The following is a 57,671-nucleotide window of genomic DNA, read 5'->3' as shown; positions in this document are numbered from 1 at the left end:
CGACAGCACCTGCGGGAAGAAGTACACGATCTTGTAGAAGCGTGAGCCCGCGACGCCCTGGACGCCGCCGGCGCCACCCCGCCCGCCCGCGTTCACCATGAAGGCGAAGAAGAGGGCGAGCAGGATGGTGATCACCGGGATGAACACCAGGAACAGGATGTTGTGCCAGATCGCTTCGAGGAATACGTCGTCCTGGAACAACGCCTTGTAATTGTCCAGGCCGACGAAACTGAACGTCTGTGACTGACCCTTCCAGTCGGTGAAGGAGTAACCGATGGTCTGGAGGTAAGGCCAGATCACGAAGATCAGATACAGCGCCAAAGGTGCGAGGAGAAACCCCGCGACGAACCGGTACTGCCCTTTTCGCATGGCATCCTGCCCCTGGTGTTCCGGTTTTACGAGATCAGTCGCGGTGGTTCTTCTTGGACGCCGGGTCCTTGGCCGCCTTGTCGACCGCCGCCTGGGCGCGCTTCAGCCATTCCTTGGGCTGGATGCGCTTGGACATCAGCTCGTTGGACGCGTTCTGGATCGAGACGTCCATCTCGCTGTACCAGTTGGGGTACAGGTAGTTGAAGCTGTTGGTGCCGGCCGCCTTGGAGGCCTCGACCGTGGACTGCGTACCGGGACGCAGCTGCACGCCGTCGGACACGCCGTCCTTGAGGATGGTGAGCGAGTTGGCCTTCTGGGCGAAGATCGTCGACCATTCCTTGGAGAGCATGGAGCGCATGAACTCCTGTGCCTCGGGCAGGTTCGCGGCCTTCGCCGGGATGATGAACGGCTCGCCGGAGCCGGCCCGGATCGCCTCGAACGGCAGCTTGTCGCCCGAGAGGCTGGGCATCGGCATGAACTTCATGTCGAAGTCCGTCGGGGTCTGCTTGAGCTGCTCGTTCTCCAGCCAGGAGCCACAGGTGATGAACGCAGCCTTGTACTGGTTCCACCGGGTCTGCGACTCGGTGTGGGTCAGGCCGTTGGTGCCGGCCATCAGGTAGCCCTTTTCGACGACCTCGTAGATGGCCTCGATGGCCGCGAGCGCGGCGTCGGAGCCGACGAACGCCTTGGGGTCGAGGTTGTCGATCGCCTTCATGGCGTCGAGACCGCCGTGCTTGGCGATCAGGTCCATGATGGCGACGTTGATGTAGTACGGGTACTTGCCCTGGTGCGCGAGACCGCCGATGCCCTGCGACTTGGCGTCCTTGCAGATGGCGAGGAAGGCGTCCCAGGTCTTGGGAACCTCCCAGCCCTTCTCCTTGAAGAGCTTGCCGGAGTACCACAACCCCCACACCGTGTAGATGTAGTTGAGGGAGACGACCTTGCCGCCCTGGAGGCCCGGGTCGAGCGTGCCCGGGATCAGCGTGTCGCGGACCTTCTTCGACGGGTCGTCGATGGAGGGGGCGTCGAGGACGGCGGCGAGGTCGAGGAGCTGGCCGTTCTTGTAGAGCACGTCCAGCTTGATCTGCTGGGCGCCCGAGTCGTCGACGATGTCCGGCGGGTTGCCGCCGTTGAAGCGCGGCTGGAGCTTGCCGGTGATCTCCTGGGTGCCGGTGTGGGCGCTCTTGCTGCCCCACTTCTTGTCGAACGCCGCTTCCCACGCCTTGGCGTAGTCGTCGCCGTAGCCGCCCTTGAAGACGACGACGTCGAGCTTGCCGCCGCCCTTCTTCACACCGAAGGGGTTGTCCTTGCTGGTCTTGCCGGTGCCCTTGTCGGTCGACTTGTCGTCACCGCCCCCGCTCGCACAGGCGGACAGGAAGCTCATGGTCGGGACGGTGATCAGGCCAAGTGCGGCCGACCTCTTGATGAGGTCGCGACGGCCGACACCCTCGGGGCTGCTGTTCTCGGCGGAAGTGGATCCCATGCTCAAGTCCTCGCCTTCTCCAGGACTCAGGCGGTGAACCGGATCCTCCCCGGCACCGCGGTCAGTTCAAGCTGGGGTCGTGCATGGGGGATTCAGTGGGACGAACCGACAGTACGTGTACGGACCACGTTCCGCCGTCCCGCGAAATTCCCCCCTGGGTCCTGCCTGTCCAGGGCCAGTCGATCGACTGGCCGGACGCGACAGGTATAGTCCACTTCCCGCCAACGGAGCAAGATCGAATGCAGGTTTGGCCGTCGGTCTTTTCCGAGTTGAGACCTCCCGGAAATATGGGGCAGCCCAGGACCACCCCGGCGAAGGCCCACGGACGCCGGCCTCCCGCAATGAACGCAATGCACGGTTCGTCACACGGTATTCACCCCGGATGCCGCACCCAACACCCTTGACATCACTGTCAACTTGACGCCCAAATGGACCTTGCGCAGCAAAGTGACAACGTTGTCCACGTGCAGGGAGAGTGCCCGCGTATGCAGCACAGAGCTCGGTACAGACAGAGTTCCACGCGTCGGACCGGATGGCGTTCCTCGGCGGCACTGGGGGTGGCGGCCCTTTCCCTGTTAGCGGCCTCCCAGGGCGTCGCGGTCGCCCTGCCCGCCCAAGCGGCCAAGGCCGACCGGGAGTTCAGCTCCTCGTTCGAACCGGGCGATCCGGCCCCGGACTGGCTCAACACGGTGGACACCGCCCCCGACGGGACGAAGCGGTCCTCGGGCGTCGACGGCGGGTACAGCACCGGCATCCCCGGCAATGTGACCGACCACGTCACCGACGTGCGGGCGAGCGGCGAGAACACCGGCGCGGGCGAGGTCAAGGAGAACCTCGTCGACGGCGAGGCCGGCACCAAGTGGCTGACCTTCGAGCCCACCGGCTGGGCGGAGTTCGACCTGGACGCGCCGGTCAAGGCGGTCACGTACGCGCTCACATCCGCAAACGACCACGACGAGCGCGACCCCGCGGACTGGACCCTCCAGGGCTCCACCGACGGCAAGGACTGGAAGACCCTCGACACCCGCTCCGGCGAGTCCTTCGGCGAGCGGTTCCAGACGAAGACGTACGACATCCAGAGTCCCGTCGAGTACCAGCACTTCCGGCTCGACGTCACGAAGAACAACGGCGGCGACATCCTCCAGATCGCCGACGTCCAGTTCTCGACGGGTCGGAGCGACGACCCGACGCCCAAGGACATGCTTTCCCTCGTGGACCGGGGTCCCAGCGGCTCGCCGACCGCCAAGGCGGGCGCGGGGTTCACCGGCAAGCGGGCCCTGCGCTACGCCGGCACCCACAAGGGTGACGGCCGTGCGTACTCGTACAACAAGGTCTTCGACGTGAACGTGGCCGTCGGGCGCGACACCGAACTGTCGTACCGGATCTTCCCGTCGATGGCGGACGGCGACCGGGACTACGACGCCACGAACGTGGCCGTGGACCTGGTCTTCACCGACGGCACCTCGCTGAGCGCTCTGAACGCCGTGGACAGCCACGGATTCGCGCTGACACCGCAGGGCCAGGGCGCCGCCAAGGTGCTGTACGTCAACCAGTGGAACAACGTGACCTCGCGGATCGGTTCCGTCGCGGCCGGGAAGACCGTCGACCGGATCCTCCTCGCCTACGACTCGCCGAAGGGCCCCGCGAAGTTCCGCGGCTGGCTCGACGACGTCGCGCTGCGCCGGGCCGCTCCGCAGAAGCCCGCACGGCATCTGGCCGACTACGCGCTCACCACCCGCGGCACCAACTCCAGCGGCGGCTTCTCGCGGGGCAACGACTTCCCGGCGACGGCCGTCCCGCACGGCTTCAACTTCTGGACGCCGGTGACCAACGCGGGCTCGCTGAGCTGGCTGTACGACTACGCCCGCGCCAACAACGCGGACAACCTGCCCACCATCCAGGCGTTCAGCGCGAGCCACGAGCCGAGCCCCTGGATGGGCGACCGGCAGACCTTCCAGGTGATGCCGTCGGCCGCCTCCGGCACCCCGGACACCGGCCGGACCGCCCGTGAACTGGCCTTCCGGCACGAGAACGAGACCGCGCGGCCGTACTACTACGGGGTGACCTTCGAGAACGGTCTCAAGGCGGAGATGGCCCCGACCGATCACGCCGCCGCCCTGCGGTTCACCTATCCGGGCGACGACGCGAGCGTGATCTTCGACAACGTCACCGAGCAGGCGGGCCTGACGCTCGACACCTCGGCGGGCGTCGTCACCGGGTACTCGGACGTCAAGTCGGGCCTGTCGACCGGCGCCACCCGGCTCTTCGTCTACGGAGTCTTCGACGCGCCGGTGACCGAGGGCTCCGCGAGCGGGGTCAAGGGCTACATGAGGTTCAAGGCCGGTGCCGACCACACCGTCACCCTGCGCCTGGCCACCTCGCTCATCAGCATCGACCAGGCCAAGGACAACCTGCGCCAGGAGATCCCGGACGGCACCTCGTTCGACGCCGTCAAGAAGGACGCGCGCCGGCAGTGGGACCGGCTGTTCGGCCGGATCGAGGTGCAGGGCGCGACCCCGGACCAGCTGACCACCCTCTACTCCAGCATGTACCGGCTCTATCTCTACCCGAACTCCGGCTTCGAGAAGGTGGGTTCGACGTACCAGTACGCCTCGCCGTTCTCCCCGATGCCGGGTCCGGACACCGCGACCCACACCGGGGCGAAGATCGTCGACGGCAAGGTGTACGTCAACAACGGCTTCTGGGACACCTACCGCACGACCTGGCCGGCCTATTCGTTCCTGACGCCCCATCAGGCCGGGGAGATGGTCGACGGGTTCGTGCAGCAGTACAAGGACGGCGGCTGGACCTCGCGCTGGTCCTCGCCCGGCTACGCGGACCTCATGACCGGCACCTCGTCGGACGTGGCGTTCGCGGACGCGTACGTCAAGGGCGTCGACTTCGACGCCAAGTCGGCGTACGACGCGGCCCTGAAGAACGCGACGGTGGTCCCCCCGACCTCCGGCGTGGGCCGCAAGGGCATGGCCACCTCCCCCTTCCTCGGCTACACGAGCACGTCCACGGGCGAGGGCCTGTCCTGGGCCATGGAGGGCTACGTCAACGACTACGGCATCGCCCAGATGGGCAAGGCGCTCTACAGGAAGACCGGCGAGAAGCGCTACAAGGAGGAGTCGGACTACTTCCTGAACCGCTCCCAGGACTACGTGAACCTCTTCGACTCCAAGGCCGGCTTCTTCCAGGGCCGCGACGCCAAGGGGAACTGGCGGGTCGACTCCGCCACGTACGACCCGCGCGTGTGGGGTTACGACTACACCGAGACCGACGGCTGGGGCTACGCGTTCACCGCGCCGCAGGACTCACGCGGTCTCGCCAACCTGTACGGCGGCCGGGCCGCGCTCGCGGACAAGCTCGACACGTACTTCTCCACCCCCGAGACGGCCTCGCCCGACACCGTCGGCTCCTACGGCGGGGTCATCCACGAGATGACCGAGGCCAGGGATGTGCGGATGGGCCAGTACGGGCACTCCAACCAGGTGGCCCACCACGTGAACTACATGTACGACGCGGCCGGGCAGCCCTGGAAGGCCCAGAAGAACATCCGCGAGGTCCTGTCCCGTCTCTACACCGGCAGCGAGATCGGACAGGGCTACCACGGCGACGAGGACAACGGCGAGCAGTCGGCCTGGTACCTCTTCTCCTCGCTCGGCTTCTATCCGCTGGTGATGGGCAGCGGCGAGTACGCCATCGGATCGCCCCTGTTCACGAAGGCGACGGTCCACCTGGAGAACGGCAAGGACCTGGTCGTCAAGGCCCCCCGCAACAGCACGAAGAACGTGTACGTGCAGGGGGTCCGGTTCAACGGCAAGCGATGGAACTCGACTTCGCTCCCCCATTCGCTCATCACCCGAGGCGGTGTCCTGGAGTTCGACATGGGCGCCGAGCCGTCCTCGTGGGGCACCGGCAAGGACGCGGCACCGGTCTCGGTCACCGAGGACGACAAGGTGCCCGCGCCGCGCGCGGACACCCTCAAGGGGGACGGTCCCCTGTTCGACAACACCTCGGCCACGGACGCCACCGTCACCTCGGTGGACCTGCCGGTCGGCGGCGACACCCGGGGAGTCCAGTACACACTGACCTCCTCGGACCACACCAAGGCGCCGACCGGATGGACCTTGCAGGGCTCCGCGGACGGGACGACCTGGACGGACCTCGACAAGCGCTCCGGTGAGTCCTTCCCCTGGGACCGGCAGACCCGGGTGTTCACGGTCGCGTCCCCGGGCTCGTACGCCCACTACCGACTCGTCCTCGACGGCGAGTCGACCCTCGCGGAGGTGGAACTGCTGGCCTAGCCGCACTCGGCGGAGAGAGAAAAGGGGGCGGGCCCGGAGGTGACTCCGGGCCCGCCCCTCGTTCGTGCGCGGGCGTTCTCGTGCGTCAGCCCACCGCGAGGGTGAAGACGTGCAGATCGGCGTCGTCAGGGAACGTGACGCTCCTGATCGTCCTCCCCTCCGGTGCCGTGAACGGCTCGGTGGCGAAGACGTAGGTGGCCACCGGGTCCTTGTCGGCGCCCGCGACATTGCGGTACGCGGTCTTCGCGATGGTCTCGTTGCCGTACTGGACGGTCCCGCCCCCACCGCCCACGGTCCAGTCGGTGAAGGACAGATCGACGGAGTCGGTGCCGCCGTCGCTGTACGTGACGGTGGCCCGGGTCTCCTGATTGCCGTTCACGGCGCTGCCGATGAAGGACAACCGGGTCGCCGGCTCGCTCAGTTGGACGGTCTGCGAGGTGGCCGAGGCGTTGTCGGGGCGGCCCGACGGGGACTTCGGCCAGGTGTAGGCGAGACCGTCCACCGTCCCCCGGCCGCCCGGAGTCAGCCCCGCGTCGGCGAGTGCCTGACGGGAGTAACTCCAGCCTCCGCCGTCGTAGTCGGCCTCGGAATGGTCCCCGGCGTCGTCCGAGACACCGGTGTTGTCGTAGGCCGCGAGGAGGGAGCCGGGGGCCGCGACGGTGAGCGCCACCGGCTGCGTGTACGACGTGTCGCCCGAGGTGACGGACACCTTGGCGTCGTAGAACCCCTGCTCGGCGTCGTCGGCGGCGGTGAGGACGATCCGCTGGGCACCGTCACTCACCGTGCCGGCCGAGGGCGTCGCGTTCACCCCCGCGGGCACGTCCACGTGGAAGCGGACCTCGGGACCCGCTCCCCCGCCCAGGGCGAGCGCGCGGATGTCGAGCGCGGTACTGCCACCGGGCGCGAGGGTCGCGGCCGTCGGGCCCACACCGATCTGGTACGGCTGCTCGCCCGTGCGGAAGGAGGGCGGCGCGGCCGACTCGGCGCTCCCCCAGGTCCTGTCGGGCGTCGCGGACAGCGTGTAGTCGAGGGTGCCGCCGTCACGGACGAAGGAGGCCGGGAGCCAGGGCCTGCCGCTGCCGCGGCCGTCCACCCGCAACGACTGGACGTACGGGGCGTCCGCGGCCGCGCCCCGGGCCCGGATCTCGATGTCGGCGCCGCCGGGGCGCCGGATCTCGATCCTGGGGAACAGCGGTGAGGCCAGGACGAGTTCGGCACGGGAGGGCACCTGCGGATACATGCCGAGGGCGGAGAAGACGTACCAGGACGACATCTCGCCGAGGTCGTCGTTGCCGGGGATGCCCTCGGGCCGCGTCGACCACAGCCGGGTCATCGCCGCGCGGACGGTCTCCTGAGCCTTGTAGGGCGCGCCCGCGTAGTCGTACAGATAGGGCACGTTGACCGACGGCTCGTTGTCCAGCTCGGACTTGTCACCGCCGCTGCCGCTGAACGCCCAGCCGCCGTCCGCGTCGTGGAAGAACGTGTCGAGCCGGTCGAGAGCCCTGGCACGCCCGCCCATCGCGGCGAAGAGGCCCGCCGGGTCGTGCTGCACCATCCAGGTGTACTGGGCCGCCGTGCCCTCCACGAAGCCGTTCCCGGTCGCCGGGGTGAAGCCCGTGACCCAGCTGCCGTCGGCCTTGCGGTTGGCGATGTAGCCGCCGCCGGGGTCGGCCGCGATGTTGAAGTTGTTCTGCCACCACTGGGAGCGCTCGGCGAAGTCGGCGGCGGTCTTCTTCTCCCCAGCGGCCCTGGCCAGTTGGGAGATCGCGAAGTCCGCGCCGGACATCTCCAGCGTCTCGGCCGCGCCGCCCCAGGCGTTGGACACGGACGGCATGTAGTGGTGTTCGAGGTACTTGTCGAGCGAGGGGCGCTGGCCGGCCGAGAGCACCGGCTTGCCGGCCGGTGACCGGTCCTGCTCGGTCGGCACGGTCGCCGCCTTCACCAGGGAGGAGAGCGCGCCGCGCAGATCGAAGCCGGTGCCGCCGAAGGCGCGGATGCCCGCGAGCGCGGGCGCCGAGGGATCGCCGTTCATGACGTGCGTGCCGCTCGCTCCGTGCAGCCAGCGGTCCCAGACTCCCCCGTTCTCACGCGCGAGTTCGAGGAGGGACTGCGCGATGTCGGAGCCGGTGTCCGGGTCGAGCAGAGTGAGAAGCTGGACCTGGGAGCGGTAGACGTCCCAGCCGGAGAAGGTGCCGTACTGCGCCGCGTGGCCCCGGCCGACGGTGTGCACCTTGTCGTCGGGGCCGCGGTATCTGCGGTCCGCGTCGCTGATGACGTTCGGGTGCAGAAGGGCGTGGTAGAGCGCGGTGTAGAAGGTGGTGCGGTCGGTGTCGGTGCCGCCGCCGACGCCGATCGCGCCGAGACTGCGACGCCAGGCGCGGTGGGCGGCGCCCTGGACGGAGGCGAAGGAGCGCGCCGGCGGGTTCTCGGCCTCCAGGTTGGCGGTGGCGCCCTCCTGGCTGACGTAGGAGATACCGACCTTGACGTTCACGGGGTCGGTGCCGGGCTCGAACTCCACATAGCCGCCCGCCCCCTTGCCCGCGAGCGGCCGGCCGCCCTGGGCGAAGCCCCCGGTGCCGCCGCTCGCCTCGGTGGCCCCCGGGCTCAGCCGGTCGTCCCGCCAGGTCCCGGTGGTCTTGAAGGCGCGGTCGAAGCGCGCGGTGAAGTACAGGGTGTAGTACGAACGTTGGCCCTCGGGGTCGAGGTAGCCGCAGAAGTTGCCCGAGGTGACGGAGCCCGAGACGGTCCTGGTCGCCGGGTCGATCCTTACGGTCGAATCCGTGGATCCGACCTCGGAGTTGGCGGTGCGGATCAGCATGGAGGCGGGTGTGCCGGCCGGGAAGGTGAAGCGGCCCGAGCCGGTGCGGGCGGTGGCCGTGAGGTCGGCGGTCACTCCGGACGCCAGCCCCACCTTGTAGTGACCGGGCTCGGCCACCTCGTCGGTGTGGGTGAACCCGGAGGCGTAGACGGCGTCCTTGGTGTCGGTCGCCGGGGACGAGGTGACCTCGCCCGCGTACGGGAAGAACGGGATGTCCCCGCTGCCGCCCGCGCATCCCGTGCCGGACATGTGGGTGAGGCTGAAGCCCCTGACGCGCGTGGCGTCGTACTGGTAGCCGCCGGGCGCGGCGGTGCGGGTGGCGTCGCCGCGGGTGTTCTCCGGGCTCCAGGAGAGCATGCCGAAGGGCGTGACGGCGCCCGGGAAGACGTTGCCGCCGTTCCTCGTGCCGATGAGCGGATCGACGTACGTGGTCGGGTCCTTGACGAGCTTCGGCGGCCCCGACGCGTGCTCGGCGAGCGCCGGGGTGGCGCCGGCGAACGTCAGGGCGACGGCCAGCAATAACGATGACGGACGGAAACGCATGACGCGGCCCCTCCTCCTTCGGACGGGTCGCGCACCACGGGTCGCACAAGCCGCAGGGACAGTAACGTGCGCCACGGGTACCACGGAAGACCGCCTGCGGCGCCCGGGACGCGCCCCGCCGACACCCCGATGGAGTCAAGGGGGCCTGGGGCGCGCCGGTCGCGGTCCGCGGCGGCACGGGCCCGGCGCTCGCCCGCCCGGGTGCCCGAGGGATATGAGCCGAGGGGCGCGAACGGGTCCGGGGTAGGCCGTCAACCTTCTTGACATCGTTGTCCGTTGAGGCGATAGAGTCGGGCACAGACCGAACGACAACGTTGTCGTGCAGCACGGTCGTCACAAGCCGCACCATCCCGGGCAGGGCCTCCCCCTCCCGTCCGGGCTCGCGGACCGGGTGGGTCCGAACCCACCCGCCCGGTCCGCCCCGAGCCTCGCCCGTGCAGCCGACCTGACAGCGGGCGTACGGGATCGGGGCGAGGTGGGAGTGACTCCCCGGCGGGTTCCGGTCCACCGAATGGGAGCGCTCCCACCTCACTCGGAAGGTAGCGCGAACGGGAACCCCTGTAAACGCCTGGCGCATCGGGAGCACCGGTCGCACCGGTGCGGGTCGGCACCATCTGGGTTCACCGTCCTGTTCCTTGTCCGGATTGACCGTCCTGATTCACCGTCCGGGGAAGGCCGTGGCCTCTTCCCCGGTCCTCGGTGCGCAGGCCGGTGCGTGCGCTCCCGGGCCCGGTTCCGCCGGGAGACGCGACGCGGGCGGCGGCCGCAGGGCCGGGAGTTCGACGGTGAACTCCGTACGGCCCGGGGCGCTCTCGGCGTGGACACGGCCGTGGTGCGCCTTCGTGACGGCCGCGGTGACGGCGAGGCCGAGGCCCGAGCCGCCGTGGCCCGGAGAGACCCGGGAGCGGGAGGCGTCGGCGCGGGTGAAGCGCTCGAAGACCTGGGGCAGCAGGGCGGGCGGGACGCCGGGGCCGTCGTCGCGGACCCGGAGCATCCAGGTCGTGGCCGTGGCCTCCAGCGTGATGACGACCGTCGTGCCGGCCGGTGTGTGCGCACGGGCGTTGGTCAGCAGGTTGCCGACCGCCCGGCGGAGCCGGACCTCGTCGCCGGCCACCAGGGCCGGGGACTCCGGCAGCAGGCCCAGGCGCCAGACGTGGCCCTCCCCCGCGGCCCGCGCGGCCCGCACGCCCTCGGCGGCGAGCACGGCGAGATCCAGCCGCACGAACTCCCGCTGGTGCGCCTGGTGTTCGTCGTCGAGCCGGGCGAGCAGCAACAGATCCTCGACGAGGCTCGTCATCCGGGCCGACTCGGCGGACACGCGCTGCCAGGCCGTGGCGGGTTCGAGGAGACCGGGGCCCCTGGTCATCAGTTCGGCGTATCCGGCGACGGCGGCCAGGGGCGTACGGAGTTCATGGCTCGCGTCGGAGAGGAGGCGGCGCGTGCGCTCCTCGCCGCGCAGGCGCCGGGCGTCGGCGGCCTCGGCCCGCTCCACGAGAAGTCCGAGGGCGGCGCCGATCCGGTCGGCCTCGCTGCCGGGTCCCGAGCCCTGTCCGGGCACCCGGCCCGAGACCACACCGGCCCCACCGTGCCCGGCGCCTCCATCGGCGGCCCGGGCCGGGCCGGTCAGCTCCTCGGCAGGTCCGGGGGCGTGGTCGTCCGCCAGGGCCCGGACCACCGCCGCCCCGCCGGAACCGGCCGCACACCCGGGCACCCGGACCCGGCCGGTCGTCGAAGCTCCGCCGGGCCCCGCGTCTCCACCGGCGGCCCGGGCCGGGCCGGTCAGCTCCTCGGCCGGACCGGGACCGGGCTCACCCACCCAGGTCCCGACCGTCGCCGTCCCGCCGGAACCGGCCGCACACCCGGGCGCCCGGACCGGGCCGGTCGTCGAAGCTCCGCCGGGCCCGGCGTCTCCACCGGCGGCCCGGGCCGGGCCGGTCGGTTCGTCGGCTGGTCCGGGACCGGGCTCACCCACCCAGGTCCTGACCGTCGCCGCCCCGCCGGAACCGGCCGCACACCCGGGCGCCCGGGCCGGGCCGGTCGTCGTCGCTCCGCCGGGACGGTTCGGGGTCGTCGGCTCCCGCTGTTGCAGCGGTGGCCGCGAGAGTTCGGTCGCCAGGGCCGTCACCTGTTCGAGGGGGCGGAGCCGATGCCGGATGACGGCAGCACAGGCGCAGCCCACGACCATGGTGGCGGCGGCCGCTGTCGCCGCCTCGACCACGGCCAGCCTCCGCAGCGCGCCCTGGACGTCGTCCATCGGGAGGGCCGTGAGCAGGGGCCGTCCGCCGCCTTGGAGCACGGCGACGCGATAGGTGCCGAGCCCGGGGACGGTGCGGGTGTGCGGGGAACCGTCCGTCTCGACGGCCGAGAGGGCGGAACGCTGGGCGGCGCCCAGGTCGCGCGGTCCGCCGGAACGGCGCACGACCTCGGCGGCGACCACGGTCCCGTTCACGTCGAGCCGGGCGGAGATCGTGCCGACCGGCAGCCCTCTGCCGTCGAACGAAGCCGGATCCGTCCCGGTGCCGGGCCCGCCGCCGAGGGCCTCTTGCCGGCCGCGCTCGGCAACCTCGGTGACCCGCCGGTCCAAGTCGTCCAGCAGATAGGCGCGTTGCGCGAGGACCGAGGACACGGCCATGGTCACGCACACCGCGAGGAGCGCCAGGCCGATGAGGGCGAGGAGACGCGTGCGCAGGGACCGGGGGTGCGGAGGAGACGCCCTGAAGCGCGTGATCGGGGACCGCGTTCGCGGTGAACGGGCGCGCGGGGGCCGTCCGTCCGCTCGCGGTCGCGGTCGCGGGTGCCTGTGTCCGCCGGGCGAGCTCATCTCCCGTACTCCCGTGGCCTGTTGCAGTCGGGGAGACGGAGAGGGAGAACGGGACCGACACGGACTCGGCCGACAACGGGCCCGGATGCGTCGTACATGGGGCAATCGTGTCCCGGCGCGCTGAGGGAACCCTGTGTTCCACCTGAGCAGCGCCGATGTCCTGGGAGGACTTCGGGGCGACGGCGAAGGGCCGCACCCCCGACGAACGGGGATGCGGCCCTCTGCTCCTGCGGAGCTGCCCTACAACTGCGTCACCGGACGGGTCAGTTGCGGATCAGGTTGCGCAGCACGTACTGCATGATGCCGCCGTTGCGGTAGTAGTCCGCCTCGCCGGGGGTGTCGATGCGGACGACCGCGTCGAACTCGACGCCGGTGTCGGTGGAGACCTTCACCGTGCGGGGGGTGGTGCCGTTGTTGAGCTCCTCGACGCCGGTGAAGGAGAAGGTCTCCTCGCCGGTCAGACCGAGGGACTCGGCCGTGACGCCCTCCGGGAACTGGAGCGGCAGGACGCCCATGCCGATGAGGTTCGAGCGGTGGATGCGCTCGTACGACTCGGCGATGACGGCCTTGACGCCGAGGAGCGCGGTGCCCTTGGCGGCCCAGTCGCGGGACGAGCCGGAGCCGTACTCCTTGCCGGCCAGGATGACCAGCGGGATGCCCTGCTCGATGTAGTTGCGCGAGGCGTCGTAGATGAACGCGACCGGCGCGCCCTCGACGGTGAAGTCGCGGGTGTAGCCGCCCTCGGTGCCCGGCGCGATCTGGTTGCGCAGGCGGATGTTGGCGAACGTACCGCGGATCATGACCTCGTGGTTGCCGCGGCGCGAGCCGTAGCTGTTGAAGTCACGACGCTCGACACCGTGCTCCGTGAGGTACTTGCCTCCGGGGGTGTCGGCCTTGATCGCACCGGCCGGGGAGATGTGGTCGGTGGTGACCGAGTCGCCCAGCTTGGCGAGCACGCGGGCGCCGGCGATGTCCGAGACCGGGGTGGTCTCCATCGTCATGCCCTCGAAGTAAGGGGGCTTGCGCACGTAGGTCGACTGCGGGTCCCACTCGAAGGTGTTGCCCTCGGGGATCGGCAGCGCCTGCCACTGGGCGTCGCCCGCGAAGACGTCCTGGTAGGACTTGCTGAACATGTCCTCGCCGATGGCGTTCGCCACGACGTCGTTGACCTCGGCCTCGGAGGGCCAGATGTCGGCCAGGTAGACCGGCTTGCCCTCGGTGTCGGTGCCGAGCGCGTCGCGGGTGATGTCCACCTTCATGGAGCCCGCGAGGGCGTAGGCGACGACCAGCGGCGGGGAGGCCAGGTAGTTCATCTTGACGTCGGGGTTGATACGGCCCTCGAAGTTCCGGTTGCCGGAGAGGACCGAGGTGACCGCGAGGTCGTGGTCGTTGACGGCCTTGGAGACCTCGTCCGGCAGCGGGCCGGAGTTGCCGATGCAGGTGGTGCAGCCGTAACCGACCAGGTTGAAGCCGACCTTGTCGAGGTAGGGGGTGAGCCCCGCCTTGTCGAAGTAGTCGGTGACGACCTTGGAGCCCGGGGCGAGGGTGGTCTTGACCCACGGCTTGCGGGTCAGGCCCTTCTCCACGGCCTTCTTCGCGACGAGCGCGGCGGCGACCATGACGTACGGGTTCGAGGTGTTGGTGCAGGAGGTGATGGCCGCGACCGTCACCGCGCCGTGGTCGATCTCGTAGGTCGAACCGTCGGGGGCCGTGACCGTGACCGGGTTGGACGGGACGCCGTTGGCGGCCGCCGGGGAGTCGGAGGCCGGGAAGGACTCCTTGCCCGCCTCGTCGTCGTCGGCGACGTAGTTGCGCACGTCGCTCTTGAACTGCTCGGCGGCGTTCGCGAGGACGATGCGGTCCTGCGGGCGCTTCGGGCCGGCGATGGAGGGGACGACCGTGGAGAGGTCGAGCTCCAGCTTCTCGGAGAAGTCGGGCTCGGCGGCCGGGTCGAGCCAGAGGCCCTGCTCCTTGGCGTACGCCTCGACGAGCGCGAGCTGCTGCTCGGAGCGGCCGGTGAGCTTGAGGTACTTGATGGTCTCGCCGTCGATCGGGAAGATCGCGGCGGTGGAGCCGAACTCCGGCGACATGTTGCCGATGGTGGCGCGGTTGGCCAGCGACGTGGCGGCCACACCCTCGCCGTAGAACTCGACGAACTTGCCGACGACACCGTGCTTGCGCAGCATCTCGGTGATGGTCAGCACGAGGTCGGTGGCGGTGGTGCCGGGGGTGAGCTCACCGGTCAGCTTGAAGCCGACGACGCGCGGGATGAGCATGGAGACCGGCTGGCCGAGCATCGCGGCCTCGGCCTCGATGCCGCCGACGCCCCAGCCGAGCACGCCCAGGCCGTTGACCATGGTGGTGTGCGAGTCGGTGCCGACGAGCGTGTCGGGGTACGCCTGGCCGTTACGGACCATGACCGTGCGGGCCAGGTGCTCGATGTTGACCTGGTGGACGATGCCGGTGCCCGGCGGGACGACCTTGAAGTCGTCGAAGGCGGTCTGGCCCCAGCGCAGGAACTGGTAGCGCTCCTTGTTGCGGCCGTACTCCAGCTCGACGTTCTGGCCGAAGGCTTCCTTCGTGCCGAACTTGTCCGCGATGACGGAGTGGTCGATGACCAGCTCGGCCGGGGAGAGCGGGTTGACCTTGGCCGGGTCGCCGCCGAGCTCCTTGACGGCCTCGCGCATGGTGGCGAGGTCGACGACGCAGGGCACGCCGGTGAAGTCCTGCATGATCACGCGGGCGGGCGTGAACTGGATCTCCTGGCTGGGCTGGGCCTGCGAGTCCCAGCCGCCGAGCGCCCGGATGTGGTCGGCGGTGATGTTCGCGCCGTCCTCCGTGCGGAGCAGGTTCTCCAGCAGCACCTTCAGGCTGTACGGAAGGCGAGCCGAGCCTTCCACCTTGTCCAGCCGGAAGATCTCGTACGACTCGTCGCCCACGTGCAGCGTGCTGCGGGCGTCGAAGCTGTTCGCCGACACGACAGTCTCCTTCATTGATGTGCGCGTTCCCACCGCATCCTGCCGCCACGACGCCATGGCCGATCCGCTAAGGTAAGGCTAAGTTAGGTAACCCTTACCGACGGATCGATGGCGGCGTGCTGCTGCGGTACGCCTCGGCAGATATCTCGATGTCGAGATAACTCTAGTGCATGGGGGCTGACAGGTCATGTCCGCACGCCCGCATGTCCGCCCCGTTCCTCTTGCCCCACGATGAGGAGAACGCCCCGCATCATCCGGCATCGCCCGTCCACGGGGCGGCATTCGCGCCCCGCCGCAAGGAACTTGACGCCCCGCGGCCATCGACAGGCACGCCGCGGCCTTTCGGGGGTACCCGGTGTCCGCCGGGAACGCCCCGGCGTCACCACTCAGGGGGCACCATGCCGCTCACCTTCCGCAAGAGCTTCCGCATCCTTCCCGGGCTGCGGCTCAACATCAACCGCAAGTCGTGGTCCATCACCTCGGGCGGAAAGCACGGGCCGAAGCGCACTCACAGCAGCACGGGACGCCGGACGACGTCGATGGACCTGCCGGGGCCGTTCGGGTGGCGCAAGACCACGCGCAAGTCAAAGTGAGTAAATAGCGACAAAGGGCGCAGCACCGACGAACCGTCATGGAAGCGCATCTTCACCGCATTCACCGGCCGCGGCACGGGCCCGCCGGGCACCCGGCACAGCGTGGGGCCCGTCGCCGCGCCGGTGCGGAGCGCCCGAACTGCCCCTCGAACACCGCCTGGTGACCCACACCACCCGGAAGGCGGCGCTCCATTTTTCTTTATCTCACATCCGATATACGGTCGCGCCATGGCAGACGACTACCTCGTACGCATCGGCAAGCTCATCCGTGACGCCCGGCAACACCGGGGCTGGACACAGTCGCAGCTCGCCGAGGCGCTCGGCACAAGTCAGAGTGCCGTCAATCGCATCGAGCGCGGCAACCAGAACATCAGCCTTGAGATGATCGCCCGGATCGGTGAGGCGCTGGACAGCGAGATCGTCTCGCTCGGGTATGCGGGTCCGATGCATCTGCGGGTCGTGGGCGGGCGCCGCCTGTCCGGCTCGATCGACGTCAAGACCAGCAAGAACGCCTGTGTCGCGCTGCTGTGCGCCACGCTCCTGAACAAGGGGCGCACGGTCCTGCGCCGGGTGGCGCGCATCGAAGAGGTCTACCGCCTTCTGGAGGTCCTCAACTCGATCGGCGTCCGCACCCGCTGGATCAACGACGGCGTCGACCTCGAGATCGTGCCGCCCGGCGCGCTGGACATGGAGTCCATCGACCACGAGGCCGCCATCCGCACGCGGTCGATCATCATGTTCCTCGGCCCGCTGCTGCACCGCCTGGAGGCCTTCAAGCTGCCCTACGCGGGCGGTTGCGACCTCGGCACCCGCACCATCGAGCCGCACATGATCGCGCTGCGCCGGTTCGGCCTCGACATCGCCGCCACCGAGGGCCTCTACCACGCCCGCGTCGACCGGTCCGTCACGCCCGGACGGCCGATCGTGCTGACCGAGCGCGGGGACACGGTCACCGAGAACGCGCTGCTCGCGGCCGCCCGCCACGACGGCGTCACGGTCATCCGCAACGCCTCCTCCAACTACATGGTCCAGGACCTGTGCTTCTTCCTGGAGGCCCTGGGCGTACGGGTGGAGGGCATCGGCACCACGACGCTCACCGTGCACGGCGTGCCGAACATCGACGTCGACGTGGACTACTCGCCCTCGGAGGACCCGGTCGAGGCGATGAGCCTGCTCGCCGCCGCCGTGGTCACCGAGTCGGAGCTGACGGTCCGCCGGGTGCCGATCGAGTTCCTGGAGATCGAGCTCGCGGTCCTGGAGGAGATGGGCCTCGACCACGACCGCACGCCCGAGTACTTCGCGGACAACGGCCGTACGCGGCTGATCGACCTGACGGTGCGGCCCTCCAAGCTGGAGGCGCCCATCGACAAGATCCACCCGATGCCGTTCCCGGGCCTGAACATCGACAACGTCCCGTTCTTCGCGGCCATCGCGGCCACCGCGCAGGGCCAGACGCTGATCCACGACTGGGTCTACGACAACCGGGCGATCTACCTGACGGACCTCAACCGCCTCGGCGGCCGGCTCCAGCTGCTCGACCCGCACCGGGTGCTCGTCGAGGGCCCGACCCGCTGGCGCGCCGCCGAGATGATGTGCCCGCCCGCGCTGCGGCCCGCCGTGGTCGTGCTGCTCGCGATGATGGCGGCCGACGGGACCTCGGTGCTGCGCAACGTGTACGTCATCAACCGCGGTTACGAGGACCTCGCGGAGCGCCTGAACTCGATCGGCGCCCAGATCGAGATCTTCCGGGACATCTGAGCCGCCGTCGAGGGGCGACCGCGCCCGCCCGACACGCGCGCCCTGCCGGACCGGCTCACCCGCGGGTCCGGCAGGGCGCGTCGGCGTTCTCGCTCAGCCCTGGACGAGCGTGACGTCCTGGTCCCGTACCGCGTGGAACGTGGGGAGCGGGAGTCCGGTGGGGCTCAGTTCCATGAGCGTGGCCTGGACGTGGGCCGCGCCCGCCTTGAGGCTTCCGGGGGTGGGCTTCGCCGAGTTGCTCCAGGCGTGCTCGGCGCCGTCGCAGAGTGCCGTCGTGCCGCCGATGCCCTGGTTGACCCGGGGGTCTCCCTGGGAGACCGAGGAGGACACGAAGACGGGGCCCGAGGCGCCGGCGCAGCGGTAGGTGCCGGAGAGGGTGACGGTGCCGTCGGCCGCGACCGTGCCGGTCGGGTTCACGGTCACCTCCTCGGACGAGGCGGACAGGGCGACGGCGGACGGGGCGAGGAGCAGGAGCAGCACGGCACCGGCGGCCGTGCCGACGGCCTGGCGGAACAACATGGGGTACCTCCTGGAGCGGGGACCTGCAAGGGTGCTCAACAGGTACCGGTCCAGGGCCCCGGGGCCGGTGATCATCACCCCATTGGTGGCGAGTTGACGGGGCCCGTCCGGTCTGGCGCGCAGGCTCCACTCGTGCGGTCCGGCTGGCGCGCAGGCTCACCCCGTCCCGTGACGGCCCGGCTCCGTCCGTCCCGGGGGCGTCCGAGAGTTGTCCTCGTGTTGTCACGCTTACCGGCCAGGTGTTCCGATCGGTTCGCCGTGCGCGCATCTTCTAGTCATGCGAGGGCGACGACAGCGCCGCCGACACTCTTCGCATCCCACGTGGAGGTGCACCATGTGTTCACACCGGTCTTCGTGCCCGTCCGCGGACGCCGCCACCGTGCACACCGTCTCGGCCCATCCCGAGCAGGGCTGGAAGCTGCTGTGCGACGGCGCGATCGTCTTCGACGACAGCGGTGAACTGCTCCCCGACGGCAGTGTGGTCGCCCCGCACCGGGTGTTCGCCGACCGGCTGACCGTCGCGGCCTGAACCACCGTCCGCGCGCCCCGCGGTCCTACGCCAGCACGGCGAAGCCGTCGAGTTCGACCAGCGCCTGTTCGTCCCACAGGCGCACGGCGCCGACGACGGCCATCGCGGGGTAGTCGCGACCGGCCAACCGGCGCCAGATTCGGCCCAGTTCGGCGGCGTGGGCGCGGTAGTCGGCGACGTCGGTGGCATAGACCGTGACCCGGGCGAGGTCCGAGGGAGCGCCGCCCGCCGCGCGCAGCGCGGTCAGCAGGTTGTCCAGCGCCCGCTCGAACTGCTCGGGCAGGGTCTCCCCCACCACCTTCCCGCTCACGTCCAGCGCGGTCTGTCCGGCCAGGAAGACGACCCGGGACCCGGTGGCGACGACGGCGTGGGAGAACCCGGCCGCCGGGGAGAGTTCGGGCGGATTGACGCGCTCGGCGGTCATACGCGGTACAACTCCTTGGCGATGATGGTCCGCTGGACTTCGCTGGCCCCCTCGTAGATGCGCGGCGCGCGCACCTCGCGGTAGAGGTGTTCGAGGAGGTGGCCCCGGCGCAGGGCGCGGGCGCCGTGCAGTTGGACGGCCGCGTCGACGACGTACTGGGCGGTCTCGGTCGCGAGGAGTTTCGCCATCGCGGCCCGCCGGGGCACGTCCGGCGCCCCGTCGTCGTACGCCGCCGCGGCCGCGTACACCATCAGGCGGGCCGCCTCGGTGCGCAGCGCCATCTCGGCGACCTGGTGGGACACGGTCTGGAGGTTCTTCAGCGGGCCGCCGAACGCCTCGCGCGCCGCCGTGTGTTCGAGGGTGGCGTCCAGCGCGGCCTGGGCCATGCCGACGGCGAAGGCGCCCACGCTCGGCCGGAAGAGGTTGAGGGTGCCCATCGCGACCCGGAAGCCGTGGCCGGGTTCACCCAGGACGTCGTCCGCCGTGACGGGTACGGCGTCGAAGGCGAGGGCGCCGATGGGGTGCGGGGAGAGCATGTCGAGCGGGGTGCCGGTGAGTCCCGGGCGGTCGGCGGGGACGAGGAAGGCGGTGACACCGCGGGCGCCGGCGCCGGGCGTGGTGCGGGCGAAGACGGTGTAGAGGTCGGCCTCGGGGGCGTTGGAGATCCAGCACTTCTCGCCGGTGAGCCGCCAGCCGCCGGTGCCGTCCTCGTCCGCCCGGAGCGCCAGGGCGGCGGCGTCCGAACCGGCGCCGGGCTCGCTGAGCGCGAAGGCCGCCACGGCCTCGCCGTCACTGACCCGGGGCAGCCAGTGGGCGCGCTGGGCCGCCGTGCCGTACGCGTGGACGGGATGGGCGCCGAGTCCCTGGAGGGCCAGGGCGGTCTCGGCCTCCGTGCAGACCTGGGCCAGCGACTCGCGCATCAGGCACAGATCGAGGGCGCCGGAGGAGAACAGCCGGGAGAGCAGGCCGAGGCGGCCGAGTGCGGCGACGAGCGGCCGGTTGACATGACCGGGCTCGCCCTTGTCGGCCAGGGGGCGCAGGTGGTCCGCGGCCAGCGCGCGCAGCTCGGCACACCAGGCGGTCTGCCCCGGATCGAGCGAGAATGCGGTCATTGCCCGTCCCCTCTCCCCATCGGACGTCACCCACGTTATCGCGAACCGTTGACTGTCGTCACCAACACGATACGCTCCCTGTGCGAGCCCACCACGACGCCCACCACGACGGCCATCGAGGCAGCCCATCAAGGCAAGGGGGCGAGACGCCATGGACCTTGTGGATCCCCTGGATTCCGCAGCCACCCCGGGGCCGGCACGCTCGGCCCACGTCGACACCTTCGCGCGCGATCATCTGCCGCCCCCCGAACAGTGGCCCGAGCTCCGCTTCGACCTGCCGGGGCTGCGCTACCCCGTCCGGCTCAACTGCGCGGCCGAGCTCCTCGCGGACACCGACGCCGCACGCCCGGTGTTCCGTACGCCGTCGGGGGCGCCCTGGACCTACGGACAACTGCGCGCCCGGGTCGACCGGATCGCCCATGTGCTGACCGGCGAGCTGGGCGTGGTCCCGGGCAACCGGGTCCTGCTGCGCGGCCCGACCACACCGTGGCTGGCGGCCTGCTGGCTCGCGGTGCTGAAGGCGGGCGCGGTCGCGGTCACGGTGCTGGCACAGCAGCGGTCGCACGAACTGAGCACGATGTGCGGGATCGCGCGGGTGACGCACGCGCTGTGCGACGTGCGCTCGGTCGACGACCTGGTGAAGGCGGAGGTCCCCGGGCTGCGGGTGACGACGTACGGCGGTGACGCGCCCGGCGATCTGCTGCTGCGGATCACCGGCGCCCCCGACGAGCCCTTCGCCGCGGTGGACACGGCCGCCGACGACGTGGCGCTGATCGCCTTCACCTCGGGCACCACCGGACGGCCCAAGGGCTGTACGCACTTCCACCGGGATGTGCTGGCGATCGCGGACACGTTCTCGGAGCATGTGCTGCGGCCGCGCGAGGACGACGTCTTCGCGGGCAGTCCGCCGCTCGGCTTCACGTTCGGGCTCGGCGGTCTCGTGGTCTTCCCGCTGCGCGCGGGCGCCTGCTCGCTGCTGCTCGAACAGGCGGGCCCCAAGCAGCTGTTGCCCGCGATCGCCGAGCACCGGGTCTCGGTGCTGTTCACCGCGCCGACCGCCTACCGGGCGATGCTGGCGGAGCTGGCGGAGACGGACGGGCACGACATCGGGTCGCTGCGGCGCTGTGTGTCCGCCGGCGAAAACCTGCCCGCCGCGACCTGGCGGGACTGGAGCGAGCGCACCGGGCTCGGCATCATCAACGGCATCGGCGCCACCGAGCTGCTGCACATCTTCATCTCCGCCGCCGACGGGAACATCCGCCCCGGTACGACGGGGGTGCCGGTGCCGGGCTGGCAGGCACGCGTGGTCGACGCGGACGGAACGCCGGTGCCGGACGGCGAGCCCGGTCTGCTCGCCGTGCGCGGTCCTGTCGGCTGCCGCTATCTCGCCGACCCCCGGCAGCGGGAGTACGTGCGCGGCGGCTGGAACATCACCGGTGACACCTATGTGCGCGACGCGGACGGCTACTTCCGCTACGTCGCCCGCGCCGACGACATGATCATCTCGGCGGGGTACAACATCGCGGGACCCGAGGTCGAGGACGCGCTGCTGCGGCACCCCGACGTCGTGGAGACGGCCGTGGTCGGGCGGTCCGACGAGGCGCGCGGGCAGGTCGTGGTCGCCTACACCGTGCTCAAGGAGGGGGCTCCCAGGGACGCGGACGCGCTGCGGGCCTTCCTCAAGTCCGAGCTGGCGCCGTACAAATGCCCTCGCGAGATCGTCTTCCTCGACGCGCTGCCGCGGACGGCGACGGGAAAGCTCCAGCGGTTCAGACTGCGCGAGGAGAACCGTTCCGGCGACCGAGCCGACAGCGGTGCGGCCACCACCCAGGACCCGGGGCGTGCGGCCGCGGACTCCGCTCCCGAGGGCGGCTTGCCCGCGAGCGGCGATCCCAAGTGATCTTGGCCCACTAGAGTGATGAACGTGTCAGAGCACCACGCCCCCCGGTCCCTCATCGTCACCTTCTACGGCGCCTACGGCCGTTTCGCCCCCGGCCCGGTGCCGGTGGCCGAGCTGATCCGGCTCCTCGCCGCGGTCGGCGTGGACGCGCCCTCGGTGCGCTCGTCGGTGTCCCGGCTCAAGCGGCGCGGGCTGCTGGAGCCGGCGCGCACCGCGGCGGGCTCCGCGGGGTACGGCTTGTCGCCGGACGCGCGGCAATTGCTCGACGACGGCGACCGACGGGTGTACGCGACGGCGCCGCCCGAGGACGGCGGCTGGGTGCTCGCCGTCTTCTCCGTGCCCGAGTCGGAGCGGCAGAAGCGGCACGTCCTGCGCTCGCGGCTGGCCGGACTCGGCTTCGGCACGGCCGCTCCCGGGGTGTGGATCGCCCCGGCGCGGCTGTACGAGGAGACCCGGCACACCCTGGAACGGCTGCGGCTCGACGGGTACGTGGAGCTGTTCCGCGGTGAGCACCTGGGGTACGCGGCCACGGCGGACGCGGTGGCGCGCTGGTGGGACCTGACCTCGATCGCCAAGGAGCACGAGGCGTTCCTCGGCCGGCACGAGCCCGTGCTGCGCGCCTGGGAGGAGCGGACGCAGACCCCGCCGGAGGACGCCTACCGCGACTATCTGCTCGCTCTGGACTCCTGGCGCCATCTCCCTTACACCGACCCGGGGTTGCCGGCGGCCCTGCTCCCCGACGACTGGCCGGGCGCCCGCTCGGCCACCGTGTTCCGGGCTCTGCACGAGCGACTGCGGGACGCGGGCGCGGAGTTCGCCGGGGTGCCCCCGTGGCCGGGGCACCCGGATTCCGTCATGTACTGAGGGAGAGACGGGGTTTGGGGGCGTCGGTGCGGCCCGTCTGGGGACGGCGGCTGCCCGCGCGGTAGGGCGCAGGCCAATCGGCGCCGGGCCCCTCGTAGCCCTGTTCGGCGGCCGCGTGCAGCGTCCAGTTCGGGTCGTACAGGTGCGGCCTGGCGAGCGCGCACAGGTCCGTACGCCCGGCCAGGATCAGGGAGTTGACGTCGTCCCAGGAGGAGATGGCGCCGACGGCGATCACCGGGAGTCCGGTCTCGTGGCGGATCCGGTCCGCGTAGGGCGTCTGGTAGGAACGGCCGTACTCGGGGCGTTCGTCGGCCACCACCTGCCCGGTCGACACGTCCACCGCGTCGGCGCCGTGCGCGGCGAAGGCCCGTGCGACGGCCACCGCGTCGTCCCCGGTGGTGCCGCCCTCGGCCCAGTCGGTGGCGGAGACGCGGACGGTCATCGGCCGTTCCGCGGGCCACACCGCCCGTACGGCGTCGAAGACTTCGAGCGGGAAGCGCAGCCGCTTCTCCAGGGATCCGCCGTAGGCGTCGGTGCGCCGGTTGGTCAGCGGGGAGAGGAAGCCCGAGAGCAGATAGCCGTGGGCGCAGTGCAGTTCGAGGAGGTCGAACCCGCAGCGGGCGGCGCGGCAGGCGGCCGCGGTGAACTGCTCGCGCAGATCGGTGAGCTGGGCCCGCGACAGCTCGCGGGGGGTCTGGCTGCCCGGTTTGTACGGGAGCGGGGAGGCGGCCACGAGCGGCCAGTTGCCGTCCGGCAGCGGTTCGTCGATGCCCTCCCACATCAGCCGGGTGGAGCCCTTGCGGCCGGCGTGGCCGAGCTGGAGGCCGATCGCGCTGCCCGGTGCCTGACGGTGGGTGAAGTCCACGATCCGGCGCCAGGATTCGGCCTGGCGCGCGGTGTAGAGGCCGGCGCAGCCGGGTGTGATGCGCCCCTCGGCGCTGACGCACACCATCTCGGTCATCACCAGTCCGGCGCCGCCGAGGGCCCGGGCTCCCAGGTGGACGAGATGGAAGTCGCCGGGGACGCCGTCCACGGCCGAGTACATGTCCATCGGCGAGACGACGACCCGGTTGCGCAGGGTCAGACCGCGCAGCCGGAACGGGGTGAACATGGGCGGGGTGCCCGGCGGGCAGCGGAACTCGCGCTCGACCGCGGCCACGAAGCGCGGATCGCGCAGCCGCAGGTTGTCGTGCGTGACGCGGCGGCTGCGGGTCAGGAGGTTGAACGCGAACTGCCTGCTGGGCTGGCCGAGATAGCGGCCCAGGTTCTCGAACCAGTCGAGGCTCGCGCGGGCTGCGCGCTGGGTGGAGGCGACGACCGGGCGCCGTTCCTCCTCGTAGGCCGTCAACGCCTTCTCCAGCGAGGGCTGTTCCTCCAGGCAGGCGGCCAGCGCGAGGGCGTCCTCGACGGCGAGCTTGGTGCCGGAGCCGATGGAGAAGTGGGCGGTGTGCGCCGCGTCGCCGAGCAGGACCAGATTGCCGTGCGACCAGCGGTCGTTGACGATCGTGCGGAACGTCGTCCAGGCCGACTTGTTGGCGCGCAGCGGACGTCCGCCGAGCGCGTCCGTGAAGATCTTGCCGCACCGCTCGATCGATTCCTCCTCCCCGAGGTCCGCGAACCCCGAGGCCCGCCAGACCTCTTCGCGCATCTCGATGATGACGGTGGAGGCGTCGGCCGCGTACGGGTAGCCGTGGAGCTGCATCACGCCGTGTTCGGTCTCGGCGATCTCGAAGCGGAACGCGTCGAAGGCGAAGTCGGCGGCGAGCCAGATGTAGCGGCAGCGGTGCTCCTCGACGGACGGCCGGAACACCTCGGGGTGGGCCGCGCGCGCCAGGCTGTGCACGCCGTCGGCGGCGACGACGAGGTCGTAGGCCGTCATCAGCTCGTCCACCGGCGGGGCCTCGGCCGTGAAGCGCAGGTCGACGCCGAGCGAGCGGCAGCGTTCGTGCAGGATCTCCAGGAGCCTGCGCCGCCCGAGTGCGGCGAAGCCGTGGCCGCCGGAGGTGTGCCGCACTCCGCGGTGCACGACGTCGATGTCGTCCCAGCGGACGAACTCGGCCTGGAGGGCCGCGTACACGACCGGGTCGGCGTGCTCGATGCCGCCCAGGGTCTCGTCGGAGAGGACGACACCGAAACCGAAGGTGTCGTCGGGCGCGTTGCGTTCCCAGACGGTGATCTCCCGGTCCGGGTCCAGGCGCTTGAGGAGTGCTGCGGCGTACAGTCCGCCGGGGCCTCCGCCGATCACCGCGACCCGCCTCGCACCGCCGCTCACCCGCATCCCGGACTCACCTCCCCCGCCACTTCGGGGCCCGCTTCTCCGTGAAGGCCGCGTGGAACTCGCCGTAGTCCTCGCCGTTCATGAGCAGGGCCTGGGTCGCCGCGTCCAGTTCGACGGCGGCCGCGAGCGGCATGTCGAGTTCGGCGGTGAGCAGCGCCTTGGTCTGGGCGTACGCGAGCGCCGGGCCGTCGGCGAGGCGGCGGGCCAGCGCCTGGGCACCCTCGTCGGCGTGGCCCTCGTCGGTGAGTTCGCTGATGAGCCCGATGCGCTCGGCCTCGGGCGCCCGCACCGGTTCGCCGAGCATCAGCAGCCGGGTCGCGTGGCCGAGCCCGACCACGCGGGGCAGCAGGTAGGCCGCGCCCATGTCGCCGCCGGACAGCCCGACCCGGGTGAAGAGGAAGGCGAAGCGGGCGCTGGGGTCGGCCACCCGGAAGTCCGCGGCCAGCGCCAGCACGGCCCCGGCGCCCGCCGCCACCCCGTGCACCGCGGCGATCACCGGGAACGGGCACTCCCGTACGGCCCTGACGACCTGCCCGGTCATCCGGTTGAAGTCGAGGAGCTGGGCGGTGTCCATGGACAGGGTCGCGCCGATGATCTCGTCGACGTCGCCGCCGGAGCAGAATCCACGGCCCTCGCCCGCGAGCACCAGGGCACGCACGGACCGCTCGCGGGACAGCTCGGCGAGCAGGTCGCGCAGGTCGGCGTAGGCACCGAAGGTGAGCGCGTTGAGTTTCTCGGGGCGGGCCAGCGTGACCGTGGCGACGCCGTCGGTGACCTCGTACCTCAGATGCTGCCAGTCGGCGGTGCGGCCGGCGGAGCCGGTGAAGGGACTCATGGCGGGCGGCCTCCTAGGGCGGGGGCGACGCTGTACGGCTGTCCCGTCAATTTATCACTTGTTCGTGACCGTCGTCACGAGGGCGCGATAGGGCGATCGTGACACCGGGAGCCGGCGATCAGCCGAGCGGTCGTTCCGTCACCGCGTCACGGATCGTCGACAGGCGCGTAACGGCGGGAGCGAACACGGGAGCAGGGCCGTTCGTCCGGGTACACAGCCCGTATCGGACCGAACGTCCCGAAAGGAGGCCCCGGCCGCCGGGGAACACATCGGACGATGTCCCGAGAAAGCCCACCGCGCGCGTTTCCCCGACGTGGCCGTACCATTCCTAAGGTTGTAAGCAGGACAGCCTGCTCCACGAACGGACCCGACTTGCACGACACCCCAGCACCCGCCTTCTGGCGCATCGCGCTGCCGCACACCTTCGCGGCCGTGCCGGTGGCCCGCGCCCTGGTCCGCAGGGCCTTCGCGGACCGGGAGCACGCGGCAGACACCGACACCGCCGAGCTGCTCACCGCGGAGCTGGTCGCCAACGCCGTCGAGCACACCGCGGGCAACGGACCGATAGAGCTGGTCGTGGAGCTGATGCCGACCGGCTGCCGCGTCGAGGTGCACGACCCGGACCCGGCACCGCCGGCCGATCTCACTCTCCCCCACCCGCCCGGCGAACCGGATCCCTGGCAGGAGCACGGGCGCGGTCTGCTGCTGCTGCGCGCCCTCAGTTCCGCCTGCGGGCACCGCCCCACCGACTCGGGCAAGGCGGTCTGGTTCAGGCTGCCGGTGATCCCCGCCCAGCGTCAGCCCGTGCTCTAGAGGCCGTTCGGCAGCGGGGCGCGGCCCAGGGTGGCGACCATGATCGCCTTGATGGTGTGCAGCCGGTTCTCGGCCTGGTCGAACACGACGGAGTGCGCCGACTCGAAGACCTCGTCGGTGACCTCCAGGGAGTCGAGTCCGTGCGCCTCGTACAGGTCGCGGCCGACCTGGGTGCCGAGGTCGTGGAAGGCCGGCAGGCAGTGCAGGAACCTGACGTCCGGGTTGCCGGTGGCGCGCAGCACGTCCATGGTCACGGCGTACGGGACGAGGGCGCCGATGCGCTCGGCCCACACCTCCTTGGGCTCCCCCATGGAGACCCAGACGTCGGTGGCCACGAAGTCGGCGCCCCGCACGCCCTCGCCCACGTGCTCGGTGAGGGTGACGGTGCCGCCGCTCTTCGCGGCGAGTTCACGGGCCTTCTCGACGATCCCGTCGGCCGGCCAGTAGGCCCGCGGGGCCACTATCCGGACGTCCATGCCGAGCAGCGCGCCGGTGATCAGATACGAGTTGCCCATGTTGAAACGGGCGTCACCCAGATAGGCGAAGGCGATCTCACCGACCGGCCGGGCGCAGTGCTCGGTCATGGTGAGGACGTCGGCCAGCATCTGGGTGGGGTGCCAGTCGTCGGTGAGTCCGTTGTAGACGGGCACTCCGGCGTGGTCGGCCAGCTCCTCCACCGCGGCCTGGCTGTCGCCGCGGTACTCGATGGCGTCGAACATGCGGCCGAGCACCCGGGCGGTGTCCTTGACCGACTCCTTGTGGCCGATCTGCGAGCCGGCCGGGTCCAGATACGTCGTCGAGGCGCCCTGGTCCGCGGCCGCGACCTCGAAGGCGCAGCGGGTGCGCGTCGAGGTCTTCTCGAAGATCAGCGCGATGTTCCTGCCGTGCAGATACCGGGTCTCCGCCCCGGCCCTCTTGGCCGCCTTGAGCTCGGCGGCCAGCTCGACCAGGCCGAGGAACTCCTCCTCCGTGAAGTCCAGCTCCTTGAGGAAGTGACGGCCGGCGAGGGCGGTCGGGACTGTCGCCATGGGGGCGCTCCAGGGATGACGGGGACGAGGACGAGGCCGAACGTCTGGAATTCTATACGACGCTCAGCATTTATATGCGGTCTACCGTTCGACTCCGCGCGACGGAGCCCCGCCCCCCGGCCTCCACGGGCCGCCGGTCCCACCCCTCGGTACGCACGGGCCCCTAGACGGGGTCCCGCTCGACGGGGCAGCTCATACAGCGTGGACCGCCCCTCCCCCGGCCCAGTTCACTGCCCGGGATCTCGATCACCTCGATGCCCTGCTTGCGCAGATGGGTGTTGGTGGTCGAGTTCCGCTCGTAGGCGATGACGACGCCCGGCTCGACGGCCAGGACGTTGCAGCCGTCGTCCCACTGCTCCCGCTCGGCCGCGTGGACGTCCTGCGTGGCGGTGAGCACCCGGATCTCGTTCAGGCCGAGCGCGGCGGCGATGGCGCGGTGCATGTGCTCCGGGGGATGGTCGGTGACCTTCAGCTCCTTGTCCCCCGCGCCCGGCTCGATGGTGTACGAGCGGAGCATGCCGAGCCCCGCGTACTGCGTGAAGATGTCGCCGTCGACCATGGTCATCACCGTGTCGAGGTGCATGAGCGCGCGCCGCTTGGGCATGTCGAGGGCCACGATCGTGCGGGCCGAGCCCGCGGCGAACAGCTTGTGCGCGAGCATCTCGACGGCCTGGGGCGTGGTCCGCTCGCTCATGCCGATGAGGACGGCGCCGTTGCCGATGACGAGGACGTCACCGCCCTCGATGGTGGAGGGATAGTCCGCCTGCCCCTCCGACCAGAGGTTGAAGCCCTCCTCGCGGAAGAGCGGGTGATGCCGGTAGATCGCCTCGAAGTGCACGGTCTCGCGCTGCCGGGCCGGCCAGCGCATGGCGTTGATGGAGACGCCGTCGTAGATCCAGGCGGAGGTGTCGCGGGTGAAGAGGTGGTTGGGCAGCGGACGCAGGAGGAAGTCGTCGAGGTCCATGACGTGGAAGCGCACCGAGGTGGGTTCCGCGTGCGCGTCCAGGAACTCGCGCTTGGTCATGCCGCCGACGAGCACGGACGCCAGCTCGGGCGCGGGCATGGCCTCGAAGGCGGCCCGGAGGTGGTCGGTGGCGAGCGGACCGTACTCCTTCTCGTCGAAGACCCGGTCCAGGACGAGCGACCGGGCCGGTCCGATCGCCAGGGCCTCGGCGAGCAGGTCGCCGAAGAGATGGACGGTGACCCCACGGTCGCGCAGCACGTCGGCGAACCCGTCGTGTTCCGCGCGCGCCCGGCGCACCCACAGCACGTCGTCGAAGAGGAGCGCGTCCTTGTTGCTGGGGGTGAGCCTTTTGAGCTCGAGATCGGGCCGGTGCAGGATGACGCGGCGCAGCCGCCCGGCCTCGGAGTCGACATGGAATCCCATGCCTCCATCCTGACCATCCGGACGCGTGTTCACCCGTGGATCGCCCAGGGTCCCACAGCTTTCATTTCGTCCCCTTGACGATAAGCGCCTTCTTGATTATCGTCTCGATGACGACAACGAGCGAGCAGAACCGCCGGGCCCGCCCGGCATCCAGGGGGTACTCATGGCCGACATCACGCGACGCCTCGGCTGGCGCCATCTGCGCGGGGCGCCCACCGCCCACGTACGGCACCACAAGTCGGGAGAGCTGGTCCACGACGGCCCCGGACTCAGCTTCTGGTACCGCTCGCTGTCCGCGTCGCTCTCCGAGATCCCGGTCGACGACCGCGAGTTGGCGATGACCTTCCACGCCCGTACGTCCGACTTCCAGGACGTCGCGGTGCAGGCGACCGTCACCTACCGGATCAGCGACCCCGCCGTCGCGGCCTCCCGGATCGACTTCTCCATAGACCCCGACTCCGGTGCCTGGCGCGGCACTCCGCTGGAACAGCTGGGCTCGCTGCTGACCGAGACGGCACAGCAGCACGCCCTCGCCGTACTGGCCCGTACGTCACTGGCGTCCGCGCTGGTCGACGGTGTCGCGGCGGTACGGGAGCGGATCGCGGACGGCCTCGCCGCCGAACCGCGGCTGCCGGCGACCGGCATCGAGGTGGTCGCGGTACGGGTCGTGGCGCTGCGGCCCGAGCCCGAGGTGGAGCGGGCGCTGCGCACCCCCGCGCGGGAGCAGATCCAGCAGGACGCGGACAAGGCCACCTACGAACGCCGGGCGGTCGCCGTGGAGCGGGAGCGCGCCATCGCCGAGAACGAACTCGCGAGCCGGATCGAACTCGCCCGGCGCGAGGAGCAGTTGGTGGATCAGCAGGGCACGAACGCGCGCCGCGAGGCCGAGGAGCTCGCGGCGGCGGACGCGGTGCGCGCCGGGGCGGAGGCGGCGCGGACGGTCCGGCTGGCCGAGGCCGAGGCCACCCGGTCGCTGCGGCTCGCCGAGGCGGAGGCCACACGCAAGGTGCGGCTGGCGGGGGCCGAGGCGCAGGCCGAGCGCGAGGTCGGCGCCGCTCGGGCCGAGGCGCAGGCGGCCTGGCTGCGGGTCCACGGCGAGGTCGACGCCGCCACGCTGCACGCCCTGACCGGCAGCCGGCTCGCGGAGAACCTGCCGCGGATCGAGAACCTCACCATCTCGCCCGACGTCCTCACCGGGCTGCTCGCCAAGCTGGGCAACGGCGCCGCCGGGGAATCGGCGTGAGCCTCGCGCCCCGGGTCGTCCTCGTCCACCGGACCACCGAGTACGAGGAGTTGACGGCCCGCCACGGTACGCACGGGCAGGCGGCGTTCTATCTGTCCTCGCGCGGCCGGGACATCGCCGAGGTGCACGAGCGGCACCGGCACTCCCGCGAGGCGCTCGCCGCGGTCGTGTCGGCCATCCCGCTGACCTGGCGTCAGGCACGGGTGGAACGGGCGGACTTGGACCGCTTCCTGTTCGCGCCCGAGGACGTGGTGGTCGTGGTCGGGCAGGACGGGCTGGTCGCGAACGTCGCCAAGTACCTCGACGGTCAGCCGGTGGTGGGGATCGACACCGACCCCGGGCGCAATCCGGGTGTCCTGGTGCGGCACCGGCCCGCCGACGCGGGCGCGCTGCTCGCCTCGGCACACGGGGGGAGCGCAGACGAGCTGACGATGGTCGAGGCGGTCGCCGACGACACCCAGCGGCTGGTCGCGCTCAACGAGATCTATCTCGGGGCGGCGGGCCATCAGACGGCCCGCTACCGGCTGGGGCTCGACGAGTACGGGGGTGCCGTCGAGCCCCAGGCGTCCTCCGGGGTGCTGGTGGGGACCGGGACCGGGGCCACCGGCTGGATCCGGTCGGTCTGGCAGGAGCGGGGCGAAGGTCTTGCGCTGCCCGGGCCCACGGACGAGCGGCTGCTCTGGTTCGTCCGTGAGGCCTGGCCCTCGCCGGCCACCGGTACCTCGCTGGTGTCCGGTGAGCTCACCGGGGCCGGGCGGCTGTCCCTGACCGTGGAGTCGGACCGGCTCATCGTGTTCGGGGACGGGATGGAGGGGGATGCGGTGGAGCTTGTCTGGGGGCAGACGGTGCACGTGGGGGTGGCCGGGGTTCGGCTGCGCCTCGTCGGTTGAGGTTCGCTTCGCTCCCTCGCCGCCGGGGCGCGCCGGACCCCGCCGGGCCCCTTGGCCCTGGACCGGGCTCGCCCCGGGCGGGGTCGGGTGCGTGTGCCCCGGTGGGGCGGATCGGCTGCGGGCCCGGTGGGGGCTGGGCGCGCCGTTCCCCGCGCCCCTGACGGGGCACCCCTACCTGTCCGGGATTCGGGTGCCCGTCCGGTGGGGGCTTGGCGCGCCGTTCCTCGCGCCCCTTACGGGGCACCCCTAGCGTTCCGGGTGTCGGGTGCCTGCCCGGTGGGGGCTGGGCGCGCAGTTCCCCGCGCCTCTTACGGGGCCGGGCGCGCCGTTCCCCGAGCCGTGACGGGGACCCCCACCGGGGTCGAAAGCGCGGACCCGTTACAGGCGGGGGTCCACTGGTTCGGATTCCAGGGCCAGGACTCCGAAGACCGCCTCGTGGACGCGCCAGAGGGGTTCACCCTCGGCCAGGCGGTCCAGGGCTTCGAGGCCGAGCGCGTACTCGCGGATCGCCAGGGACCGCTTGTGGTTCAGGAAGCGGCCGCGCAGCCGGGCCAGGTTCTCCGGGCGCGTGTACTCGGGGCCGTAGATGATCCGCAGGTACTCGCGACCCCGGCACTTGATGCCGGGCTGCGCCAGCCGCCCGTTCTCACCGCGTACCACCGCGCCGACCGGCTTCACGACCATGCCCTCGCCGCCGCGTCCGGTCATCTCCAGCCACCAGTCGACCCCGGCCCGCACCGACTCCGGGTCGCCGGTGTCGACGAAGAGCCGCCGGGTGGTGTGCAGCAGCCCGCTCCCGTCGTTCTCCACGAGCCGGTCGATCAGGGCGAGCTGCTCGTCGTGCGGCAGCCCGGCGAGGCTCCGGCCCTGGACGGCCAGGATCTGGAACGGTGCGAGGCGGACGCCTTCGAGGCCGTCCGTCGTCCAGCAGTAGCGTCGGTACGCCTCCGTGAACGCCTGCGCGTCCACGGCCCGTTCACGCTGGCGCGTCAGCAGCTCCGCGACGTCGATGCCCCGCGCCGCGACCCCTTCGAGCGCGGTCAGCACCCCGGGGAACACCGCCCCGGACGCGGCGCCGACAGCGGCGTACTGACTGCGCAGCAGCCCGGACGCCTTCAGCGACCACGGCATCAACTCGGCGTCCAGCAGCACCCAGTCGGTGTCCAGCTCCTCCCACAGTCCGGCCTCGGTCGCGGCGGCGCGCACCCGGCCGAGCACCTCCTCGGTGACGGCGGGGTCGTCGAAGAAGGGGCGGCCGGTACGGGTGTACAGCGACCCGGTGGGGCCGTCGACGCCGAACCGCTCGCGCGCCGCGTCCGCGTCCCGGCAGACCAGGGCCACCGCGCGCGACCCCATGTGCTTCTCCTCGCACACGACCCGCGCGACCCCGTCCTCCCGGTACTGGGCGAACGCCTCGGCGGGGTGCTCCAAGTAGCCCTCGATGTGCGAGGTCGCGGTCGGCGCCATGGTCGGCGGGAGGTACGGGAGCAGCCGGGGGTCCACCGCGAAACGGCTCATGACCTCCAGCGCGGCCGCCGCGTTCTCCTCGCGGACGGCCACCCGTCCCGCGTACCGGGTCTCGACTGCCCTGCGGCCGTGCACGTCCGCGAGGTCCAGCGGACGGCCCTCGTGGCCGCCCGGCGCCTCGGTGCCCAGCGGCTTGGCCGGCTCGTACCAGACCCGTTCGGCGGGTACGTCGACGAGCTCGCGCTCCGGCCAGCGCAGGGCGCTGAGCTTGCCGCCGAACACGGCGCCGGTGTCCAGGCAGATGGTGTTGTTGAGCCAGGTGGCGTTGGGGACCGGGGTGTGCCCGTAGACGACCGCGGCGCGGCCCCGGTAGTCCTCCGCCCACGGGTAGCGCACGGGCAGCCCGAACTCGTCGGTCTCCCCCGTGGTGTCGCCGTACAGCGCGTGCGAGCGCACCCGTCCCGAGGTGCGGCCGTGGTACTTCTCGGGCAGGCCGGCGTGGCAGACGACGAGACGCCCGCCGTCGAGGACGTAGTGGCTCACCAGCCCGTCGACGAACTCCCTCACCGAGGCGCGGAATTCCTCGCTCTCCCGGTCCATCTGCTCGATGGTCTCGGCGAGTCCGTGCGTGTGCTGGACCTGGCGGCCCTTGAGGTACCGGCCGAGCTTGTTCTCGTGGTTGCCGGGCACGCACAGGGCATCACCCGAGGCGACCATGGACATCACGCGGCGCAGCACGCCGGGCGAGTCGGGGCCGCGGTCGACGAGGTCGCCCACGAAGACGGCCGTACGGCCCTCGGGGTGCGCTCCGTCGACGTAGCCGAGCTTGCCGAGCAGGGTCTCCAGCTCGGAGGCGCAGCCGTGGATGTCGCCGACGATGTCGAAGGGGCCGAGGAGGTGGGTCAGGTCGTTGAACCGCTTCTCGGTCACGACCGACGCGTTCTCGACGTCGTCCACACCGCGCAGGACGTGCACCTTGCGGAAGCCCTCCCGCTCCAAGGAGCGCAGGGAGCGCCGCAGTTCGCGGATGTGGCGCTGGATCACACGGCGGGGCATCCCGGCCCGGTCGGTGCGTGCCGCGTTGCGCTCGGCGCAGACCTCCTCGGGCACGTCGAGCACGACGGCGATCGGCAGCACGTCGTGCTTGCGGGCCAGTTCGATCAGCTGGCGGCGGCTGTCCTGCTGGACGCTGGTGGCGTCGACGACGGTCCGGCGTCCGGCCGCGAGCCGCTTGCCCGCGATGTAGTGCAGGACGTCGAAGGCGTCGCCGCTGGCGCTCTGGTCGTTCTCGTCGTCGGCGACCAGTCCCCGGCAGAAGTCGCTGGAGATGACCTCCGTCGGCTTGAAGTGGCGCCGGGCGAAGGTGGACTTGCCCGAACCCGAGGCGCCGATCAGCACCACGAGGGAGAGGTCGGTGACGGGCAGGACGCGCCCCTGGTCGTGTCGCTCGCTCATGCGGCCTTCTCCTCCTTCGCGTTCGGGGTGCCGGTCGTGCCGGTCGCGTTCGTGGCCAGGGTGAAGACGGCCATCTGGGTGGGCGGTCCGACCTCGGGGTCGTCGAGGCCGACGGGGGTGAACTCCACGTCGTAGCCGTGCCGTTCGGCGACCTTGCGGGCCCAGGCGCGGAACTCCTCGCGGGTCCACTCGAAGCGGTGGTCGCCGTGCCGGGAGTGTCCGGCCGGCAGGGTCTCCCAGCGGACGTTGTACTCGACGTTCGGGGTCGTCACGAGGACGGTCCGCGGGCGGGCGGAGCCGAACACCGCGTACTCCAGGGCGGGCAGCCGGGGCAGGTCGAGGTGTTCGATCACCTCGCTGAGCACGGCGGCGTCGTAGCCCTTGAGACGGCGGTCGGTGTAGGCGAGCGACCCTTGGAGGAGCTGGACGCGGGCGGCCTGCCGCTCGCCCATGCGGTCGAGCTTGAGGCGGCGCGAGGCGATGGTGAGCGCCCGTATCGACACGTCGACCCCGACGATCTCGGTGAACCGCGTGTCCTTGAGCATGGCCTGCACCAACTGGCCCTGTCCGCAGCCGAGATCGAGGACGCGGCTCGCGCCGGCCGCGTGCAGCGCGGCGAGGATCGCGTCGCGGCGCAGCACGGCGAGCGGCACCGGCTTCTCCTCGGTGTCGGTCTCCTCGTCGACGGCGTTGTCGATCTGCTCGACGGCGATGTCGTCGGTCTCGGCGAGCCGCGCGAGTTCGAGCCGCTCCATGGCCTCCCGGGTCAGCGACCAGCGCCGGGAGAGATAGCGGCTGGTGATCAGCTTCTGCTCCGGGTGCCCCGGCAGCCAGCCCTCGCCCGCGCGCAGCAGCTTGTCGACCTCGTCGGAGGACACCCAGTAGTGCTTGGCGTCGTCGAGGACGGGGAGCAGCACATAGAGGTGGCGCAGTGCCTCGGCGACCGTCAGCCCCTCGGCTTCCAGTTCCAGGCGTACGTAGCGGGAGTCGCCCCACTCCGGGAAGCGCTCGTCGAGCGGCACGGGCTCGGCCGTCACCGTCCAGCCCAGCGGTTCGAAGAGCGCGCGCACGACACCGGCGCCGCCGCGCGCGGGCAGGGCGGGGACCTCGACGCGCAGCGGTCTGGCCTCGGCCGGAAGCCCGGGCCTGGCCGCGCACTGGCCCTTCATCGCGCTGGAGAAGACGGCGCTCAGCGCCACGACGAGCAGCGAGGACGCGGCGTACGGGCGGTCGTTGACGTACTGGGCGAGGGCCGCGTCGGGAGCCCCGCCGCGCCCCTTCCCCTTGCCGCGCCTGACCAGCGCCACCGGGTCGACCTCGAGCAGCAGGGCCGCGGTGCACCGCTCGGCGGTCGCCTCGGGGTAGAGCACATGGGCCGTCCCGTACGACGTCGAGAACCGCTGCGCGTTGTCGGGATGCTTGTGCAGCAGGAAGCCGAGATCGGTCGCGGGCCGCTCCGGAGTACCGGTGGTACTGATCGTCAGGAACACGGTGTGTCTGCCTCGATGCGTCTTCTGAGCCATGGGGAACCCGCGGTTCGGCCGGCCGGTGCGCGGTGCGCGACCGCCGGACGCCGGGGGCCCACGGCGTGGGCGAGCGCGCCTCGGCCGTCGCCGCTCCCGGCTCCGCCGCGGCCTCCGTGGCCCGTGGCCACATCGCGCCGCGGCCGACCCGCAGGGGCGACGCCTGCCCTCGGCGCGCCCCCACAACGTACAGCGAACGCCCCGGGTGGACCTGCGGTTTTTCGCGGGCACGGACGTTACGGCGGGGGCTCGGCCGAAGGACGGGCCGGGGGCGGCCGCCCGCCGGCCGGCGGGCGGTCCGGAGCCGGGCGTACGTCAGGCGGAGGTTTCGGGCTCCGGGCGCCCGGGAGCCTCCTCGGCGTCGATGCCCGCGCCCGTGAGCAGGGCGGTGGCCGTCGCGAGGGCGAGGCCGTCCAGACCCTGGCCCTGCATGACGGCACGGACGCCCGATCCGTCGAAGGCGACGGTCAGCTGGCGTGCGAGCAGCTCGGGGTCGCCGGCTCCGCCGCGCTCGGCCTCCTGCCGGAAGAACGCGGTCAGCGCGTCCTTGCAGCGGCGCGCCACCACACTGGCGGGGTGGTCCGGCGCCTTCAGCTCGGCGGTCACGGCCACGAAGGGGCAGCCGCGGAAGTCCGGCCGGGCCGCCATCTCCTCCAGACGCTCGAAGACGTGCAGGACGCGGTCACGCGGCGGCCGGCCGTCGTCGGGGGGCAGCAGGAACGCCAGATACGCGGGCGCGCTGCGCTCCAGGCTCGCCGCCAGCACGCCGTCCTTGCTGTCGAACAGCTGGTACATCGAGCGCTTGGACACTCCGGCCACCCGGCACAGCGCCTCGACCCCGACGCCGACGCCCTCGCGGTAGAAGAGTTCGGCCGCGGCGTCGAGCAGCCGGTCGCGGGTCGGTGAACCGGCGGTCGCGGTGGAGGTCGCCTGTGTCATGGGCCCAGCTTACGTTCTCCGCTTGCCCTGCGGAAACCGATCGGTTTACAGTGCGGGTGAGGATGGAAAACCGATCGGTTTACGATATGGCCGGTGCGGCACCCCGGCGGAGCCGCCCGCGCTTCGAGCGCTCCGTCCTCCCGATTCACAGCGCCCCTCAAGAGGAGAAGCTCATGACCAGCATCGAAGGCTCGGTGGCACTCGTGACGGGTGGCAGCCGCGGTATCGGGAAGGCCTTCGTGGACGCGCTGTACGAGCGCGGCGCCCGGAAGGTCTACGCGACCGCCCGGGACCCGCGGACCGTCGCGCACCCCGACGCGGTGCCGCTGGCCCTGGAGGTCACCGACCCCGCGTCGGTGGCGGCCGCCGCGGCACGGGCCCAGGACGTCACCGTGCTGATCAACAACGCGGGCGCGACGGCCCCGACGTCGTTCCTGGACTCCCCCGTCGAGGACCTGCGGCGGGAGTTCGACATCAACTTCTTCGGCCCGCTCCTCACCACCCGGGCCTTCGTCCCGGTCATGGAGCGCAACGGCGGCGGCCACATCCTCACCGTCCACTCGGTGCTGTCGTGGGTGACGGTTCCCGGCGCCGACGGCTACAGCGCCGCCAAGGCCGCCCTGTGGTCCCAGAGCAACGCGCTGCGCCTGGAGCTCCGGCCGCGCGGCATCAAGGTCACCGGGCTGCACGTCGGCTACGTCGACACCGATCTGACCGCGAGCCTCGACGTACCCAAGGTCACCGCGCACAGCGTCGCGGCGCAGGCACTCGACGGGATCGAGACGGACGCCCACGAGGTCCTCGCCGACGCCCTCACCCGCCAGGTCAAGGCCGGTCTCTCGGGAGAGCTGAGCGACCTGTACCCCCAGCTCGCCGGGCAGCCGTAGGCGCGGCGGGCCCCGCCTCCGGACGGCGGCCCCGCCCGTCGCCCGGAGATGTTTCACGACGGGCGGAGGCGTGCCAGCGGTTCGACAGGGAACGCCTGTTGTGACCGGTGCATGATGGATACATGGATCTTCGAATCTTCACAGAACCGCAGCAGGGCGCGACCTACGACACGCTGCTCCGCGTCGCCAAGGCCGCCGAAGACCTCCATTACGGAGCCTTTTTCCGCTCTGATCACTATGTGCACATGGGTTCCGTGGACGGCCTCCCCGGCCCCACCGACGCGTGGATCACCCTGGCCGGCATCGCCCGCGAGACGAGCCGCATCCGCCTGGGCACCTTGATGACCGCCGGAACCTTTCGCCTCCCCGGTGTGCTCGCCATCCAGGTCGCCCAGGTCGACCAGATGTCGGGCGGCCGTGTGGAACTCGGCCTCGGTGCGGGCTGGTACGAGGCCGAGCACACGGCGTACGGCATCCCGTTCCCGAAGGAGAAGTTCGGCCGGCTGGAGGAGCAGCTCGCGGTCGTCACCGGGTTGTGGGGCACGCCGGTCGGCGAGCGCTTCACGTTCGACGGCACCTACTACCAGCTGAAGGACTCGCCCGCGCTGCCCAAGCCCACGCAGTCGAAGGTGCCCGTGCTGATCGGCGGCCACGGCGCCAGGCGGACCCCCGCGCTCGCGGCCCGCTACGCCGACGAGTTCAACATCCCCTTCGCCTCGGTCCCGGACACGGAGCAGCAGTTCGGCCGGGTCCGCGCCGCGTTGGAGCAGGCCGGGCGCAAGCCCGACGAACTCGTCTACTCCAACGCGCTGGTGGCGTGCGTCGGACGGACCGACAGCGAGGTGAGGCGCCGGGCGGACGCCATCGGGCGCGATGTCGACGAGCTGAAGGCGAACGGGCTCGCGGGTTCTCCGGCGGAGGTCGTCGAGCGGATCGCCCGCTATCAGGCGGTCGGTTCGCAGCGGATGTACCTCCAGATGCTGGACCTCACCGACCTGGACCAGCTGGACCTGATCGCCTCCGAGGTGGCACCCCAGCTCGGCTGACCGTCCCCCGGACGACACCCCGGCCCGGCCGACCGGCCGGGCTTCGCGGGCCGTTCCGGTCGGGCCTCGCGGGCGGTTCCGGCCGGGCTCTCGCGGGCGGCTGCGGGGCGGGCGTCGCGGGCGGTTCCGGGGCGGGTCCCCCGCCACGACCGGGGCCGATCGGGGCCCGCGGCTCGGCTACCCGGCGGCCGGGTCCCGTTCCACCACGCGTTTCTCGTCCCTCACCGCGAGACGTCTCAGCATCTCCAGGACGCGGTCCCGGGACTCGTCCGCCGCGTCGATCGCCTCCATGCACTGCCAGTACGTCCCCTCGTCGTCCGCCGCGCAGGCGACACCGACCAGGGCTATGCCGACCTCGGCCAGCAGGGCGCCGAGACAGAGCAATGACTCGCGCGCGTCGCCCAGCTCCGTGAGCCGGGCGGCCCGTAAGGCGCCGATGTCGAGGGCGTGATCGCCGAGCACACCGCAGCCGCGGCCCGCCAGCTCGGTCAACCCCAGGGCCTCGCCCCGGAGTTCGGGAGGACCGGACACGGCGAGGCGGCTGCCGATCGCCTGTGCCAGGGAATGCGCCTGCCATGCCTCCGCCATGACCTCCGGAGTCTCGCCGCTCTCCGCCAGGGCACGTCTGTTCGCCGCGATGAGCCGCACCGCTTCCATGCGCTGCCCCCGTCTGTCCGACGCGCTCTCGCGCGTACAGTCGAACTCCCTTGTTCACTACCCAGAGTGAGGGCGGTTGAGACGGAAAGCCAGAGGAAGCCCGAAATCTGTGGACACGGAATCGCATCGGAGCGCGGTGACGACTACAGAGAGTGTCGCATTCCGTTTTCACGGGCCCGGTTCGGGCACCGCGTCAGGGGTTTCCCGGCGCCGGGAACCTCCGCTCGTTCCGGTCGATCTTCGCGTCGAGGGCCGCGAGGGGGTCGATGCCCAGCACCTCGCAGAACTGGAGCAGATACGCGAGCACGTCCGCGACCTCGTCGGTGACGCGGTGCGCGGTGTCCTCGTCCCGCATCACCCGGGCCGACTCCTCCGGCGTCAACCACTGGAAGATCTCCAGGAGTTCGGACGCCTCCACGCTCAGCGCGGAGACCAGGTTCTTGGGGGTGTGGTAGGGCTGCCAGTTCCGCACGGCCGCGAACTCGGCCAGTCTGCGCTGAATCGTCGCCACGTCCAGTTCACTCACGCCGTCAGGTGTATCACCCCCTGACCGGTTCACCCACGGAGCGGGACCGGCCACCAGGATCCGGCCCCGTCGGCCGCCCCGGACCACCACCGCTCCCGGCTGCCACACGACTTGGGAACACCACACTCCCGGCTCCTCCCCGGTAGCGCGGGACCACCACCGCCCTCGCCGCCCCAACAGCCCCGGACCACCGGCCAGCCCGGTTCCTCCCCGCGCCCTCGGACCGCAGGCACGCCCGGCGCCCCTCCCCGCGCCCCCGGACCGCCGGCACGCCCGCCTTCCCCACCGCCCCGGACCACCGGCACGCCCGGCTCCCTCACGGAGTCAGGTCCACCACCGTGGCGCCGGCGGTCGCGGGCACCCGTGCTTCGTCGTGGACCGTGCCCAGCAGCCGGATGTGTCCGCGCTCGCACATCCGCGCCGCCAGCCGCACCAGTTCCCCGGCCTGGCGGGCGTCCAGCCCCCGGTCGAGGCCGTCGGCCAGGACGGTCAGCGACTGGAACGCGGACGGCACCTCGCCCGCCGGGTCGACCTCCAGGACGCCGGGCCCGGTGAGCAGCACGAGGGCGAGCGCGAGATACCTCAACTCGCCGTCGCCCAGCAGCCCGAGCGGCGTACGGACGCCGTCGCCGCGGTCGAGGAGGGCGCGGACGGTGCCGTCGCCGAGGACCTCGGCCAGCACGTCTGTGACCGGACCGGCGCACCCGGCCTCGACCGCGCCGACCAGGTGGGCGTACCGCCGGCCGCACTCCGACCTCGTACGCCAGAGGACTTCGGCGAGGTTGCCGCAGCCGCGCAGCAGCCGGCCCGAGCCGAGCGGAACGGGGGTCCGCATGGAGTCCGGGTCCGGGTCGCAGACGTACACGGACCGCAGGGCGAGGACCATCTGCTCGGCGGCGGCCAGGACTTGACGCTCTCCGGCGGTGCGGCCGGCGACGCGCAGGGGCAGCAGCGCGGTGCCGAGGCGGTCGTCCGGGAGCGGGACCCGCGTCACCGAGGACGTGCCGCCCGTGTACCAGGCCGCCTGGACGCACGGGCGGCCCGGGTCGCGCAGCGCCGTCTCCAGCAGGGTCCGCCCGCCGGCCGACAACCGCTCGCCCACGACGCGCAGTTCGGGCTCGACCTGGACGGCGACGTCGAGCCGGACCGGGCCCTCGGGTCCGTCGACCGTGCAGCCGATCCGGAAGCCACGGCGCTGCTGGGCATCGGCCCGGGAGCGCTCGGGAACGCAGGCGACCGGGTCCGGGAACACCTCGGAGAGCCCCGCCCCCGCACCGAGCCGCGCCAGCGCCTCGTAGGCCCGCAGCGCGGTCGTCTTCCCGCTGCCGCTGGGACCGGCGATCAGGGTGAGCGGTCCGAGCGGGAACCGGACGCGGCGGTGGGCGGCGAAGGCGGCGAGCCGCAGCTCGCTGACGCCCGGGCGGACCGGACGCGCCTCCACCGCCGTCGGGGCTTCCGGAGAGGACAGAGTCATATGCCGACGGTAGGGCGCCGGCGTGAGGCGAACCGTTACGCCCGGGGGACCTTCCTACGATCGGGGGACGGGCCCCCGATCAGGGACGGCGGCGGTCAGAGGCCGGGAACGCCGACCCCCTCCATCAGGCCGCGCACCTCGGTCCCCGGGGGCGTCAGCAGGAATACGTTCCGGTCGACCCGGTGCATCCCGCTGGCGAGCCCGAAGACCACGCCCGTACTGAAGTCCAGGACCCGCTTGGCGACGTCGGTCTCCGCGCCGGTCAGGTCGAGGAGCACGGGGATGCCGGACATGAGCGTCTCGGCGACGTCGCGGGCGTCCGCGAAGACGTTGACCCGCAGAACCACGAAGCGGCGCCGCGTCTCGGTCTCGGCCTCGGGGATCGACCGGTGCCGCACCGCCGACGGCCAGGCGTCCCGGCCGCGCAACGGAACGACCTGGGCGAGCCCTTCCCACTGTTCATCGGTGACGTCGTGGCCGCTCATCGGTCCACCCCGGCCTGGCTCGCACTCGTAGTCTGCACCGGGCAATTCTTACGCATGGTCACCCGTTCGGCCCAACAGCGACACGGTCGGCGACCCGGACCCGGATCCGTCGCGTGCGGCAAGCTACGCATATACGTCCCTATCCCTCCCGTCGCACAGCAAGCGAGGCCTCCTCATGAGCCTGAGCATCCGCAATCAGCTCCCCGGCACCGTCACCTCCGTCACCCCCGGTGAGGTGATGGCGACGGTCAAGGTCCGGCTCGACGCCGGAGGGGAGATCACCGCGGCCGTCACTCTGGAGGCCGTACAGGAGCTCGGCCTGACGTCGGGCTCGACCGTGCGGGCCCTGGTCAAGTCCACGGAGGTCTCCCTGGCGACCGGGCCGGTCGACGGGCTGAGCATCCGCAACCAGCTGCCGGGCACGGTCACCGGCGTCACCACCGGTGGCGCCATGGCCAGCGTCAAGGTCCGGGTCGCGGGCGGCGAACTGACCTCCGCGATCACCCGGGAGGCGGTCACGGACCTGGGCCTCGCCACCGGTTCCGAGGTCGTCGCACTGATCAAGTCCACCGAGGTGTCCCTGTCCAACGCCTGACGCGGCCGGCCCCGGCCGGCACGCTCTTACTCGCCTCACACCCGACTCTTCACGTCCCGTCGAGCGCCGCTCACCAGCCGGAATTAGCGTATGGGGCCGTGTACTCGGCAGAAATCAAGCCGGCGCCGACGCGCCGCCAGGTCCCTTCGACGGTCACGTCCGGCGGGCCGGTCACGCGCTGGAACCCGGACGAGGCGCCCGCCCAGTGGCACCGCGTCCTCACCCTCCTGGCCGACATCAGCCTGTTCATCGGTACGCGCCCGCTGTGGGCGCAGGCAGCGAGTCACCGGCTCCTCGTCGCCGCGATCATCTCGCTCTGCTACGCCTCGATCCTGGCGACCGGCGTCCTGACCCTCGTGGTGCGCCGGGGCCGGTCGCTGGCGCGGCTCGACCTCGTCGTCCTGCTGACGGCCGTGACCCTCGTCGTGTGCGGACTGGTCATGAACCACCAGGGCAGCGACGAGTCCGTCCTCACCACCCAGGCCGCCCACGAGTTCATCGCCGGCCACCAGGTCTACGGCCGCCCGTGGCCCTGGCTCTTCGGCCACGGCGTCGCCCTCACCGCGACGATGAACGGCGGCTACGACTACACGTACGGCTATCCGCCGCTCGCGCTGATGCTCACCGCGCCACTGCTGTGGGTCGGACACGGCTCGACCGCCGCCACCATGGTCGGCACCGGGGCCGTCATCACGGGCGCGGTCGTCATGTGGCGGATGCTGCCGGTGCCGTGGCGGTCCGCCGCGACGCTGGCCTGTCTCGGATTCGGTCTGCTGCCGACGTACGCACGGCTCGGCTATCCGGCGATCCTCGCCGGCGCCCTGCTCATCCCGGTGGTGATGGGATGGCCGCGGATGGGCCGCGGCGGCCGGGGCGACATCGCGCGGGCCGTCTGCCTCGGTGCGGCCTGCGCGGCGCAGCAGCTCCCCTGGTTCCTCACCCCGTTCCTGCTGGCCGGCGTGTACGCGCTGCGCCGGGGCGACCTCGGCGCGCGGGCGGCGGCGATCGCGGTCGGCCGGATCGCCGGCATCGCCGCCACCACCTGGCTGCTGATCAACGCGTACTTCATCGTGAGCGAGCCGCGCTCCTGGTTCTCCGGGATCGCCCTGCCCCTCACCCAGGACGCCGACATGCACGGACAGGGGCTGGTCGGCATCTCGCTGTACCTCACCGACGGCAGCGACCGCCTGGCCTGGTACGCACACGCGAGCCTGCTCCTCGCGGCGGCACTGCTGGCCCTGTTCGTGCTGTTCGTGCGGCGGCTGGGGCCCGCCGCGACGGTGCTGCCCTGGTGCGCGTTCTATGTGGCGACCCGTTCGCAGGACGGCTACTACCTGCTGATGACGCCGCTGTGGGTGGCCGCCGCGATCACCGCGCCCTGGGAGTCCTTCCGCCGGGCGTGGCAGCCACGCCCGGCCTTCCTGCGCGGTCCGCACCGGCGCGGGGCCCTGATGGCCGCGGTCGTCCTGCTGCTGGCCCCCTCGGCGGCGGCGGTGACGCTGGCGGCCACCGGGTCACCGCCGCTGCGCATGCAGGTCACCGAGGCCCACCGGACCGCGCACACCCTGACCGGACTCACGGTCGGCGTCACCAATCTCGGCGACGCGGCCCTGAGCCCGCACTTCACGCTGACCACGGGCCAGGGCATGAGCCGCTACTGGTCGGTGAGATCCGGCCCGTCCACCTTGGCCGGCCACGCCTTCGGCCGCTACGAACTCCGTCCCCCCGACGGCAGGTTCCCGATCCCACGGGCCGGCGTACGCATGCGGCTGCGGGCGGTCTCGCCGACGCCGATGACCCTGTCGAGCACGGACCTCCACCTGCCCCTGACCCAGCCCTGAGGAGGCGCCGCCCCGCCGCGGGGCGGCGCATCGGTGCGCGCGGCTGTTCTCCGGGCGCGGCGCGTGCTGGAATGTCCCGTCGCCCGTCGGGGAGCGGACCCGCGCACCGCGGGGATCCGCACCGGATTCCCGCCGGGCGGGCGTGGTCGTGAAGGTCAGCGTCGCCGAGTCCACGGGACAGTGATGTCGATGTCGCACGCATCGGATTTCTCGCACCGCGAGGGTGTCGCGTTCGTGTCGGGCGGCACCGGGGGCATCGGCGCCGCCGTGGTGCGGATCCTCGCCGAGCGGGGCAGTGACGTGGTCTTCACGTATCGCTCCGGCCGGGAGGCCGCCGAGGCGCTCGCCGCCGCGCTGGCCAAGGAGTTCGCGGACCGGAGCCGCCTGGTACGGGCTCTGCGCCTCGACCTGAACGAGGAGCGGGCCGTGGCCGCCGCCGTGAGCGGGACGGCCGCGGAGCTCGGCGGCCTGCACACCCTCGTCCACGCCGCCGGCCCGCAGGTACCGATGACGCACCTGAGCAGGGTCACCCCGGGCGAGTTCCGGACCCAGCTCGACCTGGACGCGGGCGCGTTCTTCAACCTGGCGCATCCCGCGCTGCCGCCGCTGCGGGAGAGCCGGGGCAGCCTCGTCGCCGTCACCACCGTGGCCACCCGGAGGTTCCCGGTGCGCGACGGGCTCTCCTCGGGACCCAAGGGAGCGGTCGAGGCGGTCGCCCGCGCCCTGGCCGCCGAGGAGGGTCGCTACGGCGTCCGGGTCAACTGCGTCGCCCCCGGCATGCTGACCGACGGCATGGCCGCCCGTCTGATCGGTTCCGGTGAACTCGACGAAGCGGCACTGGAGATCACCCGCCGCAACACCCCGCTGCGCCGCTTCGGCACCGCCCGGGACGTCGCCGAGGCCGTCGCGTTCCTGGCCTCGGACCGCGCGGGCTTCATCACCGGCCAGGCGCTCGGCGTGGACGGGGGATACAGCGTGTAGGACGTCCCCGGGGGCCGGGCGGCGACCGTCGCCCCCAGGGGCCGGCCGGCGACCGTCGTACGCTCGACGATCCCCGGCCACCGGGCGAGCACGCAGGACGCCGGGCGAGCACGCAGGCCATCCGGCGGGCGGGCAGGACGCCTGGCGGGCCGGGCGGCGGTCAGGCAGGCCGGCAGGCAGGCGGGGCAGGCCATCCGGCGGGCGGGCAGGCCATCGGGCGGGCAGGCCGGCCGTCGATGTACAGGCCACGAGGTGCCCCGGCCGCCAGGCCGTCAGGCGGGCGCGCAGGCCACGAGGCATCCCGGCCGCCAGGCGGTCCTAGCCGATCTCCACCACCCGCGCCCAGGCCGGCGGTGCGTCGGGGACGTAGTCGGGGTCGTCCTCGTCGTACGAGGAGTCCGACCAGGTGCGGGAGAAGAGGCCCACGACCGTCCGGCACGGCGGGCGCTCCGCCGGCCAGGGGGTCTGCCCGTCGGTCAGGACCACGACGACGTCGGGGCGGGGCCGTACCCGTAGCGCCGCGGCGAATCCCGAGCGCAGGTCCGTGCCACCGCCGCCCAGGAGCGGAATGCCCTCGGCCCGGCACAGCGGGTGCGCGATCCGTGCCGCCGCGTCGCACGGGACCACGGTGACCAGGTCGCGGCGGCCGCCCACCGCGCGGGAGATCGCCGAGACCTCCAGCAGGGCGCTGCCCAGCTCCGCGTCGCTGACCGAGCCCGAGGTGTCGATGACCACCGAGACCCTCGGCGGTCTGCGGCGCAGGCTCGGCAGGACTACGCCGGGCAGGGAGGCCGAGCGGCGCGACGGCCGGCCGTAGGTGTAGTCCTCCCCCGCACCGGGCCCGGAGGCGGCGGAGCGCACGGCGGCCCCCAGCAACTCCCGCCACGGCTGCGGCTGGTGGAACGCCTCCTCCGCCCACCGCTTCCATCCCCTCGGGCTCCTCCCGGGGCGTGCCTTGATGCCCTGCGCGACCCGGAACCTGACCGCGTCGCGTTCCTGGGCGCTGAGGCCGTGCGCGCCGTCCGGCCCGAGGTCCCACTCCCGTTCGCGTCCGTCGGCGCCGCTGCCGCAGTCCAGCCAGGCCAGGCTCTCGGTGCGGGGGCCGAGCCTGAACTGGAGGAGGTAGTCCTCCATCAGCTCCCCGGACGGCAGCGAGAGGAAGTCCGGTGTGACGGCGCCCTCGGGCCGGACGAGCCCCTCACCGAACGCGTCGTCGTTGATCTCGCAGTCGGCGGCGATGTTCATGCGCAGCCGCTCCGCGGGGCCGGTGAGCCCGTGCTCGCGGGCGAACCGCTCGCTGCGGCCGTGGTGGTCGCGCAGCAGGTGCGACACCTCGTGCACCCAGACCCCGGCCAGGTCCTCGACCGGCATGCGGTCCACGAATCCGGGCGACACGTAGCAGCGCCAGTGCCGGTCGACGGCCATCGTCGGCACCCACCGGGACTCGACGGTGTGCAGGGCGAACAGGGCCGTCGCGAGGTAGGGCCGGGCCCGCGCCGCGTGCAGGCGGGCCGCGTACAGCTTGTCGAGATCCAGGGTCCCCGGCTCGCCCAGGTCCCGGGTCCCGGGCGGGGGCGCCGCCGATGTCGCGCGGGTCCCGGGCGTGAGCGCCGTCGTCGCCCGGGTCCCCGGCTCGCCCAGGTCCCCGACCCCCGGCGTGGGCACCGCCGATGTCGCGCGGGTCCCGGGCGTGAGCGCCGTCGCCGCCCGGATCCCCGGCTCGCCCAGGTCCCGGACCCCCGGCGTGGGCACCGCCGATGTCGCACGGGTCCCGGGCGCGAGCGCCGTCGTCGCCCGGATCCCCGGCTCGCCCAGGTCCCCGACCCCCGGCATGGGCACCGCCGATGTCGCGCGGGTCCCGGGCGTGAGCGCCGTCGTCGCCCGGATCCCCGGCTCGCCCAGGTCCCCGACCCCCGGCGTGGGCGCCCTCATCGTCGTGCCCCGGCGGCGGCCGCGACGCGGGCCGCCGCGTCGTCCGCGCGACGGGCGACCGCCACCGCCCCGGCCAGCCGCTCGATGGACGCGGGGACGTCCCAGTCCTCCCGGCGCAGCGTCGCGAGCGTGGTCGCGGGCACGACCACCAGGTCCGGGGCGCCGGTGTCCAGCGCCCGTACGAGCAGGGTCCAGGCGGCGTCCCAGCGGTCCTTGCCGGGCCGCTCGCGGACCGCGGCCACCACGCCGTCGAGGACGGCCTGGCGCAGATCGCCCCGCTCGGGCAGGACGGCGCCCGCCGGGTCGGCGAGCAGGCTCTCGGGGTCGGGCAGGTCCATCCGGTCCACGCTCGCCAGCAGTTCCAGCCCCGGACCGTCGCCCACGGCACCCCTGACCAGCAGGGAGAGCACCTCCCGTGAGGATCCGGCGGCATGCGCGAAGGCGATGAGCCTCAGGGTCGTCTCCCAGCTCCGGGGCGAGGGCCAGGCGCCGCCCCTGCGGGTCTCGCCGCTGGGCAGCCGGTGGACCAGTCCGGGGCGTGCGGTGAGGAGTCCGCACACCGCGCGGCGGGCGAAGTCCACGGCCGCCGGGAGGCGGTGCGGGTCGAGCCTCGGCAGGGTCGCCCGGGGCCAGGTGCCGCCGAGTCCCCGGACGACGACCTCGTGGTCGTGGGCCCACTGGAGATGGACGAACCGGTTGGCCAGCGGCGCGCTCAGTTCCCAGCCGTCGGCGGCCGAGGAGCGCGGGTTCGCGGCGGCCACGACACGTACACCGGGCGGGAGTTGGAGGGTTCCGATGCGGCGCTCCAGCACGAGGCGGAGCAGCGCGGCCTGAACTGCCGGTGGAGCGGTGGACAGTTCGTCCAGGAACAGCAGCCCACGGCCGGCGCGTACGAGCCGCACCGCCCAGTCCGGCGGGGCCATGGGCACGCCCTGCTCCGCGGGATCGTCCCCGAGGACGGGCAGCCCCGAGAAGTCGGAGGGTTCGTGGACGCTGGCGATCACCGTGGTCAGCGGCAGGTCCAGGGTCTCGGCGAGCTGGGTGAGGGCGGCGGTCTTGCCGATCCCGGGTTCGCCCCACAGCAGTACGGGCAGATCGGCGGCGACGGCGAGGGTCAGCGCCTCCAGCTGCGTGTCGGGGCGCGGCTCGGTGCCGGTGTCGCGCAGCAGCGCCGACAGGGCGTCGGCCACGTCGAGTTGGGTGGCATCGGACAGGTCTACGACGGTGTCGGCGACGTCGGACCGGTCGGCAATGGGGTTGATTGTGGGCATGTCTGATCACCTTTGGGTTCATGAACGGCACGCCTGGGCGCGGCACTTGGCCGCCGGAGCGGTCAAGTGGCGTTCGGCGGGCGGTGGAAGGGAGGTCAGCGGCGGGTCGTGTCCCGCGGGTGGGAGCGGTGGTCGCGGGGGCGGGCGGGCCCCGGTCCGAGTTGGTCGGGTCCGGGACCGGAGAGCCCCGCTCTGAACAGTCCGTAGGTGACGCGCCGCCGCGCGGCGGCCCTGAGTTCGTCCCGCAGGGCGCCGTCGCGCAGCACCGCCTCGGGGCCGAGCAGTCCCTCGACGACGGCCAGCGCGCCGGCGGTGTCGCCGTGGCGCAGCCGTTCACGGACACCGTGGAGACAGTGCGGCCGCCGGTGCGCCTCGTCGATGACGCGCAGACAGGGAAGCGGTGTGCCGGTCAGGGCGACCAGCAGCTCCTCCCTGCGGATCTCGTCCGGATCGTGGTCGAGCGCCGCGAGGACGCCGTCGACCAGGCCGATACGGTGCACGGCTCCCCGGCATTCCACGAGGCGCGGCGATCCGGCCGGGTCCGCGTTCCGGGGGGCCGCGGCCGGAGTGTGGTCCGGGAAGAGCGCCGAGGCGACCAGCGGGTGCAGCCGCTCGGTCCCGACGGCGCCGGCGCGGAGCAGCGCCAGGTCGGGCAGCACCCAGGTCGCGGCGTCGGGCAGCACCGGCACCGCGGGGCCGTCGCCGGTCCCGTCGGCGGGCGCGGCGGTGATCCGCAGTGCGGGCGGATCCGCGCCTTCCGGGTCCGCGGCCAGGTCCAGGAGGAGCCACCGGCGGGTCCCGAGCCGCACGGTGACGGTGCCGCTCGTGCGCCCCTCGTCGCGCAGCAGGATCGCCGCCTCGTCCGCCCACCGGCCGACCGCGCAGCCGAGGTCGGCCGGCACCGGACCCGGTGGGTCCCCGTTCCCCGGACGAGCGCCGTCCGCCGGCAGGTCGGCCCCGGAACGGACCCGCAGTTCACCGGTTCTGCGGGTGTCCCACAGATGGCGGTGCAGGTCCAGGCGGTGGCGCCGGCTCGGACGCGGATGCGGGTGACGCCGGGCCCCGGTGTCGCGGGACAACCGGTCGCGGGAACCGCCGTCGGCCGCGTCCCAGAGCGCGAGGCCGATGCGCTGGCCGCCGTCCGCCCAGGCGGGCGGAGTGCGGACCACGAGGTGCACGGGACGTACGCCGTCGCGTCCCGCGCCTTCGTAGCGGGCCAGTGTGATGGTGAGACCGGGACGCAGCAGCCCGTCGGGCGCCACTCTCGGCAGGTGCCAGCGCAGCAGGTCGGGAGCCAGATGCCGGAGATCGCGGCGGACCCGGGACATGAGTTCGCGGCCGTGTGTACGGGCCGACGAGCGCAGATCGAAGTCGAGGTCGACACCGGCGGCGGCGCAGGCCCCCGCCCAGTCACCGCGCAGCCGGCGGGCCGTCGCGGTCTCGATCATGGAGGGCGGCACGGCGAAGTCACGCACGCGCGGCCAGAAGGAGAGGGAGGAATCCTCGTACGCGGTCGAAGTGAGCATCAGCACTCACCTTGCGCGGACGGGTCCTCCGATCTGATGGGGGTGGAAGTCGTCATCGGGGGGGAGCGTAGCCCGGTGCCGATGGTCTGTCAGGCGGTTTTCTCCCGCGTACGGATCCGGCGTCCGCCGACGGGGGTCGGGGGACGCCGGATCCGTGGTGCGGCGGGGTGCCGCTGGGCGACGGTGGTGGTGGCTTCGGGAGGGGCCGCCGGTCAGGCCGGGCTCTTGTGCACCGGTCCCGCCGCCCCGCCGCCGGGTCGCGCGCCGGTGAGATGCGGGGTGCCGTCGTCGTCGAGGAACTCGACCACCGCCAGGGCCAGCAGGGCCAGGACGGCGATCCAGACGGTGACGACGGCCGTGGGGTAGTTCCACACCAGCAGAATCACGACGGCGACCACGACCACGGTCCAGTTGAGCCACGTCTTGACCCGGTGCACCCACGCGCCGACCGCGCCGAGCTCGACCCCGGTCGCCGTCCGCACGGCACCGATACCGCCGGTCCAGGCGGCGCTGACCCGCCTGGCCGCCCGGCCGCTGCCGGTCAGCCACGCGGCCAGCGCCACGATGACGCCGAGGGTGATGATCAGGCGTACCGAGGTCCGCAGATAGCGCACCAGGGTGTCGAAGACCGACGCGGCGGCCGGCTGGGAGACATCGGACGGGAGACCGTCGAGATAGACCGCCCGGAAGATCCACAGCGCGATGCCGAGGACCGCGGCCCCGGCCGCCACCAGGAGCGCCGCCGTGACGAGGGCTCGGCGCCTGCGGACGGCGAGCAGCACGCCGGCGGCCGCCAGCAGCAGGGTCAGCACCGGAAGCCAGAACCCGACCAGTTCGAGCAGGCGGTAGAGCTTCTTGGCCTTGCCGATGGAGTCGGACGTCATCACGGTGAAGTCCGTGTGCACCTGGGGGATCTTGGCCGCGACGGTGAGTCCCCTATCGACCAGGGACGTCTTGACCTGGTCGATGACGGGGGCGAGGTCGATGACGACGGCGTCGTTGGTGAGCTTCACCGCTCCGCCGCCCTTGCCCGTGAGCGCCTTGTCGACGGCGGCGTGCGCCTTGCGGTTGAGCTCCGTCCACAGGGTGGCGAACGCCTTGCTGCTGACGAACTTGAGCGCCACGGTGTGCACGAAGTCCGTGAGGCCGCTGGTGATCGGACCGCTGAGCGGCCCCAGGGCCTTGGTCAGCCGCGGCCGGTCGGCGGGGGCGACGGACTCCAGGAGCGTCTGGACGTCGACGCGCTGCATCACCGCGTCGGTCACCCGGTTGGCGACGGCGTTCTGGACGTCCGGGTCGGAGGCGAGCGGCTGCATCGTGGACACGTACCGGTCGGTGTTCCCGATCAGATCGCTCGACCAGGCCGCCACGGCGCTCAGCGGGGTGAGCAGGGCCGCGAGGAGGACCAGCACGACCGCGAAGGAGGACCGTACGCGGTGGTGCTCGCGCCGCGGCGCGCGCTGTTCCAGTTCGGCGACCCGGGCCCGCAGTTCGGCGATCTCACGCGAGTCGGCGCCGCCCGTGCCGCCACCGGGCGCGGCGGCGCCGCTCATGTCTCCGGTGCTCACGTCGGCACCGGATCGTCGGTCGTACCCGCCGCGCCGTGCGCGGGCAGACCCGCTCGCGTCCGGTCGGTCACGTCATCCATGGCGTGTCTCGTTCCGCTCGGTCCGGTTCAGGGGGTTCGACGGCACTGGACAGCCCTTCCGCGCGGCGCTCGCTCGGCGGAGGCCGGAGGGAGGGGCGGATCAGCGCGGGTTCCGGACGTCGGGCCGGTAGGTGGCCAGGGCCCAGATGACGAAGACGTCGATGGCCAGCAGGATGACCGACCAGATCGGCGCGTACGGCAGGAACATGAACTGGAAGAGCATGCTCAGCGAGGCCAGCACGATGCCGGTGACCCGGGCCCATTTGGCGTCCTTGAGGATCCCCCAGCCGGTGACGGCGGCGATCACGCCGAGGATCAGCAGGATCCAGCCCCAGCCGGTGAGGTTGATGCGGTAGACGTAGTCGTTCACGCGCGCGTAGACGTCGTCCTTGGCTATCGCGGAGATGCCCTGGAGGATGTTGAGGCCGCCGTTCACCAGCATGAGGACACCGGCGAAGGTGACTCCGCCGGCCGCCCAGCCGCTGCTGCCCGAGGGGGGCGGCCCCATGCCGCCCGCGGCCGGACCGGCTCCTGACCACTGGTCTCCCCACAACGGCATGTCTCCGCCGCTGGGCTGGGATCCTGTGCCGCCTCCGGGCGGGGGGCCCGGGGGCCTCGAAGAATCCTGGCTCATGTTCGACCACCTCGCTGCGTGTCGGCCGCAGGCCGTCCCGGTGCCGGAAGCACCGGGGAGTTCGAGCGTCCGCCCGCCGCCTCGCGCCCGCCACGGGGGCACCGCCGACCGGGTGACGCCCGACAGGCGCCGGGGCCGACCGCAGACTGCCGGCCGGCCCCACCACGGGTGGAGTTCACGGTGGCACCGGCGACCACCGGCCGGCCCTGGACGGTTCGGCGATCACCGGCTTCCCCCGAACCGTTCGGCGCTCACCGGCCTCCCCTCGGACCCTCGGCGATCACCGGCCTCCCCGCGGACTCCCGGCGATCACCGCTCCCCCCGTCGCCTACTCGACGATCACCGGCTCCCCCGAGGACGCCTGAGCGGCGTTCGCCCTGTTCGCCTCCGCCACGAGATCCAACGCGCGCCCCAGCGTCGTGAGCCGCTCGTCCAGGGTGGTGCCGGCCGGGTAGAGACGGACGGTGTCGACCCCGGCGGCGCGCCAGACGCCCAGCCGTGCGCGGACCATCTCCTCGGTACCGATCAGGGTGGTGCCGAGGACCATCTCGTCGGTCACGAGCCCGGCGGCGCCCTCCCGGTCCCCGCCCTGCCAGCGCTCATGTATCTCGGCGGCGATCTCCGCCCAACCCTGCCTGCTGTAGGCGGCGTTGTAGAAGTTGGTGGTGGCGGAGCCCATCCCGCCGAGGCTGAAGGCGAGTTCCTTCTTGCGGCCCGCGACCATGGCGCGCAGCGCGTCCTCGTCCTCCGCGAAGGCCACTTCGGCGCCCTGGCAGACATCGAGTTCCGCACGACTGCGGCCGGCCGCCGCGAGGCCCGCGTCCAGATGGTCGAAGTACGCCTCCTTGGCGCCCTCGGGCACGAAGCTGGTGCCCAGCCAGCCGTCGGCGACCTCACCCGTCAGACGCAGCATCTTCGGCGAGAGCGTGGCGAGATAGACGGGCAGTTCGTGTTCGGCACGGATCGACATCCGCATGGGCCGTGCCTCGCCGCCGGGCAGCGGGATCGTGAACTCCCTTCCCTCGTACGAGAGTTTGTCCCCGGCGACGGCCCGTCGGACGATCTCCACGGTTTCCCGCATCCGGGACAGCGGGCGGGCGAACGGCACACCGTGCAGGCCCTCGATCACCTGGGGCCCGGACGGTCCGAGGCCGAGGAGGAAGCGTCCACCGGAGATGTTGGAGAGCGTGATCGCGGCCCTGGCGATGGCCGCCGGGGTGCGGGTCCCGAGCTGGATGATCCCGGAGCCGAGCAGCAACCGGTCGGTCCGTGCCGCCAAGTAGCCGAGCGGGGAGGGGGCTTCGGAGCCCCAGGCCTCCGCCACCCAGCAGATGTCCATGCCGAGCTTCTCGGCCTCGACCACGAAGTCGACGGTCTCCCGCCAGTCGCCGGCCGACGCCTCGATCGTCGTGGAGGTACGCATCACGCCTGGGTCCCTTCCGTGCGCTCGGCCAGCTTCCTGACCGCCGCGAGGGTGTCCGTCATGCTCCGCTCGAACTCCCGCAGCCGTACGAACACGATCTTCTGTTCCTTCTCCGGCATCCGGTCGATCGCGAACGAGAGCCCCGAACGGCCCGGGCCCATCCGCATCCACTGGGTCAGTTCCGTGCCGCCGCCCGCCTCCTCCAGCGCGAACCGCCAAAGGGCACTGGGGTGTTCGGGGTCGCCGACGGCCCAGGCGAACGCCCGGTGCGGCTCGCACTCCACCACGTACGAGGTGGTCTCCCACTCCCCCAGCGACTCGTGCCGGCTGCGCCCCACGAAGCGGGCGCCGACCCCGGGCGCCGTCGCTCCGTCGAGCCATTCGACCGACTGGAGCTCCGCGCTGAGGTCCGGCATCAGCCGGATGTCGGAGACGAGGTCCCACACCCGGCCCGGCGGAGCGTCGATCCGTGTCCCCACCTCGACGGTCGGCTGGTCCGCGTAGCGCGCGCCCGTCCACTCCATGAGTCTCCGGCCTTCCTTGTCGTCCCCCAGGAAGCTCACCCTCCCCAGGGCCCTGACCTTGAGAGTTGCGTAGATAGACTGACGTGTCAAGGAAAACCGCTCCCGGCGCCGAGGGCCGGGAACGGGAAGCGGACGCGCGGGCCGGGCCGCGCTCAGGCGGTGAAACGCCTCTGGATGTCCGGGCGTTCGGCCAGATGCGGCGGGTAGCCGGGGCCGAGCCGCGGGCGGGTGTCCTCGGCCGTCATCGGCTCGCCGCAGTCCGCGCACACGACCGCGGCCTCGCTCTCGTGTCCGCAGCGGTCGTGGTGGAAGACGACCGGCGGCCCCTGTTCGCCGCTGAGCCAGCGGTTGCCCCAGCTGTTCATGGCGGCCAGCACGCCGAAGAAGTCCCGGCCCATGTCGGTGAGCACGTAGTCGTAGCGCACCGGGTCCGTCTGATAGGCCCGCTTCTCCATGAGCCCCTCGTCGACCAGCCGACGGAGCCGGTCGGTGAGGGTGTTGCGCGCGATGCCGAGCTCCTGCTGGAAGGCGTCGAACCGCTTGATCCCGTAGAACGCCTCACGCAGCACGAGCGGCGTCCACCAGTCGCCCAGCAGGTCCATCGTGCGCGCGATGGAACAGGGCCAGTTCGCAAAAGAAGTCCGCCTCACGGGCCCAGCATACGAGGGTCTCGCAAACGGACCCAGCAGCTCGCAGCGGAGCCGACGCCGAGGGGCGCGGTCGGTACGGTCGTCCCCTGAGCGTCGGGGGGAGCTTGCCCGAGCGGCGTCTCCAAGGACGCGACCACCCGTGCCCGGCGCATCGAGGATGCGCCGGGCACGGGTGGCGTTTCGGGCAGGCCGGCGTGATGAGCAGCCGCCGTCCGGTGTCCGGGTCAGGAGCCGGTGGCCGTCACGTCCGACGAATAGACCAGCCCGACGCGGTGGTTGTACTGGATGGTGTACATCTGCTTGGCACCGATGACGACCGCCCCCGAGGTGAAGTAGTCGTCGGTGTTGGCCGGCGGCCTGGTGGCGACGTACGACTGCCCGGCGGGCACGGTGTAGTAGCTGATCGGCGCCTGCGTCGAGGGCGACAGGCCCGCGGGGTACTCGGCGCGGTCGGGGTAGCTCGAACCGTAGACAGCCACCGGCGCGGTGCCCGCGGCGGAGACCAGCGTCACGTCGTGCGCGGGCGTGGTGTTGGCACCGCCCGGGTTGTAGAACCACACCATGGAGCCGCTGTACCAGATCGCGGTCCAGTCGCCGTCGACGCCGGCCACCACGAACTGCTGCCCCGCCTGCGCGGTCGAGCCCCAGTCGCTGACGCGGTCGGTGCCGGCCGCGCCCTTGTGCACGGCCTGGTCGCCGAAGAGCGGGGCCGTGTCGCTGGGTTCGGTGCGCAGGAACACGAAGTTGGACGACTGCTGCTGCTCGGTGCACGCCGGGGTGGCGCCGGTGGGATCGTCACCGGGGCAGATCTGCACGGTCTGCTGGTTGTCGGTGAAGCCCGGCGTGATCGTCACCGCCGACCCGACCGGCCCGACGCCGTGCTCGCCCGCCACCGGGGCGCCGAGCAGGCTCATCAGGTGCTCCCAGTCCCAGGACGTACCCGGGTCCCAGTGCATGCCCGCGACGAGGCTGGAGTTGGGTCCGGCGACATTGTCGTGGCCGATGATGTGCTCACGGTCCAGCGGAATGCCGAAGCGGTCCGAGAGATAGCGCACCAGCGAGGCCGTGGCCTCGTACTGCGCCTCGGTGTACCAGGTGCCTCCGTGCGCCGCGTAGCCCTCGTGCTCGATGCCGATGGAGTGCAGGTTCGTCGAGTAGTTCCCGGCGTGGAAGGCGATGTCCTTGGTGGGCACCATCTGCGTCACCGCGCCGTCCGAGGCCCGCATGACGTAGTGCGCGGAACTGCCGCCCGCGTTCTGGAACGTCGCGATGGCCGACTCGTACGACGACTCGGTGTCGTGGATGACGATGGTGTCGATCCGGATGCCGTTGGCCGGACGGTTGGAGACCTGGCCGTTGGACGAGGCCGCCGGCACGAAGGTGCAGGAGACCTCCGGCGGACACTCGGTCGCCGTCGTCGCCGCGACACCGGCCAGGGAGAGCTTGCTCAACTGCCCTGTCGCGACACGGACCTTGCTGTCGGCGCCCAGCGAGACCCGCTGGCCGTCCTGGGTCCGGCGCGTGGCTCCGGACCTGACGGTGGCGAAGACACGGTCGGCGAACGCTGCGGCGCTCCGCTTCTGTGCCGAGCCGCTGTAGCGGGCCACGGCTCCGTACCACTGCCCCGCGTCCGCGGACCGGCCACCGGACAGGGTCCGCTGGTAGGACGCCAGAAGCGCGGCACCGCCCGCGATGTTCGCCGCGGGGTCCTCACGCAGCTCGGCGGGGCTCAGCCCGGTGAGCTTCGCCGCGGCCCGCAGCGTGTGCAGGGCTGGATCCTTCGCCCGGTCGGCGAGATCACCCCGCCCGACCGCTCCGGCCGGACCGGCGGCCAGCATGGCGGGGGTGACGTCGGTGAGATGCATGGGACCGTAGCCGCCGCTGGTGCTCATCTGCCCGGAGTGCGCGTCCCACGCCGACTCCTGGTACGCGACGGCCAGCAACACCCTTACGGGGACGTGGTACTTGGCGGCGGCGACCGCGAAGGCGTGCTGCCTCGCGCCCGATCCGGACGGGGCGGGGGTACCGGCCTGCGCGGCCGTCGGCACCAGGGCCGTCAGGGCCCCCGCGGTCAGCGCGCTCGCAGCGGCTAAACCGATCAGCCGACGACTGGCCCCACGCTTACGGGCAGCTATGCCCGCCGTTCTCTTCGTCTTCACGTGTTCCGCTACTCCAGGGCGAACGGGAAGGAATCAACGGCCCACCACCGAAGGCGGAACCGATGACACTTCGGTATGGAAAGGAGGGAAGGGAGGGAAATCCAGAGATCCCGCACGAGGAAATCCCCGAAAGGCTTCCACCGACCTAAGGTACGCGGCGCTTCGCGGACGCCAGCACCCGGTACAGCGCACTGACGGGCCAACACGCAGCGATACGGACACTCCTGACGTTGCATCAACAGTGAGTAGGCGGCAGCCCACGCGGTGATTCGGACGAGCCGAGGCCAACTCGGCTTTGCAGAAGAACAGCGACCGCGGCGACACCGACCCAAGTAGACCTGCTCTGTCCCCTCCTGACGGAATCCCAACTGGTGTCACCACCCGCCTCACGGATAGCGTGGATTCACTTGAGCAACCCCTCGCCTCAACAGGAGACCCCAGTGAACCGCCCCGCCCTGCTCGTCGCAGTCGCACTCACCGCATCCACGGGACTGCTCCTGACCGCCTGCGGCTCAGGAGGGAGCACCGACTCG

43 protein-coding genes (2 of these 43 running past the window's edge) are annotated in these 57,671 nt (G+C 72.0%); 15 read left to right on the top strand and 28 right to left on the bottom strand.

Annotation, left to right across the window (positions count from 1 at the left end; genetic code table 11):
- Both WJM95_RS25370 and ngcE read right to left on the bottom strand, forming a co-directional pair.
- Nucleotides 1–369: the beginning of a sugar ABC transporter permease gene (locus tag WJM95_RS25370; RefSeq protein ID WP_339132097.1), read on the bottom strand. Its footprint begins 564 nt before the window's first position; only the first 369 of its 933 coding nucleotides appear in the window; the start codon lies at nt 367–369; the stop codon falls past the left edge of the window.
- A 34-nt stretch (nt 370–403) separates the two neighbouring features.
- Nucleotides 404–1,852: an N-acetylglucosamine/diacetylchitobiose ABC transporter substrate-binding protein gene (gene ngcE / locus WJM95_RS25365; protein WP_339132096.1), complete on the bottom strand. Its 1,449-nt coding sequence runs from the start codon at nt 1,850–1,852 to the stop codon at nt 404–406.
- 572 nt (nt 1,853–2,424) lie between these two features.
- Between ngcE and WJM95_RS25360 the strand changes: the two genes are divergently transcribed.
- Nucleotides 2,425–6,162: a GH92 family glycosyl hydrolase gene (locus WJM95_RS25360; protein ID WP_339135836.1), complete on the top strand. Its 3,738-nt coding sequence runs from the start codon at nt 2,425–2,427 to the stop codon at nt 6,160–6,162.
- Nucleotides 6,163–6,247: 85 nt separating this feature from the next.
- Here the strand turns inward: WJM95_RS25360 and WJM95_RS25355 are convergent, their stop codons facing one another.
- The 3 genes from WJM95_RS25355 to acnA all read right to left on the bottom strand — a co-directional run bounded on the left by WJM95_RS25355 (nt 6,248) and on the right by acnA (nt 15,322).
- Nucleotides 6,248–9,523 carry a GH92 family glycosyl hydrolase gene (locus WJM95_RS25355; protein ID WP_339132095.1) on the bottom strand — a complete coding sequence of 1,092 codons (3,276 nt, stop codon included), beginning with the start codon at nt 9,521–9,523 and terminating at the stop codon, nt 6,248–6,250.
- A 658-nt stretch (nt 9,524–10,181) separates the two neighbouring features.
- Nucleotides 10,182–12,155 (bottom strand): HAMP domain-containing sensor histidine kinase, encoded by a 1,974-nt coding sequence (locus tag WJM95_RS25350; RefSeq protein WP_339132094.1) that lies wholly within the window; start codon nt 12,153–12,155, stop codon nt 10,182–10,184.
- 452 nt (nt 12,156–12,607) lie between these two features.
- Nucleotides 12,608–15,322: an aconitate hydratase AcnA gene (gene acnA, locus WJM95_RS25345; RefSeq protein WP_339132093.1), complete on the bottom strand. Its 2,715-nt coding sequence runs from the start codon at nt 15,320–15,322 to the stop codon at nt 12,608–12,610.
- Nucleotides 15,323–15,720: 398 nt separating this feature from the next.
- On the opposite strand from acnA, the gene WJM95_RS25340 reads away from it, so the two are divergent.
- Both WJM95_RS25340 and WJM95_RS25335 read left to right on the top strand, forming a co-directional pair.
- Entirely contained in the window at nt 15,721–15,915 is a 195-nt protein-coding gene (locus WJM95_RS25340; RefSeq protein ID WP_339132092.1) for a DUF4236 domain-containing protein, read from the top strand.
- Nucleotides 15,916–16,143: 228 nt separating this feature from the next.
- Nucleotides 16,144–17,673, top strand: coding sequence for a UDP-N-acetylglucosamine 1-carboxyvinyltransferase (locus tag WJM95_RS25335; RefSeq protein WP_339132091.1), 1,530 nt, complete (start codon nt 16,144–16,146; stop codon nt 17,671–17,673).
- Between the two features lie 93 nt (nt 17,674–17,766).
- Here the strand turns inward: WJM95_RS25335 and WJM95_RS25330 are convergent, their stop codons facing one another.
- Nucleotides 17,767–18,192 (bottom strand): DUF6299 family protein, encoded by a 426-nt coding sequence (locus tag WJM95_RS25330; protein WP_339132090.1) that lies wholly within the window; start codon nt 18,190–18,192, stop codon nt 17,767–17,769.
- Between the two features lie 334 nt (nt 18,193–18,526).
- Between WJM95_RS25330 and WJM95_RS25325 the strand changes: the two genes are divergently transcribed.
- Nucleotides 18,527–18,721 carry a DUF5999 family protein gene (locus WJM95_RS25325; RefSeq protein ID WP_339132089.1) on the top strand — a complete coding sequence of 65 codons (195 nt, stop codon included), beginning with the start codon at nt 18,527–18,529 and terminating at the stop codon, nt 18,719–18,721.
- A 25-nt stretch (nt 18,722–18,746) separates the two neighbouring features.
- Here the strand turns inward: WJM95_RS25325 and WJM95_RS25320 are convergent, their stop codons facing one another.
- Nucleotides 18,747–19,145, bottom strand: a complete 399-nt coding sequence (locus tag WJM95_RS25320; protein ID WP_339132088.1) for a RidA family protein — start codon at nt 19,143–19,145, stop codon at nt 18,747–18,749.
- The gene (locus tag WJM95_RS25315; RefSeq protein ID WP_339132087.1) at nt 19,142–20,257 is read right to left on the bottom strand and encodes an acyl-CoA dehydrogenase family protein; all 1,116 of its coding nucleotides are present in this window, start codon (nt 20,255–20,257) and stop codon (nt 19,142–19,144) included. The genes WJM95_RS25320 and WJM95_RS25315 overlap by 4 nt, the downstream gene beginning before the upstream one ends.
- 151 nt (nt 20,258–20,408) lie before the next feature.
- Between WJM95_RS25315 and WJM95_RS25310 the strand changes: the two genes are divergently transcribed.
- Complete coding sequence (locus tag WJM95_RS25310; RefSeq protein ID WP_339132086.1) at nt 20,409–22,157, top strand: AMP-binding protein; 1,749 nt, start codon at nt 20,409–20,411, stop codon at nt 22,155–22,157.
- A gap of 15 nt (nt 22,158–22,172) precedes the next feature.
- Nucleotides 22,173–23,021: a PaaX family transcriptional regulator C-terminal domain-containing protein gene (locus WJM95_RS25305; RefSeq protein WP_339132085.1), complete on the top strand. Its 849-nt coding sequence runs from the start codon at nt 22,173–22,175 to the stop codon at nt 23,019–23,021.
- Here WJM95_RS25305 and WJM95_RS25300 read toward each other — a convergent pair.
- The gene (locus WJM95_RS25300; RefSeq protein WP_339132084.1) at nt 23,011–25,299 is read right to left on the bottom strand and encodes a bifunctional salicylyl-CoA 5-hydroxylase/oxidoreductase; all 2,289 of its coding nucleotides are present in this window, start codon (nt 25,297–25,299) and stop codon (nt 23,011–23,013) included. The genes WJM95_RS25305 and WJM95_RS25300 overlap by 11 nt on opposite strands.
- Before the next feature lie 7 nt (nt 25,300–25,306).
- Nucleotides 25,307–26,134, bottom strand: coding sequence for an enoyl-CoA hydratase family protein (locus WJM95_RS25295; RefSeq protein ID WP_339132083.1), 828 nt, complete (start codon nt 26,132–26,134; stop codon nt 25,307–25,309).
- Nucleotides 26,135–26,506: 372 nt separating this feature from the next.
- Between WJM95_RS25295 and WJM95_RS25290 the strand changes: the two genes are divergently transcribed.
- A complete protein-coding gene (locus WJM95_RS25290) occupies nt 26,507–26,947 on the top strand; it encodes an ATP-binding protein (protein WP_339132082.1) in 441 nt (146 codons plus the stop codon).
- Here WJM95_RS25290 and argF read toward each other — a convergent pair.
- A complete protein-coding gene (gene argF / locus WJM95_RS25285) occupies nt 26,944–27,975 on the bottom strand; it encodes an ornithine carbamoyltransferase (protein ID WP_339132081.1) in 1,032 nt (343 codons plus the stop codon). The genes WJM95_RS25290 and argF overlap by 4 nt on opposite strands.
- A 163-nt stretch (nt 27,976–28,138) precedes the next feature.
- A complete protein-coding gene (locus WJM95_RS25280) occupies nt 28,139–29,362 on the bottom strand; it encodes an arginine deiminase (protein ID WP_339132080.1) in 1,224 nt (407 codons plus the stop codon).
- Between the two features lie 163 nt (nt 29,363–29,525).
- Here WJM95_RS25280 and WJM95_RS25275 point away from each other — a divergent pair, with 163 nt between their 5' ends.
- Nucleotides 29,526–30,605: an SPFH domain-containing protein gene (locus WJM95_RS25275; RefSeq protein WP_339132079.1), complete on the top strand. Its 1,080-nt coding sequence runs from the start codon at nt 29,526–29,528 to the stop codon at nt 30,603–30,605.
- Nucleotides 30,602–31,495: a hypothetical protein gene (locus WJM95_RS25270; protein WP_339132078.1), complete on the top strand. Its 894-nt coding sequence runs from the start codon at nt 30,602–30,604 to the stop codon at nt 31,493–31,495. The genes WJM95_RS25275 and WJM95_RS25270 overlap by 4 nt, the downstream gene beginning before the upstream one ends.
- Before the next feature lie 378 nt (nt 31,496–31,873).
- On the opposite strand, the gene WJM95_RS25265 is transcribed toward WJM95_RS25270, so the two are convergent.
- The 3 genes from WJM95_RS25265 to WJM95_RS25255 form a co-directional block, all read right to left on the bottom strand.
- Nucleotides 31,874–34,417: a polynucleotide kinase-phosphatase gene (locus WJM95_RS25265; protein WP_339132077.1), complete on the bottom strand. Its 2,544-nt coding sequence runs from the start codon at nt 34,415–34,417 to the stop codon at nt 31,874–31,876.
- Entirely contained in the window at nt 34,414–35,907 is a 1,494-nt protein-coding gene (locus WJM95_RS25260; RefSeq protein ID WP_339132076.1) for a 3' terminal RNA ribose 2'-O-methyltransferase Hen1, read from the bottom strand. The genes WJM95_RS25265 and WJM95_RS25260 overlap by 4 nt, the downstream gene beginning before the upstream one ends.
- 348 nt (nt 35,908–36,255) lie before the next feature.
- Nucleotides 36,256–36,879: a TetR/AcrR family transcriptional regulator gene (locus tag WJM95_RS25255; RefSeq protein ID WP_339132075.1), complete on the bottom strand. Its 624-nt coding sequence runs from the start codon at nt 36,877–36,879 to the stop codon at nt 36,256–36,258.
- 173 nt (nt 36,880–37,052) lie between these two features.
- On the opposite strand from WJM95_RS25255, the gene WJM95_RS25250 reads away from it, so the two are divergent.
- Nucleotides 37,053–37,766 (top strand): SDR family oxidoreductase, encoded by a 714-nt coding sequence (locus tag WJM95_RS25250; protein WP_339132074.1) that lies wholly within the window; start codon nt 37,053–37,055, stop codon nt 37,764–37,766.
- Between the two features lie 122 nt (nt 37,767–37,888).
- Nucleotides 37,889–38,812 carry an LLM class F420-dependent oxidoreductase gene (locus WJM95_RS25245; protein WP_339132073.1) on the top strand — a complete coding sequence of 308 codons (924 nt, stop codon included), beginning with the start codon at nt 37,889–37,891 and terminating at the stop codon, nt 38,810–38,812.
- 177 nt (nt 38,813–38,989) lie between these two features.
- On the opposite strand, the gene WJM95_RS25240 is transcribed toward WJM95_RS25245, so the two are convergent.
- The 4 genes from WJM95_RS25240 to WJM95_RS25225 form a co-directional block, all read right to left on the bottom strand.
- Nucleotides 38,990–39,469, bottom strand: a complete 480-nt coding sequence (locus WJM95_RS25240; protein ID WP_339132072.1) for a DUF6099 family protein — start codon at nt 39,467–39,469, stop codon at nt 38,990–38,992.
- Nucleotides 39,470–39,662: 193 nt separating this feature from the next.
- Nucleotides 39,663–39,995 carry a nucleotide pyrophosphohydrolase gene (locus WJM95_RS25235; protein WP_339132071.1) on the bottom strand — a complete coding sequence of 111 codons (333 nt, stop codon included), beginning with the start codon at nt 39,993–39,995 and terminating at the stop codon, nt 39,663–39,665.
- A 316-nt stretch (nt 39,996–40,311) separates the two neighbouring features.
- The gene (locus WJM95_RS25230) at nt 40,312–41,469 is read right to left on the bottom strand and encodes an ATP-binding protein (protein WP_339132070.1); all 1,158 of its coding nucleotides are present in this window, start codon (nt 41,467–41,469) and stop codon (nt 40,312–40,314) included.
- A gap of 95 nt (nt 41,470–41,564) precedes the next feature.
- Complete coding sequence (locus WJM95_RS25225) at nt 41,565–41,954, bottom strand: cell division protein SepF (protein WP_339132069.1); 390 nt, start codon at nt 41,952–41,954, stop codon at nt 41,565–41,567.
- A 175-nt stretch (nt 41,955–42,129) separates the two neighbouring features.
- Between WJM95_RS25225 and WJM95_RS25220 the strand changes: the two genes are divergently transcribed.
- The 3 genes from WJM95_RS25220 (at nt 42,130) to WJM95_RS25210 (ending at nt 45,371) form a co-directional block, all read left to right on the top strand.
- Nucleotides 42,130–42,549, top strand: a complete 420-nt coding sequence (locus WJM95_RS25220; RefSeq protein WP_339132068.1) for a TOBE domain-containing protein — start codon at nt 42,130–42,132, stop codon at nt 42,547–42,549.
- A gap of 227 nt (nt 42,550–42,776) precedes the next feature.
- Nucleotides 42,777–44,390, top strand: coding sequence for a hypothetical protein (locus WJM95_RS25215; RefSeq protein ID WP_339135834.1), 1,614 nt, complete (start codon nt 42,777–42,779; stop codon nt 44,388–44,390).
- A 189-nt stretch (nt 44,391–44,579) separates the two neighbouring features.
- Entirely contained in the window at nt 44,580–45,371 is a 792-nt protein-coding gene (locus WJM95_RS25210; RefSeq protein ID WP_339132067.1) for an SDR family oxidoreductase, read from the top strand.
- A 318-nt stretch (nt 45,372–45,689) separates the two neighbouring features.
- Here the strand turns inward: WJM95_RS25210 and WJM95_RS25205 are convergent, their stop codons facing one another.
- The 9 genes from WJM95_RS25205 to WJM95_RS25165 form a co-directional block, all read right to left on the bottom strand.
- Entirely contained in the window at nt 45,690–46,925 is a 1,236-nt protein-coding gene (locus WJM95_RS25205) for a VWA-like domain-containing protein (protein ID WP_339135832.1), read from the bottom strand.
- 374 nt (nt 46,926–47,299) lie between these two features.
- On the bottom strand, nt 47,300–48,574 hold the full coding sequence (locus tag WJM95_RS25200) for a MoxR family ATPase (RefSeq protein ID WP_339132066.1): 1,275 nt from the start codon (nt 48,572–48,574) through the stop codon (nt 47,300–47,302).
- Between the two features lie 95 nt (nt 48,575–48,669).
- Complete coding sequence (locus tag WJM95_RS25195; RefSeq protein ID WP_339132065.1) at nt 48,670–50,100, bottom strand: hypothetical protein; 1,431 nt, start codon at nt 50,098–50,100, stop codon at nt 48,670–48,672.
- A 212-nt stretch (nt 50,101–50,312) separates the two neighbouring features.
- Nucleotides 50,313–51,668, bottom strand: coding sequence for a hypothetical protein (locus WJM95_RS25190; RefSeq protein ID WP_339132064.1), 1,356 nt, complete (start codon nt 51,666–51,668; stop codon nt 50,313–50,315).
- Nucleotides 51,669–51,848: 180 nt separating this feature from the next.
- Nucleotides 51,849–52,256 (bottom strand): hypothetical protein, encoded by a 408-nt coding sequence (locus tag WJM95_RS25185; RefSeq protein ID WP_339135830.1) that lies wholly within the window; start codon nt 52,254–52,256, stop codon nt 51,849–51,851.
- 454 nt (nt 52,257–52,710) lie between these two features.
- On the bottom strand, nt 52,711–53,805 hold the full coding sequence (locus tag WJM95_RS25180; protein WP_339132063.1) for an LLM class flavin-dependent oxidoreductase: 1,095 nt from the start codon (nt 53,803–53,805) through the stop codon (nt 52,711–52,713).
- Nucleotides 53,805–54,329 (bottom strand): SRPBCC family protein, encoded by a 525-nt coding sequence (locus WJM95_RS25175; protein ID WP_339135828.1) that lies wholly within the window; start codon nt 54,327–54,329, stop codon nt 53,805–53,807. The genes WJM95_RS25180 and WJM95_RS25175 overlap by 1 nt, the downstream gene beginning before the upstream one ends.
- A 152-nt stretch (nt 54,330–54,481) precedes the next feature.
- On the bottom strand, nt 54,482–54,979 hold the full coding sequence (locus WJM95_RS25170; protein ID WP_339132062.1) for a helix-turn-helix domain-containing protein: 498 nt from the start codon (nt 54,977–54,979) through the stop codon (nt 54,482–54,484).
- Between the two features lie 224 nt (nt 54,980–55,203).
- The gene (locus WJM95_RS25165) at nt 55,204–57,027 is read right to left on the bottom strand and encodes an N-acetylmuramoyl-L-alanine amidase (RefSeq protein ID WP_339135826.1); all 1,824 of its coding nucleotides are present in this window, start codon (nt 57,025–57,027) and stop codon (nt 55,204–55,206) included.
- A 551-nt stretch (nt 57,028–57,578) separates the two neighbouring features.
- On the opposite strand from WJM95_RS25165, the gene WJM95_RS25160 reads away from it, so the two are divergent.
- Nucleotides 57,579–57,671: the 5' end (the start) of a hypothetical protein gene (locus WJM95_RS25160; protein ID WP_339132061.1), read on the top strand. 561 nt of this gene lie beyond the right edge of the window; only the first 93 of its 654 coding nucleotides appear in the window; it begins with the start codon at nt 57,579–57,581; the stop codon falls past the right edge of the window.

The organism is Streptomyces sp. f51, assembly GCF_037940415.1.
GTDB lineage: Bacteria > Actinomycetota > Actinomycetes > Streptomycetales > Streptomycetaceae > Streptomyces.
This window is presented reverse-complemented; position numbering and strand designations above follow the sequence as displayed.

Bases quoted from the DNA above. Each gene is read 5' to 3' on its own strand.
- ngcE (WP_339132096.1), bottom strand. From the start codon at position 1,852: ATGGGATCCACTTCCGCCGAGAACAGCAGCCCCGAGGGTGTCGGCCGT.
- WJM95_RS25355 (WP_339132095.1), bottom strand. From the start codon at position 9,523: ATGCGTTTCCGTCCGTCATCGTTATTGCTGGCCGTCGCCCTGACGTTC.
- WJM95_RS25350 (WP_339132094.1), bottom strand. From the start codon at position 12,155: ATGGCCGTGTCCTCGGTCCTCGCGCAACGCGCCTATCTGCTGGACGAC.
- WJM95_RS25340 (WP_339132092.1), top strand. From the start codon at position 15,721: ATGCCGCTCACCTTCCGCAAGAGCTTCCGCATCCTTCCCGGGCTGCGG.
- WJM95_RS25335 (WP_339132091.1), top strand. From the start codon at position 16,144: ATGGCAGACGACTACCTCGTACGCATCGGCAAGCTCATCCGTGACGCC.
- WJM95_RS25330 (WP_339132090.1), bottom strand. From the start codon at position 18,192: ATGTTGTTCCGCCAGGCCGTCGGCACGGCCGCCGGTGCCGTGCTGCTC.
- WJM95_RS25325 (WP_339132089.1), top strand. From the start codon at position 18,527: ATGTGTTCACACCGGTCTTCGTGCCCGTCCGCGGACGCCGCCACCGTG.
- WJM95_RS25320 (WP_339132088.1), bottom strand. From the start codon at position 19,145: ATGACCGCCGAGCGCGTCAATCCGCCCGAACTCTCCCCGGCGGCCGGG.
- WJM95_RS25315 (WP_339132087.1), bottom strand. From the start codon at position 20,257: ATGACCGCATTCTCGCTCGATCCGGGGCAGACCGCCTGGTGTGCCGAG.
- WJM95_RS25310 (WP_339132086.1), top strand. From the start codon at position 20,409: ATGGACCTTGTGGATCCCCTGGATTCCGCAGCCACCCCGGGGCCGGCA.
- WJM95_RS25300 (WP_339132084.1), bottom strand. From the start codon at position 25,299: ATGCGGGTGAGCGGCGGTGCGAGGCGGGTCGCGGTGATCGGCGGAGGC.
- WJM95_RS25295 (WP_339132083.1), bottom strand. From the start codon at position 26,134: ATGAGTCCCTTCACCGGCTCCGCCGGCCGCACCGCCGACTGGCAGCAT.
- argF (WP_339132081.1), bottom strand. From the start codon at position 27,975: ATGGCGACAGTCCCGACCGCCCTCGCCGGCCGTCACTTCCTCAAGGAG.
- WJM95_RS25280 (WP_339132080.1), bottom strand. From the start codon at position 29,362: ATGGGATTCCATGTCGACTCCGAGGCCGGGCGGCTGCGCCGCGTCATC.
- WJM95_RS25275 (WP_339132079.1), top strand. From the start codon at position 29,526: ATGGCCGACATCACGCGACGCCTCGGCTGGCGCCATCTGCGCGGGGCG.
- WJM95_RS25265 (WP_339132077.1), bottom strand. From the start codon at position 34,417: ATGAGCGAGCGACACGACCAGGGGCGCGTCCTGCCCGTCACCGACCTC.
- WJM95_RS25255 (WP_339132075.1), bottom strand. From the start codon at position 36,879: ATGACACAGGCGACCTCCACCGCGACCGCCGGTTCACCGACCCGCGAC.
- WJM95_RS25250 (WP_339132074.1), top strand. From the start codon at position 37,053: ATGACCAGCATCGAAGGCTCGGTGGCACTCGTGACGGGTGGCAGCCGC.
- WJM95_RS25245 (WP_339132073.1), top strand. From the start codon at position 37,889: ATGGATCTTCGAATCTTCACAGAACCGCAGCAGGGCGCGACCTACGAC.
- WJM95_RS25240 (WP_339132072.1), bottom strand. From the start codon at position 39,469: ATGGAAGCGGTGCGGCTCATCGCGGCGAACAGACGTGCCCTGGCGGAG.
- WJM95_RS25230 (WP_339132070.1), bottom strand. From the start codon at position 41,469: ATGACTCTGTCCTCTCCGGAAGCCCCGACGGCGGTGGAGGCGCGTCCG.
- WJM95_RS25225 (WP_339132069.1), bottom strand. From the start codon at position 41,954: ATGAGCGGCCACGACGTCACCGATGAACAGTGGGAAGGGCTCGCCCAG.
- WJM95_RS25220 (WP_339132068.1), top strand. From the start codon at position 42,130: ATGAGCCTGAGCATCCGCAATCAGCTCCCCGGCACCGTCACCTCCGTC.
- WJM95_RS25210 (WP_339132067.1), top strand. From the start codon at position 44,580: ATGTCGCACGCATCGGATTTCTCGCACCGCGAGGGTGTCGCGTTCGTG.
- WJM95_RS25200 (WP_339132066.1), bottom strand. From the start codon at position 48,574: ATGCCCACAATCAACCCCATTGCCGACCGGTCCGACGTCGCCGACACC.
- WJM95_RS25195 (WP_339132065.1), bottom strand. From the start codon at position 50,100: ATGCTCACTTCGACCGCGTACGAGGATTCCTCCCTCTCCTTCTGGCCG.
- WJM95_RS25185 (WP_339135830.1), bottom strand. From the start codon at position 52,256: ATGGGGCCGCCCCCCTCGGGCAGCAGCGGCTGGGCGGCCGGCGGAGTC.
- WJM95_RS25180 (WP_339132063.1), bottom strand. From the start codon at position 53,805: ATGCGTACCTCCACGACGATCGAGGCGTCGGCCGGCGACTGGCGGGAG.
- WJM95_RS25175 (WP_339135828.1), bottom strand. From the start codon at position 54,329: ATGGAGTGGACGGGCGCGCGCTACGCGGACCAGCCGACCGTCGAGGTG.